Source organism: Thermomonas sp. (assembly GCF_041919455.1).
GTDB lineage: Bacteria > Pseudomonadota > Gammaproteobacteria > Xanthomonadales > Xanthomonadaceae > Thermomonas.
Map to the genome: position 1 here is coordinate 53,784 of NZ_JAYRTQ010000010.1, position 55,952 is coordinate 109,735.

A 55,952-nucleotide genomic window follows, 5' to 3' on the forward strand; every position below is an offset into this window, starting at 1 on the left:
CGACCTTGCGCATCGTCGACCAGGCATTGCGCACCCAATTCGGCATCGCCTTCCCGACCATCGCCGTGCTCGGCCTGAACCCGCATGCGGGCGAGGACGGCCATCTTGGCCGCGAGGAACTCGATGTCATCGAACCCGCACTCGAGCGCCTGCGTCGCGAAGGCCTGTCGCTGGTCGGCCCGTTGCCCGCCGATACCGCCTTCCTGCCCGGCAAGCTGCGCGGCTTCGACGCGGTGCTGGCGATGTACCACGACCAGGGCTTGCCGGTACTCAAGCACGCCGACTTCGCCAACGCGGTCAACATCACCCTTGGCCTGCCGTATCCGCGCGTGGCGGTCGACCATGGAACCGCGCTGGACCTGGCCGGCAAGGGCGTGGCCGATCCCTCCAGCCTGTTCGCGGCCATCCGTACCTGCACGCAACTCGCGCGCCAGCGCAGAGACGCATGAGTCCCAGCCAATGAGCACGTTCACCGAACCGGCCAAACCAAACCCATCCGGTTTTTCCGCCGAGGCGAAAAAACACCTCGGCCAGAACTTCCTGCACGACCGCAGCGTGATCGACAAGATCGTGCAGGCGATCGATCCGAAACCGGGCGATGCGATCGTGGAAATCGGCCCCGGCCAGGGTGCGCTGACCTTCCCCTTGCTCAGGCGGCATGGCGCGATCACCGCGATCGAATTCGACCGCGACCTGCACGCGCCGCTGCAGGCCGCCGCACGCGAACACGGCACCCTGCACCTGATCGAGGGCGACGTGCTCGGGGTGGATTTCAGCGCGCTGGCCACCGCGCTTGCGCCTGCCGATGGACAGATCCGGCTGGCCGGCAACCTGCCCTACAACCTCAGTTCGCCGATCCTCTTCCATGCGCTAGACCACGCCGCGGCGATCCGCGACATGCATTTCATGCTGCAGAAGGAAGTGGTGGAACGCATGGCGGCCGGCCCCGGCAGCAAGGTCTACGGGCGCCTGAGCGTGATGCTGCAGGCCTATTGCATGGTGACGCCGCTGTTCGTGGTGCCGCCAGGCGCGTTTCGCCCTGCGCCGAAGGTGGACTCGGCGGTGGTGCGACTGGTGCCGCGTGCCGCGGACACCATCGAGGTCGGCGATCGCCGCGTCTTCGCCAACGTGGTGCGTGCCGGATTCGGCCAGCGCCGCAAGACCCTGCGCAACGCACTGAACGGCGTGGCCGACGTGGCCGCAATCGAGGCCGCCGGCCTGCGCGCCGATGCGCGCGCCGAACAGGTCGAAGTCGCCGGGTTCGTGCGCCTCGCCAATTTCCTGGCCAGCGGTTGAAGCTGCTTTCATGCGATGCAGCGCGCATCGCCGCTAGAATGCACGCATGAGCAACACCGATTACCAGTTCGACATCGCAGTCGCCACGCGTTTCCTCGACGAGCAATCCGTGCCCGAGGAAGGGCGCTTCGTGTTCGCCTACACCGTGCACATCCGCAACGACGGCAAGGTGCCCGCGCAATTGCTGGGCCGCCGCTGGCTGATCACCGACGGCAACGGCAAGGTGCAGGAAGTCGTGGGCGAAGGCGTGGTCGGCGAACAGCCGTGGCTGCGTCCGGGCGAGGGCTTCGAATACACCTCGGGCGCGGTGCTCGAAACCGACATCGGCACGATGCGCGGCAGCTACGACGTGCTGGCCGACGACGGCACCCGCTTCGCCGCGCCGATCCCGCCGTTCACGCTGTCCATCCCGCGCACGCTGCACTGAGGCCCGGGCATGGCGACCTGGGCCATCGGCGACCTGCAGGGTTGCTACGACGTCACCCAGCGCCTGCTGGAGAAGATCCGCTTCGACCCGGCGGTCGACCGCCTCTGGTTCTGCGGCGACCTGGTCAATCGCGGCGGACAATCCATCGAGACCCTGCGCCTGGTGCACTCGCTGCGCGAGGCGAGCCATGTGGTGCTGGGCAACCACGACCTGTCGTTGCTGGCGATCGGCGAGCGTTCGCCGGACGAACAGCGCAAGGTCAATCCCGACCTGCAGGGCGTGCTGTTCGCCGAGGACGCCCGCGAGTTGCTGGACTGGCTGCGCATGCGCGAACTGGCGCATGTGGATCGCGGGCTCGGCTGGATGATGGTGCATGCCGGGCTGGCCCCGAAGTGGACCACGCAGCTGGCCGAAAAACACGCGCGTGAAGTCGAATCCCGCCTCCGCGGCGACAACTACCGGCGCGTGCTGAAGAACATGTACGGCGACAGCCCGGACTGGTCGCCGGCGCTGGGCGGTGCCGAGCGCGACCGCGCGATCATCAACATCTTCACCCGCATGCGCTATTGCAGCCCGCGCGGGCGGATCGCATTCGAACACAAGGGCGAACCGGGCACCCAGCCACCCGGCCTGTACCCGTGGTATTCGGTGCCCGGACGCGCGAACCGCGACCTCAAGGTGGCCTGCGGACACTGGAGCACGCTGGGACTGTTCGTCGGCCAGGGCGTGCATGCGCTCGACACCGGCGCGGTCTGGGGCGGCAAGCTCACCGCGTTGCAGCTGGATGCCGAGACCCTGCACGTGGTCCAGGTGCCCGGCCGCGACGTGCCTGCGCCGCCACCGCGGCAGCGTCCGCCCCGTCCCAAGCAGGGCAATCGCCCGAACAAGCCGCACTCACCGCAACGCCGCGATCAGACCTGATCCGCTTTTGCGGGCCGGCCGGCGTGGTCAGCGCCTGGCCAGTTCCACCCGACGGTTCTGCGCCCGGCCGACATCGTTGCCATTGGTCGCCACCGGCGAGCCGGCGCCCTTGCCCACGGCCTCCAGTCGCGCACCCTCGATCCCCGTCGCGACCAGCCAGTCCCTCACGGCATTCGCCCGCTTGCCGGACAGCGCGTCGTTGTAGGCAGCGCCGCCGACATCGTCGGTATGCCCTTCGATGGTGATGCGCAGCGCGGGATCGTCGCGCAACAGGCCGGCGACCTGCTCGAGCACCACGGTCGATTCCGGGCGCAACGTCGCCGAATCGAAATCGAAGTTGATGCCGTAGACCGCGACGCGCCCGTCTTTCGCCAGCGTGTCCGCCATGGTGGTCACCGGCGTCTCGGCCGCACGTCCGGGACAGGTCGCGGGTTCGGCGGCGATGCGCTTGACCTCACCGTAGTCGGAGAGGCTTTCGCCGTCCACGCCGGCGGTGAAGAAACGCGTGCCGTCGCGGGCGAAGACCAGCAGCAGGGCCCGTGCTTCGCGCGGCGCGCCTGCATCATCGGTTTCGATGTAGCGGATGCGGGCGATGTTGCCTTCCATGCCGCCTGCGAAGGTGGCCGGCTGGGTCGACAAGCCGCCGGGCTGGAAGCAGCCGCTGATCGTGGTGCCCGCCTGGGTGACATTCCAGGTGCCCCAGACCGTCTCGTAACTGCCGCTGGCATCGGTCGTCAGGACCGCAGCCGGCGCATCGCCGAAGCCGCGGAGTTCGGCGAGCGAATAGGACTCACCGCCGTGGTTGGAGGTGAAGTTGGCGCGCACCCAGCGACCGGCAACCGGTTTGGCGATGTCGAAGCGCTGGCCGTTGACGCCTTTCTGCAGGCTTCCCGAAAAGATCGGCTGGAAGCCTTCGCTGGCGGAGGTCGTCGAGACTTCGATCGTGAGGTCCTTGATCCCCGCATCGACGCCACCCATGCCGGAGGTGTCGTTGTCGAATTCAAGCGTGCGCAGGGTGGCGGCCTCGGGCAGCTCGAACACGAAGGACTGCGGCTTGCCATCGCCGACCCAGTTCATGATCGAGGATCCGTCGATCATGAGAATGGGCGCGGTGACCAGCAGCGCCTCCGATGGCATCGGCATGATGGTGCCGTTGGCGAAGGAGAGCAGGTTCGGCGCGATGGCCGGCGATGCCGTTGGCTGCTGGTCCGTTGCGGGTGCCGATGCGGCAGCCGGTGCGGGATCGACGGCCGCCGCCTCAGGCGGCGAAGATGTGCGGGAACAGGCCGCTGCCGCGCACAGTGAGGCGATGAGGACGATGGGCAGCAGGCGCATGGGCATCCGGGCGAGTCGGTGATGCCCGAGCCAACGCGAAAACCACGCCTGCAAGGTCAGTCCGTGCTGCCCGCCCGAACGTAGTCCACGAAATCAAAGGCGAACGCATGCGCCTCATCCGCCGCGTGGGAAACGCGCGCGACCTCGCGCCAGGCTGCAGCATCGAAGCGCGGGAAAAACGCATCCGCGCCGTCAACGAGCGTGTCGACGTAGGTGAGGCGCAGGCATGTAGCATGCGGCAGTGCCAGCGCGTAGACCTCGCCGCCACCGATCACGCAGAGTTGCTCGCCATCGTGCCGCGCGATCGCCATCGCCTCATCGATCGCGGACACCGCCTGCATCCCATCGAACGGCACGCGGCAGCTGCGGGTCAGCACCAGGTTGCGGCGCTTGGGCAGCGCGCGTCCCAGCGATTCCGCCGTCTTGCGGCCCATCAGGATGGGCTTGCCCAGCGTCAACGCCTTGAAGCGCTTGAGATCATCCGGCAGGTGCCACGGCAGCGCGTTGCCCCTGCCGATGGCGAACTCGCGGTCCAGCGCGGCGATCAGCGAGACCTGTATTCCAGCATCGGGCATGCGCGACGCCGGCATCAGACCGCGACGGGCGCCTTGATCGCCGGCAGCGGATCGTAGCCTTCGATGGCGATGTCCTCGAACGTGAAGCCGAAGATGTCGCGCACGTCGGGATTCAGCACCAGCGTGGGCAGCGCGCGCGGGCTTCTCGACAACTGTTCGCGCGCCTGCTGGAAATGGTTCGAATACAGGTGCGCATCGCCCAGCGTGTGCACGAAATCGCCCACGCCCAGGCCGCAGACCTGCGCCACCATGTGGGTGAGCAGCGCATAGCTGGCGATGTTGAACGGCACGCCCAGGAAGATGTCGCCGCTGCGCTGGTAGAGCTGGCAGCTGAGCTTGCCGTTGGCCACGTAGAACTGGAACAGCGAGTGGCAGGGCATCAGCGCCATCTTCGGCAGGTCGGCGACATTCCATGCACTGACGATCAGGCGTCGCGAATCCGGATTGCGCTTGATCTCGTCGATCAACCAGGCGATCTGGTCGACGGTCTTGCCGTCCGCGCCTTCCCAGCTGCGCCACTGCTTGCCGTAGACCGGGCCGAGTTCGCCGTCGGCATCGGCCCACTCATCCCAGATCCCGACCTTGTGCTGCTTCAGGTAGGCGATGTTGGTCTGGCCCTGCAGGAACCACAGCAGCTCGTGGATGATCGAGCGCAAGTGCAGTTTCTTGGTGGTGACCAGCGGGAAGCCTTCGCCCAGGTCGAAGCGCATCTGCCAGCCGAACACGCTGCGGGTGCCGGTGCCGGTGCGGTCGGCCTTCTCGGTGCCGTGTTCCAGCACATGGCCCAGCAGGTCGAGGTATTGGCGCATGCTTCAGCGCGTCACTTCGCCGCGGCCGCGGGCTGCGGCTGCAACGTCGGCGATGAATGCGACTTCCAGCACCAGAACAGGCCCAGCAGGATCAGCGGCAGGCTGAGCACTTGCCCCATCGTGAGCCAGCCGAACGCGAGGTAGCCGAGTTGCACGTCGGGCTCGCGCACGAATTCCACCAGGAACCGGAAGCTGCCATACAGCAGGGCGAACAGCCCGGTGACCGCATAGCGCGGACGCGGCTTGCGCGAATACCAGACCAGCAACGCGAACATCACCAGTCCTTCGAGCGTGGCCTGGTACAGCTGCGAGGGATGGCGGGCGAAGGTGTCGAGGATGCCGGCGTCGAACTGCTGCTTCAGCGTAGCCGCGTCCATCGAGGCGAACGGTTCCGGCAGCGAACGCGGGAACACCGTGCCCCAGCCGTCGAAGGCAGTCCCTTGCGTGGGCTTGCCCCAGAGTTCGCCGCCGATCCAGTTGCCGACGCGACCGAAGCCCAGCCCGGCCGGCACCAGCGGGGCGACGAAATCCACCGTGTCGAAGAAATGCAGGCGGTGCCGGCGCGACCACCACGCACCCGCGGCGAGCACGCCCAGCAGGCCGCCGTGGAAACTCATCCCGCCTTCCCACACCCGGAACACCATCATCGGGTTGGCGGCGAAGCTGGCGAAGTCGTAGAACAGGATGTAGCCGATGCGCCCGCCCAGCACCACGCCGAGCATCGCGTAGAACATCAGGTCGCCGAAGCCGTCCTCGTCCACGCCCGGCAGGCGGCCTGCGCGGATGCGCCGGCGGCCCAGCCACCAGGCTACGATGAAACCCAGCAAATACATCACGCCGTACCAGTGGACCTGCGGATGCACGCTGCCGAGCAGCGGCAGGTTCCAGGTCCCGAGGTCGAGGGCGATGGGGTCGATCTGATGGAGGAATGTCTGTTGAGAATCCGGCATGCGTCTATTGTGCCGCAGATGGGGAATGTCGCTGCGATGGCGCCTACCGCCGGGCGTTCGCTACGCGGCTCGAAATGCCGCTACGCGATCCGCCCGACGGTCTCGCCATCGCGACCGATTGTCCGAACACGTGGTGCGGAGATCAGAGGAAGACCGGCTGGTCGGGCAGCTCGTCTTCGTCACGCGTGCCCGGTTCCTGCGGGAAATGCTCGGCCAGCAGGTCGCCGACCGCCTCGATGCCGGCGACCACGCCATCGGCATGCTCGCCTGCGCGCAGTCGCCCTTCCATCAGCTCGCAGACGCCACGCCATTGCTCGGCGCTGACGAAGGGCCGCAGGCCGCGATCGGCGACGATCTCGATGCGGTGGTCGGCCAACAGCAAGTAGATCAGGACGCCGTTGTTCGCCGCGGTATCCCAGACCCGCAAGCGGGCGAAGGCCTCCTCCGCGCGCGCGCGCGCCTGCACGCCGCGGAGGACGTCGCGCCACGGCAGCGAGGCCTCCACCGCGAAGCAGACTTCGCCGGCATGGCAGGTCTCGCCGATGTCGATCGCCGCGGCGATCCGCTCCATCGCCGCCGGCGGGAACAGGCCGCGCGCATCGGCGGTGAACAGATGGGTGAACAAGCGCTTGAGCGTGCCGGCCATCACCACCCTCCCGAGGCGCCACCGCCCCCGGACATGCCGCCACCACCCGACCAGCCGCCGCCGGAGCTGCCGCCGCCCCAACCGCCGCCACCGCCCGAATACCCACCCCAGCCGTGATGGCGGGCATAGCGACCACCGCCGCCACCCGAGGCCAGGCCGAGGAAAAACCCGATCACCGCACCGATGCCGCCGACCAGCACGACCGAGGACACCAGCCAGGCCACCGCGCCACTGGCACCGCCACCGAACAGGGCCCGGATGCCGGCCGGCAGGCGTCCGAAGAACGCCCGCGCGAACTGGCCCACCACGAAGGCGACGAACAACGCGAACACCCAGGTGCCGCCACGATCCTCGCCTGTCGGGTTGTCCGCCACGGGTTCCGGCAACGGCTCGCCATCGACCAGCTTGACCAACTGCGCCGTGGCATCCACCACCCCGCCGGCGTAATCGCCCTGGCGGAATTTCGGCACCATGTATTCCTGGATCACGCGGCCGGCGGCGATGTCGGGAATCGCGCCTTCCAGCCCGTAGCCCACTTCGATGCGCACCTTGCGGTCGTCCTTGGCGACGACCAGCAGTACGCCATCGTCCACGCCCTTGCGACCCAGCTTGAACGACTCGAACGCGCGCACCGCGTAGGCCTCGATCGCCTCGGGCTGGGTGCTGGGGATCATCAGCACCTGCAACTGGTTGCCCTTGCGTTGCTGCAGGGCCAGGGCCTGTTGCTCCAGTTGCTGCCGGGTCGCGGCATCCAGCGTATTGGTGGTATCGACCACCGGCGAGTCGAATGCCGGGATCTGCGCCTGCTGCGCCCAGGCCGGCAAGGCCAGGAACAGCAGCAGGCACGCGACCCGGAACCCCGCGAATGCGCGGCGCATCGGCGACATCGGTCGAGGATCCGCCATGCCGGCAGCCTCCGGCTCAGACCTCGGGCGCGTCCTGCGGATCCTGCGGGGCGTTGCCGCCCTGCACCGGCGGCGCGGCCGGCTGTGGCGGATTGACGATGCCCGGCGGCACGTCCGGGGCCGGGGCCGGCGGGGCGACCGGAGCGGGCGGCGGCGCGCCGAAATCGACTGCCGGCGCGTCCTGGATCTGCGCTTCGTTCTCCACCGTGAAGTTCGGCTTGGGCTTGTAGCCGAAGATCATCGCGGTCAGGTTGACCGGAAACTGGCGGATATAGGTGTTGTAGTCCTGCACCAGCTGGATGTAGCGGCCGCGCGCCACGGTGACGCGGTTCTCGGTGCCTTCCAGTTGGGTCTGCAGGCCGATGAACTGCTGGTCCGCCTTCAGGTTCGGATAGGCCTCGGTGACCATCATCAACCGGCCCAGCGCCTGGCTGAGTTCGCCCTGCGCGGCCTGGTACTGCGCCAGCGAAGCCGCGTCATCGGCATTCACGTTGATCTGGCTGACCTTCGCGCGCGCTTCGGTCACCGCGGTCAGTACCTGCGCTTCATGCGCGGCATAGCCCTTCACCGTGGCGACCAGGTTCGGGATCAGGTCGGCGCGGCGCTTGTACTGGTTGAGCACTTCCGACCAGCCGGCCTTGGTCGCTTCGTCCTTGCTCTGGATCTGGTTGTAGCCGCAACCGCTGAGCATGACCACGACCAGCGCGAGCAGCGCGCCACGGACAAGCGAAAGACCACGCATGGGAAGCTCCTGGGACACGAGGGACTTGCGGTAACGGCTAGTGACGGGCAAACGGGGTTAAGCCGGCGTGCAATTGATCACCACTCGCCGGCACCGGGCACGTGGTGCGCCACGGCCTTGCGGCGCATCAGCAGGTTCAGCCACTCGACCAGCACCGAGAACGCCATCGCGAAGTAGATGTACGGCTTCGGCACGTGGGTGCCCAGGCCATCCAGCACCAGCACCGCGCCGACCAGCAGGATGAAGGCCAGCGCCAGCATCTTCACGGTCGGGTTGTCGTCGATGAACTTGCCCAGCGGATTGGCGGCCAGCAGCATGATCGCCACCGCCAGCAGGATCGCGAACACCATGATCGGGATGTGCTGGGCGATGCCGACCGCGGTGATCACCGAGTCCAGCGAGAACACGATGTCGATCACCGCGATCTGCGCGATCACCACCCAGAACACCGACGACGATTTGGTGGTGCGCGGATCCTCGTCCTCGCCACCGCCGATCAGGTCGCGGATTTCCAGCGTGCCCTTCACCAGCAGGAACGCGCCGCCGACGATCAGCACGATGTCGCGGATCGAGATGCCCATGCCGAACAGCACGAACAGGTCCTGTTCCATCGTGGCCAGGAAGGCCAGCATCACCAGCAGCAGGATGCGGGTGACGCAGGCCACGGCGATGCCGATCTTGCGCGCCAGCGGGCGCTGCGCCTCGGGCAGGCGCGCCACCGCGATCGAGATGAACACCAGGTTGTCGATGCCGAGCACGATCTCGAGCGCGCTCAGGGTCACCAGGGTGAGCCATGCATCGGGTGACGCCAGGAAACTCAGGTCCATTCGATTCTCGTCTTGTCGCGCCTTGGGCGCGGATTACAGGTAGCGCGGGGCCAGGATCAACGCCCACACCAGCAGCACGTTCATCATCAGCACGAACACGGCCGCGGACCCCATGTCCTTGGCGCGCCCGGCCAGTTCGTGGCGCTCGGCGCCGTAGCGCTCGATCACCGCCTCCATCGAGGAGTTCATCAGCTCCATCGCCATCACCAGCAGGCAACTGCCGATGAGCAAAGCACGTTCCACGCCAGTCTCCCCGAGGACCCAGCCCAGCGGGCCGAGCACCACGAACAGGCAGACTTCGAGGCGGAACGAGGATTCGTGCAACCAGGCCGCGCGCAGGCCCTGGATCGACCAGATCGCGGCCTTCATCACCCCCGCCGGACCGCGCGGGAGATGGCCGTAGATGTCAGCCATGCGGCCGGACTCGGAAGAAGGAGAGCATCGCTGGACAAGCCCGTGGCAACCGATGGATTTTGCCACAGCCCCCGTGAGGATGCAGGCTTGCGCCAGCCTTTCGCCGCTGTTCCACTGGCAATCCAGCACCGGGAATCCACCGCATGATCCGTCCGTTCCAGCGCCTGCGCATCCTCTCGGCCAGCTGCATGCTCAGTGCGAGCTTGTTTGCCCTCGCCGGCTGCGCTTCCGCCCCGCCGGCACAGATTGCGGTGGATCCGGTTTCCACGCCTGTCTGGGTCAACGACATGGCCCGCTTCGAGGCCGAAGACGCCGCCAACCCGCCACCCGCCGCCCCGATCGTGTTCACCGGCAGCTCCTCGGTACGGATGTGGGACAGCCTGGCCAGCGATTTCCCGGGTAAGCCGGTGCTGAACCGCGGTTTCGGCGGCTCGCAGGTACGCGATGCCGTGCACTACGCCGACCAGATCGCGGTCCGTTACCAGCCGCGGATGATCGTGCTGTACTCCGGCGACAATGACATCAATGCGGGCCGCAGCCCGCAACAGGTGCTGTCGGACTTCCGCGCTTTCGTCGCCCGCATACGCCAGGCGCTGCCGCGCACCCCGATCGCCTATCTCGCGATCAAGCCCAGCCCGTCGCGCATCGACCAGCTGCCGCGCCAGCAGCAGGCGAACGCGCTGCTCCGACAGGAAGCCGCGCGGCTGGAGCACGTGGAATTCATCGACGTGGCCACACCCATGCTGGGCGCCGACGGCCAGCCGCGCGCCGAGCTGTTCATCGAGGATCGCCTGCACATGAGCCGCGCCGGCTACGAGTTGTGGCGCGGGGTGGTCGCGCCCTACCTCGACTGACCGCTACTGCTGGCGCAGCGCCTCGATCGGGTCCAGCAGCGAGGCCTTGCGCGCCGGGTAGTAGCCGAAGAACAGGCCGGTACCGATCGAGAACGCCGCCGCCAGCATCACCACTTGCGCGTTCAGCTGCACCGGCAGGTCGCCGAGCTTGCCGACGACCAGTGCGCCGACCACGCCGATCGCGATCCCGATCACCCCGCCGATCAGCGAGATCAGCATCGCCTCGGCCAGGAACTGACGCTGCACGTCGCCCGGACCGGCACCGACCGCCATGCGCAGGCCGATCTCGCGGATCCGCTCGGTCACCGACACCAGCATGATGTTCATGATGCCGATGCCGCCGATGATCAGGCAGATGCCCGCCACCGCGCCCAGCAGCTTCGACATCAGGTTGGTCGTCGCGGTGCGGGTCGCCACGATCTGACTGATGTTGCGCACCGCGAAGTCGTCCTCGGCGCCCGGCTCGATCTTGTGGCGCTGGCGCAGCAGGGCCTCGATTTCGGCCTGCGCGCTGGCCAGGTTCCTGGCGTCGTCCACGCCCACCGAGATCTGCTGCACCGCGCCCGGCGGCATCGACTGCGAATTCGACAGGCGGCGACGCGCGGTTTCCAGCGGCACCACCACCATGTCGTCCTGGTCCTGGCCGAAGCCGCCTTGGCCCTTCGCGCCCAGCACGCCGACCACGGTGAACGGCACCCGCCCGAGGCGCACGGTCTGGCCAATCGGATCCTCTTCGCCGAACAGGGTCTTGCGCACCGTTTCGCCCAGGATCACCGGCTTGGCGCTGCCGCCGTAATCGCTCGACTGGAAGCCGTCGCCCTGCGCCACCTTCCAGTCGTTGATCGCGAACCAGTCCGCTTCCACGCCCTGCCACTGGGTCGAGGCGTTGCTTTCGGCGAAGACCACCTGGGTACTGCCGCGCAGCGAGCCCGATGCGTACTGCACGGTCGGCACTTCGTTGCGGATCGCCTCGACGTCGCCACCGCTCAGGCTCCAGCGACTGCCCTGGGCCACGCGCGCGCCGCCAGGACCCATGCCGCCCGCACCACCGATGTCCAGGCGCTGCGAGCCCAGGCCGGCGACCATCTTGTCGATCTCGGCCTGGGTGCCCTGACCGATCGAGACCATCACGATCACCGCGGCGATGCCGATGATCACGCCCAGCGAGGTCAGCGCGCTGCGCATCCAGTTGCCGCGCAGGGCGAAGAACGCGGTGCGCAGGATGTCGAGGAAGGTCATGCGGTCGCCTCCCGCGTTTCCGCGTGCAGCTCGCCGTCGCGCATCACGTAGGTGCGGTCGGCGTGCGCGGCCACGTGGGCATCGTGGGTGATCAGGATGACCGTGTGGCCGTCGTCGCGCAGGCGCTTGAACAGCGCCAGGATTTCCTCGCCGGTCTTGCTGTCGAGCGCGCCGGTGGGTTCGTCGGCCAGCAGGATCGGCGGCTGGTTGACCAGCGCACGGGCGATCGCGACGCGTTGCTGCTGGCCGCCGGACAACTCGTTCGGGCGATGCCCGGCGCGTTCGGCCAGGCCCACCGAGGCCAGCGCGGCGCGTGCGCGCTCCTTGCGTTCGGACGGCGGGATCCGCGCATAACCGAGCGGCATCGCCACGTTGTCGGTCGCGTCCATCCGGGTGAGCAAGTGGAAACCCTGGAACACGAAGCCGATCTTGTCCCGGCGCAGCGTCGCCAGTTCTTCCTTGTCGAGGGTGGACACATCCACGCCATCGCAGAAGTACTTGCCCGCGGTGGGCGTGTCCAGGCAGCCGATCAGGTTCATCAGGGTCGACTTGCCGGAACCCGACGGGCCCATGATCGCCACGAACTCGCCGCGATCGATGACCAGGTCCACCCCGCGCAGCGCCGCCACTTCCGCCTCGGTGCCGGCGGAGTAGATCTTGCTCAGGCCTTGCGTGCGGATGACCGGCACCCTCGCATCGGCCACGCCGACGGCCATCACTTGCTCTCCGTCGCCGACTGCTCGCCCGCGATGACCAGGTCGCCCTCGGCGATGTCGCGGCCGGAGATTTCGGTGCTGCTGCCGTCGCTTGCGCCCAGGCGCGCCATCGCGATCTGCGGCTTACCGTCGACCAGCTTGTAGATGGTCACCCGCTTGGCGTTGAGCTGCGCATCGCGGGCGCCGTCCCACTTCGCGCGCTGGGCATCGTCCAGGGTGTCGCGGAACGCGGCGAACTGCTGGTTGAAGCGGTCGCGCATGCGAGCGCGCATCTGCGCCTGCATGCTGGCATCTCCACCGCCCTGGCCGCCACCCATGCGCGGCGGGCCACCGCCGAACATGCGGTTGCCGCCCTGGCCTTGCGCCGGTGCCTGCGCCATGCGCTCGGCCTGGCGCTGCTTCATTTGCTCCAGCGCGGCATCGAAGGCTGCCTGCTGCTCGGGCTTCAAGCCGAGCGTGGCGGCCAGCGCCCGCAAGTCTTCGCTCATGGCGGCGCCACGGCCACCGGCCTGCGGCCCCTGGCCCGGGCCAGACTGCTGCAGGGCCGCCAGCGGCGAGCCCTCGGCCGGCTTGAAGCGCAGCGCAGCGTTCGCCAGCTTCAGCACGTCGCTGCGCTTGCTGACCTCGATCTCGGCATTGACGGTCAGGCCCGGCAGCAAGGTGCCATCGCTGTTGTCGACGGTGACCACCACCGGATACGTGACCACGTTGTTCGAGGTCGTCGCGGACAACCGCACCTGGTCGACCACGCCCTTGAACTGGCGCTCCGGGAAGGCATCGGCACTGAAGCTGACGACCTGGCCCACCTTGACCTGGCCGATGTCGGATTCGTCCACGGCGAGTTCGATCTTCATCTTCGCCAGGTCCTCGGCGATGGTGAACAGTTCCGGCGCGGACAGGCTGGCAGCCACGGTCTGGCCGGGCTCGATGGTGCGGGTCAGGACCACCCCGTCCACCGGCGAGCGGATCACCGTGCGCGAGAGGTTGACCCGCGTGGTCTGGGTCGATGCCGTCTGCTGGCGGATCTGCGCCTGCGCAGAGTTCACCTGCGCTTGCGCCTGCTCGAGCGAGGCGCGCGCCAGGTCGACGTCGCTCTTGCTCACCAGTTGCTGGCGTCCAAGGTCGGCCTTGCGGTTGTAATCCAGTTGCGCGTTGCGCAGGCCGGCTTGCGCCTGTCGCAACGATGCCTGCGCGCTGGCGATCTGCGCCGCGCCCTGCTCGATCTGCGCCTGATAGGTCGAGGCGTCAATGGTGGCGAGGATGTCGCCCTTCTTGACGGTGTCGTTGAAGTCGACCATCACATCGGTGATCTGCCCGGACACCTGGCTGCCCACGGTCACCGTGGAAATCGCGCTGAGCGTCCCGGTGGAGGAAATCGCCACGCGCACGTCGCCGCGCTGCACGGTCTCGGTGCGGTAGCCGCCATCCGCCGACTGCCCGCGCTTGCTCCAGACATACCAGCCCCCTGCCGCGACGGCGATGACGATGGCGGCGATGCCGAGCTTGCGCAGCGGAAAGGCGGGACGACGACGAGTCTGGTTCATGCGGGGGCTGGAGTCCGGAAAGGGTCGGGAACGCGCGGATGCCGGCGCGGTTGACAGCGCGCGCATGCTACCCGGCCAGACACTGCCGGGAACGGGTCATTGGTCCCGGTTGACGGCCGCGAACAGGATGCTGGCGCGCGTGCCCTGCCCCGGCACGCTGGCCAGGTGCAATGGCCAGCCGCAACGATGCCCCAGGCGCTGGGCGATCGACAGGCCCAGTCCCGCGCCAGTGGGCTGTTCGATGCTGGCCCGATAGAACGGCTCGAACGCACGCGCCAGGGCCGCCGCATCCATGCCGATGCCGGTGTCCTCGATCTCGACACGATCCTGCAGCAGGCGCACGTGGACGGAACCGACATCGGTGAAACGCACCGCATTGCTGAGCAGGTTGCCCAGCATCACCTGCAGCACCCGCGGCGGTGCATGCAGCACCGGCTCGGCCTGCACGTCCAGCGCCAGCGACACGCCCTTGTCTTCCAGCAGCGGGCGCACCTTGTGCAGCTCGTGCTCGAGCACCTCGCGCACGTCGAAGTCTTCGGTTTCCAGAGGGACATCTTCGTCGCGCGCCAGCAACAACAGCGCGGACATCAGCGACTCCATCGACTCGGCCGCGCCCTGGATGCGCGCCAGCGAGCGGCGGGAACGCACCGACAATCCTTCGTCGTGGCCGATCAGGTCGGTCGCGACCCGGATCACCGTCAACGGCGTGCGCAATTCGTGGCTGGCATCGCGGGTGAAGTCGCGCTCGCGGGCGACGTAGGTCTCCAGTCGTTGCCCGAGCGCATGCAGGGCGTCCGCCATCTTGCGGGCATCGCCCTGCACGACGCTCGGGACGCTTCCAGGGGCAAGCGCGGCCGTGTCCGGGTGTTGTGGATCCCAGCGCGCAACCTCCTTCAACACCCAATCCATCGGCGCCACGGCACGCTGGGTCGCGCGATATCCCATCCAGGTCACGCTGATGGTCGCGCCCAGCGCGATGACCAACGCCGCAACGGTGAGCCAGGACATCGCCGAGGCACCGTACATCGCCTGCACGCCGAGCACGCACAGCACGACCACCAGGCAGACGATCGCCAGCTGCAGCAGGAAGATCTCGCGAATGTGGCGTTGCGTGGTTCGCACCAGCCGGGCCCGGGTCTCAGCCGAGCTGGCTGGAAATGTCCGCAATGCGGTAACCGGCACTCTGCACGGTGTGCAGCAGCGGCCGGTCGAACGGCTTGTCGATCACCTTGCGCAGGTTGTACAGGTGGCTGCGCAGGGTGTCCGAGTCCGGCAGGCTGTTGCCCCAGATCTCGCGCTCGATTTCCTGCCGGGTCACCACCCGCGGCGACTCGCGCATGAGGATGGTGAGCAGGCGCAGGCCGATCGGCGACAGCTGCAGTTCGCTGCCACCGCGCGTGGCGCGCAGCGAGGCCGGATCCAGCACCAGGTCGGCGACCTTCAGCACTTCCGAGCCGACCTGGCGGCGCTCGCGGCGGATCAGCGCGCGCAGGCGCGCCTCGAGTTCCTGGATCGCGAACGGCTTGGTCAGGTAGTCGTCCGCACCCGACGACAAGCCCGTCAGCTTTTCATCGAGGGTATCGCGCGCGGTGAGCATCAACACCGGGGTCGACTTGCGCGCCTCGTTGCGCAGGCGCTTGCAGACCTCGATGCCGTCCAACCGCGGCAGCATCAGGTCGAGGACGATGACGTCGTAGGTGTTCTCGGCGGCAAGCCGATAGCCGTCCAGACCGTCCGAAGCGTAGTCCACCTCGAAGCCGCGGCTTTCCAGGTATTCGCCGACCATTTCCGAAATATTGCGGTTGTCCTCGACGATAAGGACCAGCCCCGCCTGTTCCTGTGCCCGCATACATGCTCCGTACAAGTCTTCAGCTTTGTGAAACATGCCGGCTGCGCGGTGGATGCGATGTGAAGGGCTAACCTACCGATCCCTCCCGACATCGCCGCCGCCATGCCCTACGAGCGTTTGCTGCCCCCGGTGCTGCTGCTGTTCTCCAATGTATTCATGACCTTCGCCTGGTATGCGCACCTCAAGCACAAGGACATCGCGCTGTGGAAGGTGATCCTGGCGAGTTGGGGCATCGCCTTCTTCGAGTACCTGCTGATGGTGCCGGCCAACCGGATGGGCAGCGCGGTCTACAGCGCACCGCAATTGAAAGGCATGCAGGAAGTGCTGACCCTGCTGGTGTTCGCGGGCTTCTCGTACTGGTACCTGGGACAGCCGCTGAAGTGGAACCACTGGGCCGGCTTCGCGCTCATCGCGGCGGCGGCGTGGCTGATCTTCCTGGAGTGATCTTCGACAACGCAGCCGATATGCCGGAAGCGGGTCTGCGCGGTCGGGGCTTGCTCCGGGACCTTCGGCGACAGGATGTCGCCGATGTGCCTACATGGACGTCACACGGCGCGTCCCGGAGTGAGTCCCGGCCGCGCGGATACGCGTAACGCAAGGATCAGAACGGGATCTTGCCGACCAGGATGTCCTTGTACATCACCCAATCGCCGGCGAAGGAATAGAACGGGTGCTTGAACGTGGCCGGGCGGTTCTTCTCGAAGAAGAAATGCCCGATCCATGCGAACGCATAGCCCGACAGCAGCGCACCGAGGAACCACCATGCATTGCCGCTGGTCACCGCCAGCAGGATGAAGCCCAGCGCGAAACTGGTGCCGGTGAAATGCAGGCGGCGGCAGGTCGTGTTGCGGTGCTCGCCGAGGTAGAACGGATAGAACTCGCGGAAGCTGGCGAACTTGTGTTGCACGTCGCTGCTCATGATGCCGCTCCCTTCTCCGCCGCCTTGGCGCGATCCCAGTAGCGATCCTGCGCTTCCAGCGATTGCCCGGCAAGGCCGCCGTCCGCGGCCGCCAGCGCCTCCATCGTGCGGAAGCGCCGCTCGAATTTCAGGTTGGCCCGGCGCAGCGCGCTGCCCATGTCGACCTTCGCATGCCGCGCGAGGTTGGCGCAGACGAACAGGATGTCGCCGAGTTCGTCCTCCAGCCGGTCGCGCGCGGCGGCATCGCCAGGCGAGGCCGCCACCGCCGCGAACTCCACCCGGACCTCCTCGATCTCCTCGTGCAGTTTTTCCAGCACGGGCTCGGGGCCGGGCCAGTCGAAGCCGACCTTGGCGGCCTTGTGCTGCAGCTTCACCGCACGCTGCCATTCCGGCAGCCCGCGCGAGATGCCGGCGAGTGCGGACGTGTCGACATCGCCCTTCGCCGCGCGTTCCGCACGCTTGAGGTCTTCCCAGTGCTGCAGCTGCGCTTCGGCATCGTCCTTGCGCGCCTCTTCCGCGGCCGCTCCCGGCATCCTGCCTCCCGCGGCATTCGCACATCCATGTGCATCAAAGACGTGCGGATGCCGGCGCGTCATCTTGTCGCAGATCGCCGCGACCACGTCGCCGAACTCGAACGCGCCCTGCTCCTTCGCCATCTGTGCGTGGAAGACCACTTGCAGCAGCAGGTCGCCGAGTTCGTCCTTGAGATCGGTCAGGTCACCGCGATCGATCGCGTCGGCGACTTCGTAGGCTTCCTCGATCGTGTAAGGCGCAATCGTCGAGAAATCCTGCGCGAGATCCCACGGGCAACCGCCATCGGGATTGCGCAGCGTGGCCATGATGTCCAGCAATTTTCCGATGTCGTGCGAATCGTTCATGCCGGCAAGCGGCCACGCAGGGCGATGTCCCCGAGCGCAATGAAGTCGCCATTGAGCAACGTGTCGCGCTGGTTGTAGCGGAACGGACGGCCGCGCGGATCCAGCACCGCGCCACCTGCGCCTTCCAGGATCGCCTGGCCGGCGGCCGTGTCCCATTCGCTGGTGGGACCGAAGCGCGGGTAGAGGTCGATGCCGCCATCGGCGATCCGGCAGAACTTCAGCGACGAGCCGCAGCCCACCACGTCGCTGCCGGGCAACGCGTCGATCACCGCCTGGGTGCGTTCGTCGCGATGCGAGCGGCTGGCGGCGATGCGCAGTGGTGCCGATGCGGGGATACGCGCGTGGATCGCCACGTCGCCGGCATCGCCCTCGCGGATGAAAGCGCCGAGGCCGGCACCGCCATGCCAGAGCGCGCCCGTCACCGGCTGCTGGATCACGCCCCAGGTCGCCACGCCGTCTTCGACCAGCGCGATGTTGACGGTGAACTCGCCATTGCGCTTGATGAACTCGCGGGTGCCGTCGAGCGGATCGACCAGCCAGAACGTGGTCCATTCGCGACGCGCGGCGATGTCGAGGTCCTTCGATTCTTCCGACAGCACCGGGATGTGCGGCGTCAGCGCCTGCAGGCCGGCCACGATGCAGCGATGCGATGCGAGGTCGGCCGCGGTCAGCGGCGAGCGGTCGTCCTTGTGCTCGATCGCGAACGGACTCTCGTAGACCGCCAGGATCTCGGCAGCGGCGGCACGCGCCAGCGCGATCACGGCGTCGCGCTGTTCGTTCGACAGGATCATCCTTGCTGCCTCAGCCATTCGCGGGCGATGAACAACGACGCGATGGTGCGGCCTTCCGAGAAATCCTCGCGCAGAATCAAGTCGCCGAGGTCATCGAGCTTCCACGGGATCACCTCGAGTTCCTCCGGCTCGTCGCCGGGCAGGCGCTGCGGATACAGGTCGCGCGCCAGCACCAGGTGGGTCTGGTGGCTCATGTACACCGGCGCCAGGGTGATGCTGCGCAGCACCTGCAGGTCGCGGGCGCCGTAGCCGGCTTCTTCCATCAATTCGCGGTTGGCGGCTTCGATGGGGCTCTCGCCGGCATCGATGCGGCCTTTCACCAGGCCCAGTTCGTAGCGGTGCACGCCGGCGGCGTATTCGCGTACCAGCAACACCGTCTCGGCATCCAGCATCGGCACCACCGCGACCGCACCGTGGCCGCGTCCGTGCAGGCGTTCGTAGCGACGGCGCTCGCCGTTGCTGAACTCCAGGTCGAGCCGCTCCATGCGGTACGGGCTGTCTTCGTGCTCGGTGATGCCGTGGATGATGGGCAGGGGGCGGCTCACGGCGCGTCTCCCGCGGCGATAATGGGGGAATGGAAGCGATTCACGATGGCCCCATGATAGCCGCCGCGGAACACTGGCGGGCGCGCGACCTCGCCGTGCTCTGGCACCCGTGCACGCAGATGCGCGAGCATCCGGACATCCTGCCGCTGGTGCCGATCGAGCGCGGTGAGGGGGCATGGCTCGTCGGCCGCGATGGCCGGCGCTACCTCGACGCGGTCAGCAGTTGGTGGACCAATCTGTTCGGCCACGCCGAGCCACGGATTGCGCACGCCATCGCCACTCAGGCGATGACCCTGGAACAGGTGATCCTGGCCGGGTTCTCGCACCAGCCGGCGGTCGAGCTGGCCGAGAACCTGCTGGCGATCGCCCCGCGACAACCGGACCGCGCGCCGCTGGCCAAGGTGTTCTATGCCGACAACGGATCGGCCGGCGTGGAAGTCGCGCTGAAGATGGCCTTCCACTGGTTCCGCAACCGCGGCGAGGACCGGCGCACGAAGTTCGTCGCGCTGGAGAACGGTTACCACGGCGAAACCGTCGGCGCGTTGTCGGTAGGCGATATCCCGCTCTATCGACGCGTGTATGCGCCCCTGCTGGCCGAGGCCTTGTTCGCGCCCTCGCCGGACGCTTATGCGGCGCAGCCTGGCGACACCGCCCGCGACTGTGCCGAACGTGCGGCGGACGGCCTGCGCGACCTGCTGGAACGCCATGCCGGTGAAGTCTGTGCGCTGATCCTGGAACCGCGCGTGCAATGCGCCGGCGGCATGCGCATGCATGACCCGCAGTACCTGCGTCGCGCGCGCGAACTCTGCGACGCGCATGGCGTGTTCCTGATCGCCGACGAGATCGCGGTCGGCTTCGGTCGCACCGGCACCCTGTTCGCTTGCGAACAGGCCGGCGTGCAGCCCGACCTGCTGTGCCTGTCGAAGGGCCTGACCGGCGGCTTCCTGCCACTGGCCGCAGTGCTGTGCACGCAGGCGCTCTACGAAGGCTTCCTGGACGAATCGCGCGAACGCGCCTTCCTGCATTCGCACAGCTACACCGGCAATCCGCTGGCCTGCGCGGCGGCGCTGGCCTCGCTGGCGATCTTCGAATCCGACGATGTACTGGCGCGCAATCGCGCGACCGCGTTGCGCATGGCCGAACTCGCGGCACCGTTGGCGGATCTTGCGCATGTGGCCGATGTGCGTCAGGCCGGGATGATCGTGGCTTTCGAGCTCACCCGGGGAGGCGACAAGCGCACCCCACTCGATCCGTCGTTGCGGGTCGGCCTGCGCGCATATCGCGCGGCGCTCGAGCGTGGCGTGGTGTTGCGCCCGCTCGGGGACATCCTGTACTGGATGCCGCCTTACTGCATCGATGGCGAACAACTGGAGCTGCTCGCGCGGGTGACCCGCGATTCGATCCTGGAGGCCAGCGCATGCGCCTGACCCGCAGCCATGTCGACCTGCCATTGCGGGTCGGCAACGAGATCGCGTTGCCCGAGGACGTCGCCGCGCACCTGCTGCGCGTGTTGCGCCTGCAGGTCGGCGATGCCTGCGTGCTGTTCAACGGCGACGGCCACGATTACGACGCGCACATCACTGCACTCGGCAAGCGCGAGGCGCGCGCCGAGGTCGTGGCCGCACGACGCATCGAAAACGAATCGCCGCTGCGCATCACCCTGCTGCAGGGCATCGCGCGCGGCGAGAAGATGGACTGGATCCTGCAGAAAGCGACCGAGCTCGGCATCGCCCGGATCCTCCCGGCCAGCAGCGACCGCAGCGAGGTCAAGCTGGATGCGCAGCGCGCCGACAAGCGCTTGCTGCACTGGCGCGGCATCGTGGCGTCGGCCTGCGAGCAGAGTGGCCGGGCGACCTTGCCCGAAGTCGCCGCGCCGCAGTCGCTGGCGCAGGCCGCCGCCATGCGCGAAGGACGCGGTTTCATCCTCGACCCGTTCGCCGAGGCATCGCTGTCGTCGCTGCAGGGTGTCGAATTGCGTGCCTGCACGATCGCGATCGGACCCGAGGGCGGCTGGTCGCCGCGCGACCGCGAACAACTGGTCGCGGCCGGTTACGAAGGACTGCGGCTCGGCCCGCGCGTGCTGCGCACCGAGACCGCCGGGATCGCCGCGATCGCGGCCCTGCAGGCCGCCTGCGGCGACCTGGGCTGACGCAACGCCGCGGTCAGGCCGCGGCGGCGAGCGCGGCGGCGATCTGCTCCTCGATCGCGGCCAGGTCCGGCACCAGCGCGTCGTCGTCGTTGAGGCGAACGCGGCCCAACACGCCTTCCAGCAATTCCGTGTCGTCGCCTTCGGCAGAGAGGGTGGTTTCGGTCACCGTCACCAGGCGCGGGAAGCCCTGGGTCAGCAGGGCGAAGAACGGACGCTTGGCATCGCCGCCCAGCGCCTTCAGCACGATCACCTTGCTGCCCAGTCCGCCCTTCTCGTCGGCGACCCCGGTGAAGCGGGAAAACGAGACCAGCGGCACCTGCCAGCCGCGCCAGCGCGTGCGACCCAGCAACCAGTCCGGTGCATCCGCGATCGGTTCCGGATCCGAGTAGGACAGCACTTCCGCGATGGTGGCATTGGGCAGCAGCAGGCGCGCATTGGCGACCTGGATGAGCACGCCGCGGATGATCTGGTCGGGGATAGACTGCATGGGAACGGACATGGGGAACCTCAGGCGGGCCAGCGTTGCAGCAGTTTTTGGGCGAGTTGGGCCAGGCTCAGCGCCTCGCCACCGCGGGCCACCAGCGCATTGCTGGCGGCCGGATCGAAACAGTAGGCGGCGGACTGGCCGACGACGAGGGCACCGGCCAGGCACATCGCCATGGCCTGGTCGACCAGGCCCGCATCGGCACCGCTGAGCAGCAGCAGGGCGCTGTCTTCGGCGCGCAGCGCGGCGTAGGCCGGTTCACCGTCCGTGGGGGCGAACACCAGCCCGGCCGGCGCCGCCTGCAGGTCCAGGCCATCCGGGAGCACGTGCACGGTGCCCGGCTGCAAGGCATCCCCGGCCTGCGCCATCACCACCTGCATCTGCGCGGCACGCTGCATCTGCCGGACCAGCTTGTCGTACTGACCACCCTCGATGCGCTGGCGCAACAGCACCGGTCGCGGGAAATTCGCTGGAAGCCCGCCGAGCAACTGCCGGACCGCGTCGGGACCGCCCACGCCGGCGGCGATCACCACCGCGCCCGGCGCGGTCGATGAGGCGGGCGTCCGCGATTGCGGCACGTCTGGCATGGCCGCGATCTGCAGGCTGAGCGCCTCCATTTCCGCCTGGAAGCCTTGCGGTTCGGGGCTGGCCGCGACTGGCGCGGCCACCGTCGCATCCCGGCTGGGCGGCAGCACGTCGTCGTGGCCGTGCAGCTTGGCTTGCAGGTGGCGGGCCCAGCGCGCGGCTTCCCAGCCATCGCGCTTGGCGGCCACGTCGGCATCGTCGAACAGGATCTCCAGCGCGGGATCGCCGAGCACCCCGTCGAACTTGTCGAGGGCGTGCTCGGCCAGCGGATCGAGGATCACCAGCACCACGTCCGGCGCGGCGTCGCGCACATCGGCTTCGCTCGCGCTCGCCGGGTCGAGCAGGGCGGCGACGTCGGCGCCGGCCTGCGCGATCGCGGCCTCAGTGCGCTCGCGCGCGACTCCTGCGCGCGCCAGCACGACCACGCGCTTGCGGCTCATTGCAGCTGACCGTCACCGGCGCGCTCCAGCTTGAGCAGCTCGAACACGTTGCGCATCAGCTCGACTTCCTGGTACGGCTTGCCGAGGTAACGCTCCACGCCCAGGTCCATCGCGCGCTGGCGATGTTTGTCGCCGGTACGCGAGGTGATCATGATGATCGGGACGTCGCGCATGCGCGGGTCCGCCTTCATCGCGGTCGCCAGCTCGTAACCGTCCATGCGCGGCATTTCGATGTCGAGCAGCATCAGGTCCGGGATGACATCGGCCATCCGTTCCAGCGCGTCGATGCCGTCCTTCGCGGTGGCGACCTCGAAGTTGTGGCGTTCCAGCACGCGGCCGGTGACCTTGCGCATGGTGATCGAGTCGTCGACCACCATGACCAGCGGCACCCGGCGCTGCTCGACCACCTGCTCGACCGGCACCGCATCGCGCGGCATCGCGGCGAAGCGGCGGACCAGCGGGGCGATGTCGAGGATGACCACCACGCGGCCGTCGCCCATGATCGTCGCGCCGAAGATGCCGGGCACGGATGCAAGCTGCGGACCGCCGGCCTTCACCACGATTTCGCGGTTGCCGACCACCTGGTCGATCGCTACCGCCGCGCGCAGGTCGCCGGAGCGGACCAGCAGCAACGGTACCTGCAACTGCCCTTCCGCCTTCGCGGACACGGTGCCGACCAGGCCACCGAGGTCGTGCAGCGCGTAGTCCTCGCCGCCGTAGCGGTAGACCGCGTCGGGCTTGGCCATGTCCTCGCGGCTGATGCGGCCGACGCCGCGGACCGAGGCGATCGGCACCGCGTATTCGGTGTCGCCGATCTTGACGAAGACCGCCTGGGTGACCGCCAGCGTCTGCGGCAGGCGCAGGGTGAAGGTGGTGCCTTCGCCCGGGCGCGAGGCGATGTCCAGCGAGCCGCCGAGCTGGCGCACTTCGCTGGCGACCACGTCCATGCCGACGCCGCGGCCGGCGAGGCGACTGACGGTCTCGGCCGTGGAGAAGCCGGGTTCCAGGATCAGGACGTCGAGGTCGCCGTCGGAGAGGATGGCGTCGGGCTTGATCAGGCCGCGTTCGACCGCACGGGCGCGGATCGCGGCGCGATCCAAACCACCGCCGTCGTCGCCGACCTGCAGCACCACTTCCGACCCTTCGCGGCGTACCGCCACGCGAATGCTGCCTTCCTCGCCCTTTCCCGCCTTGCGGCGCGCATCCGGCGTTTCCAGGCCATGTGCGATCGCGTTGCGGAGCATGTGCTCCAGCGGCGCGGTCATGCGCTCCAGCACGCTGCGGTCGAGTTCGCCCTGCGCACCGTCCAGCTTGAGCTGCGCCAGCTTGCCGGTTTCGCCGGTGGCCTGGCGGATGACGCGACGCAGGCGCGGCACCAGGCCCTCGAACGGCACCATGCGCGTGCGCATGAGGCCTTCCTGCAGGTCCGAGCTGACGCGCGACTGCTGCAGGAGCAGGGTTTCGTACTGGCGGGTCAGGTCTTCCATCGACCCGTGCAGGGCCTGCAAGTCGGCCGCGGACTCGCCGAGGGCGCGCGACAGCTGCTGCAGGGTGCTGAACCGGTCGAGCTCGAGCGGATCGAAGGTTTCGTTGCCGGCCGCGCCTTCGCGCTGGTAGCGGGCGATGATCTGCGCTTCGGTTTCGGAATCGAGGCGGCGCAGCTGGTCGCGCAGACGGATGTTGGTCTGCTCCATTTCCTGCGCGGTGCCGCGGAATGCCGAGAGCTGCTGTTCCAGGCGCGAGCGGTAGATCGCCACTTCGCCGGCGTAGTTCACCAGGCGGTCGAGCAGGTCGGCGCGGATACGCACCTGTTCCTGCGGCGCGCGGATGCCGATGTCGTCGTCGTCGCCGAAGCCTTCCTGCACGATCGGTGCCGACAGCGGCTTGAGTTCGATCTTCGGCGCCGGTGCGGGCACGAACGTCAGCCCGTCGTCGACGGCCTCGGCAACCGCCGCGATCGGGGCTTCGGCGCGGGCATTCAGTTCGTCGATCAGGCCAACCGGCAGGCCCACGGCGCGACGCGCGGCGACGCGGGTGATCATGCCGTGCAGGCGGTCGAAGCCGCGCTCCAGCAAGGGCACGCCATCGCGGCCGAGTTCGGCACGCTGCGCCACCACCGCTTCGAGCAGGGTTTCCATGGAGTGGCCGAGCTCGCCGACCGCCATGATGCCGGCCATGCGTGCGCCGCCCTTCAGGGTATGCAGGTCGCGCTGCAGGCCGACCATCGCCTCGCGGTCCTCGGGCGCGTCGCGCAGCTGCGCGAGTAGGCCATCGGAGTGGTCGAGCAGGTCGCCGCCTTCCTCCACGAAGATGTCGACCAGTTCGGCGTCCAGGCCGTCCATGTCGAGGGCTTCGTCCGGATCTTCCGCGGAGGTCGCGGACGACAGCAGGGCTGCCAGCGCGGCCTGCTCGCGCGCCTTGGCCGCGGCTGCGGCTTCGGCAGCGCGACGCTCGGCTTCCACGCGCGCGGCCTCGGCACGGGCTTCGGCCAGTCGCGCCGCTTCCAGGCGATCCGCTTCCTGGCGCGCGGCGACGATGCGCTCGGCTTCCAGGCGATCCGCCTCGGCGCGTTCGGCAGCCAGGCGGGCCGCTTCGGCTTCCTCGGCGGCGATGCGCTCGGCTTCCAGGCGTTCGGCTTCGAGGCGGGCCGCCTCTTCCGCCGCCAGGCGCTCGGCTTCGGCACGTGCGGCTTCTTCCGCGGCGATGCGTTCGGCTTCCGCCTGTTCGGCGGCGACACGCGCCGCTTCGGCTTCTTCGGCGGCGATGCGCTCGGCTTCCAGGCGTTCCGCTTCGAGACGGGCGGCTTCTTCCGCCGCCAGTCGCTCCGCTTCTGCCTGTTCGGCGGCCAGGCGGGCTTCTTCCGCTTCGGCTGCGGCGATGCGTTCCGCCTCCACGCGCTCGGCTTCGATGCGCGCCGCTTCCAGCGCGGCAAGCCGTTCGGCTTCCAGGCGTTCCGCTTCGAGTCGCGCGGCTTCGAGCGCCGCGAGACGTTCGGCTTCGGACTCGATGGCGGCAATGCGGGCCGCTTCGGCTTCCTGTGCGGCGATGCGCTCCGCTTCCAGGCGCTCGGCTTCCAGCCGTTCAGCCTCGGCACGCGCGGCGGCTTCCTCTGCCGCAATGCGTTCGGCTTCGGCCTGCTCGGCGGCCAGGCGCGCGGCCTCGGCTTCTTCCGCGGCCAGGCGTTCGGCTTCGAGGCGCTCGTTCTCGAGGCGCTCGGCTTCCAACCGTTCGGCCTCGGCACGCGCGGCTTCTTCGGCCGCCAGACGCTCGGCTTCCGCCTGTTCGGCGGCGAGGCGTTCGGCTTCGGCGAGCTCCGCATGTTCCGCGGCCTTGCGCGCAGCCTCGGCGGCGGCGTCGATGAACGGCAGGCTGCTTTCGGGCAGAGTGTCGCGCAAGGCCGACACGCGCGCGGCCAGCGCGGCGTACACCGGCACCTGGGCAGGCGTGGCCTGCAGGGCGGCAGTCGTGGTGCGCACCGCATCGGCGACTTCGCCCAGGATGGCGATGCCATCGGCGTCGGCCGGCGCGTTGGCGGCGAGCAGGCGCTTGACGTAGCCCTCGGCCGGCGCGGTGAACGCGGTCACCGACGGCACTTCGGTCATCGCGAACGCGCCGTTGAGGGTGTGGATCGCGCGGACCAGCCCGTCGTTGACGCTGGCATCGCCGGCACGCGCCTGCGCCAGCCACGCATCGACGGTTTCCAGGTGCCCACCGACTTCGGAGCCGAGGATCTCCAGCAGCACCGGGTCGACGTGGGCGGCCACGGTCTCCGCGACGGGAGCCGCAGCTTCCGGTTCGCTTGCGCGTTCCGATGGCTTGGCGACCGGCGCGCTGCCGGCGGTATCCAGCAATACGTCTTCGCCGGCGGCAAGCCGATCGGCGACCGCTTCCATCGAGGCGATGTCGAGCGTGCCCGTCGCTTCACCGCGCAGGGCAGCGAGCAGCTGCGGCAGCGCCGCGCGGGTCTGGCCGACGAAGGCCACGACCGCCGGGCTGGCCGGGCGCGAACCGTCGAGCACGCGGTTGAGCATGTTCTCGACGTGCCAACTGAATTCGCCGAGGGTCTTGGCGCCGACCAGGCGGCCGCTGCCCTTCAGCGTGTGGAACACACGGCGGATCGGGCGCAGCAGTTCGCCGTCGTCCGGCGTGCGCTTCCACGGCGCCAGCAGGTCGTCGAGGTTGCTGATCTCTTCCTGGAATTCCTCCAGGAAGATCTCGCGGATTTCGTCGTCGATTTCGTCGCCGACGGCATCGAAGCCGGCGTTGAGCACCGGTGCATCGGCCTGCACGCTGACCGTGGCGGCCGCTTCGACGGTCTCGACCGCTTGCGGCGCTTCGAACACGACCGGCTCGACCACCGGCGCGGCTTCGACCGGTGCAGGTTCGGACAGGGTGGCGACGCCATCGTCCGGCAGCGGCCAGTAGCGCAGTTGTTCCAGGCTGGTGCGGGTCTTGTCGAGCAGGTCCTGGCGCTGGCCGAGCGGATCGCGCAGCGACTCCAGGTAGTACTCCATGCCGGCCAGGGCATCGGCCAGGGTGTCCAGCTGGCGCCCGCCTGGCACCTGCTTGCGACCCAGCAGCTCGGCGTGGCTGTAGCGGCGCAGTGCTTCCAGGTAGCCCGCCGGCTGCGGCAGGTTGAGGATGCGCATCGCACCGGCGACTTCGGCCAGCAGGCGCGGCACCGGGTCCAGGACCGCGTGGTCCCAGTCGGTTTCGACGAAGGCGACGAAGGCATTGCGGACTTCGGCGAAATTGGCCGCGGCCTCGCGCGCCAGCGCGCCCATCACCTTGCGCGATTCCTGCGCCAGTTGGTCGTCGCCGTCGCCCGGGGCATCGCCCGTTCCCAGGCGGGTGACCTGGTCATCGAGTGAATGTTCGATGTAGATCAGCGCGCCGGCGACTTCCATCAGGTCGCCCTCGCTGGGCGGCCGGCTGCCGTCGGCGATGCCCTGCACCACCTTGCGCTGTTCCTGGACCACGCCACGCGCACTGTCCAAGCCAAGCATGCCGAGGGTTTCGCCGATGCGATCCAGCGCTTCCGCCTGCGGCTGCAGCTCGGCGACGTTGCCGCCACCGGCGCGCAGGTGCAGGTCGAGCGCGTCCTTGACCCGCAACAAGTCTTCCTTGAGCGCCGCGGACACGGTGTCGAGGAGGGCGCGGTTGCGCCCGGCCAGGCTGCCACGTGCATGCTCCAGCTCGGCCTCGGTCGCCTCGACCAGCAGGCTGGGCAAGGCATCCTGCTGCAGGGCATCGACGCCGCGCGCGGTGCGCAGGTCGTTGATCAACGGCAGCAGCACGATCGGGATGTCGCGATGGCCGCCCTGCAGGCGTTCCAGGTAATCCGGCAACTGCACCACGCCGCGCATCAATGCCGCCAGGGCATCGTCGCGGTTGCCCGGCACACCCTCGAGCAGCGCGCCGGCCAGTTGTTCCATCTCGCCGGCGACCATCGCCGGGGCCTGCAATTCGAGCATGCGCAGGGTGCCCTGCACCTGGTGCAGGTAGCCGGCGCACGCCCGCATGGGCGACACGTCCGCGGGGGCTTCGACGAAGGCCTCGATCTCGAGCCGCGCCTGGCGCAGGGTCTCGTCGATCTCGGGCTTCACCCAGCCGAGCGCGGTATGGTCGATGGCATCGCGCAGCGCCGTGGTCATCGCGAAGCTCCGCTATCGCCCCGCGTCGCGGGGCATGCCTGGTGGGTGGCGTTCATCCCGACCTCTGCTGTCCCTGCCTGCACTCAGGCCGGCAGCTTGAAGTCGGCGACCGAGCGACGCAGGTCGGACGCGAGTTGCGCCAGGTTTCCGATCGATTGCGCGGTCTGGCTGGCGCCTTGCGACGTCTGCGCGGTGATCGACTGGATCGTGTTCATCGTCTGGGTGATGTCGGTCGCGGCGGTGGACTGCTCCTGCGCGGCCACCGAGATCCCTTCAATCAGCCCGGACAAGTCGGACGACACCTTTTCGATCTCGCCCAGCGCGGTACCCGCGTCCTCGGCCAGTCGTGCACCGGCGACCACTTCCGAGGTCGTCTGCTCCATCGAGCTGACCGCCTCGTTGGTATCGGCCTGAATGGTCTGGACCAGCGATTCGATGCGCTTGGTCGCGCCGGAGGAGCGTTCCGCGAGGCGTTGCACTTCGTCGGCCACCACCGCGAACCCGCGGCCTGCTTCACCGGCCGAGGCCGCCTGGATCGCGGCGTTCAGCGCCAGGATGTTGGTCTGTTCGGAAATGTCGTTGATCAGTTCGACGATCGAGCCGATTTCCTGCGAGCTTTCGCCCAGTCGCTTGATGCGCTTCGAGGTTTCCTGGATCTGGTCGCGGATGCTGTCCATGCCGGCGATCGTCTGCCGCACCACGCCCGCGCCGTTCGTCGCGATCAACACCGAGCGACGCGCCACCTCGGCCGAGTCGGCGGAGTTGCGCGAGACCTGGTTAATGCTCGAGGCGATTTCGTTGATGCGGTCGGTGGCGGAGTTGATTTCCTGCGCCTGGTGCTCGGCGGCGTCGGCCAGGTGCATGGCGGTCGCCTGCGTTTCCTGCGCGCTGGACGCCACCTGCACCGAGGTGTCGTTGATCGTCGCCACCAGCGTACGCAGCTGTTCCACGGCGAAGTTGATCGAGTCCGCGATCGCGCCGGTCATGTCCTCGGTCACGGTCGCCTTCACGGTCAGGTCGCCTTCCGCGAGCGAACCCATTTCGTCCAGCAGGCGCATGATCGCCTCCTGGTTGCGGTCGTTCAGTTCCTTGGTTGTGTGGTACCGCAAGCGCTGCGCGCGACCCTGCGCCCAGACCAGGCCGCCGATCGAGAACAGCATCAGCAGGCCGGACAGGATGCTGACCCAGACGCCGCCGATGATGCTGGTGTCCTTCAGCGAACCGAACGAGGTGAACGCCGCGAACAGGCTTTCGCTGTCCGATAGCAGCTTGTCGGAGCCGTTGGCGAGGGCGGTGGCCGAGGCCTGCGCGCCGATCAGCTTGCGCGAGTCGCCGACGATGCCGTCGAGGTCCTTCTTCATGCCGGCCCACAGGGTGGCGGCCTGGTTGAGCGGGGCGACCGCACCCGCGGCGGTCACCTTGGCGATGTCGCCGCTGCCGTTGCGCAGCGCGTTCATCGACCGATCGAACACCGCGGAGTCGCGACCCAGCGCGTCCGCGGCGACCTGGGCGCCGCTGCCGCCGGCGCGCAATTCGGCGATGCGGCGGGCCATGGCCGCCGAAGTCACCACCTGCTGCAGCGCGGTGAACACCTGGCCGGAACCGGCGCCGCCGGAGGCCAGGCCGCGCACCACTTCGTTCAACTGCGCCTGCAGTTGCGGCACCTTGGCACTGAAGCTGTCGGCGCGGCCGGCCAGCGCCAGCACCGCCTGCTGCGAGGCCATCACTTCGTCGGCGCGCTTGGCCAGCGGATCCCAGGTGTTGCTGACCGTGCGGATCGGGCCGGACACGCCGGCCTGGTCGCCGAAGCGGTCGTTGAGGGTCTTGATGTCCTCGTCGACTTCGCCCTTGGTGGCCTTGAACGCATCGAATGCCTGCGCATCGCCCGCGACCGCTTCCCGGCCCTGGTTGGCCAGTCGCTGCGAGTTCAGCTGCAGGCGTGAGGCCGCGGTGCTGGCGCCACCGAGGCGCGAGGCCTTGGTCGTGGCATACAGGGTGTTGCCGGCGAAGACCAGCAGCGAACCGATCAGCAACCAGATCCAGAAGTTGGTGCTGATGTTGCGGCCCTTGCCGGCGACGGAATCCATCAGAGTGCTCATGTTGCGACCTCGGGTTGCGTATGGGTCCGCGGGTTAGGCGGCGGCTTGGCGGAATTCGGGAGTACGGGCCAGGCGATCGAGGCTGAACACGCCCCAGTCCTGGTCGTTGATGCGGTAGGCACGATCGATGAAGTACGCATAGCGGCCTTCGGACACCGCGTCGAGCTCGATGCCCTGGCCGTCGACGAAGCTGCGCTGTCCGTACAGCTCGTCGATGGTGACGGCGACATCGCCACCGGGTTGGCGAACCACCAGCACGCGCTGGCTTTCGTGCAGCACGGTGCGCTCGCCCTCGAGGAACTGCTTGAGGTCGACCACCGGCAGCAGGGTGCCGCGGACATTGGCCACGCCGAGCATCCACGGCAACGAGCCGGGGACATGGCTGACCAGCGGCAACGGCATGATTTCCACCACTTCGTCGAAGCCGGACGCGAGCCGGTGCGACCCGACCCGGTAGGCCACGCCGCGCCAAAGGCCCGGCGCGTCGAGCTGCTCCGGCAGGCCGGCGACGTGGGCCAGGCTGCGCTGTTCGTAATCGGCCAGCACCAGGAACGGCGAGCGCTTGTCGCGCGGGCGCGCCGAGACCCGGCGCGAAGGCTTGGCACGCGCGGGGCGGGGCGCTTCCTGAACGGGCGGCTCGACGACGTCCGGAGCGGCGGCCTCGGCGGCCTCGGCGACTTCGAGCGCGTCGGCGGGTTCCAGCTGGACGTCGGCCTGCAGGGCCTCTTCCGGCTCGGGAGCGGACGCCTCGACGGGCTCGGCCACCACGACCTGATCAGGCGCGGCGGACACGGCCTCGACGGCGGCGGCCGCCTGCGGCTTGCCCTTCTGCTTTTGCTTGCCGCGCTTGGCCATGCTTCAGTGCCCGATCAGTGCGTTGATCCGCGCAATGAGATCGCTCTCGCGCGGCGGCTTGACGATGTAATCCTTCGCGCCCTGACGCAGCCCCCAGACGCGATCGGTTTCCAGTCCCTTGGTGCTGACGATCAGCACGGGGATGTGGCTGGTATCGACATCGCGCGACAGCGCGCGGGTGGCCTGGAAGCCGTTCATGCCGGGCAGCACCACATCCATCAGCACGAGGTCCGGCTTGTCGCGGCGGCAGGTGGCGATGCCATCCTCCGCGCTGCCCGAGGTGGTGACGTGATGCCCGTTGCGTTCCAGCAACTGGGTCATCACCGCGGCCTCGGTCGGCGAATCCTCGATCAGCAGTATGCGTGCCATTGGTGCCCTACCCCCCGGTCAGGCGTTGACGTATTTCCGTATCGCGCCAAGCAGTTCTTCGCGAGTGAAGGGCTTGGTCAAATATTGCTCGGAGCCCACGATACGGCCACGCGCCTTGTCGAACAAACCGTCCTTCGACGAAAGCATGATGACCGGCACAGTTTTGAATGTCTGGTTGTTCTTGATCAGCGCGCAGGCCTGATAGCCGTCCAGTCGCGGCATCATGATGTCCACGAAGATGATCTGCGGATTGTGGTCGGCGATCTTCGCCAGTGCCTCGAATCCGTCGGTCGCGGTGACCACGTCGCAGCCCTCCCGCGCGAGCAGCGTTTCCGCCGTGCGCCGGATCGTCTTCGAGTCGTCGATGACCATCACCCTCAGACCCTTGAGGTTGATGCCTGGATCGTCCTGCTGCGCCATGCGTTCCCCTTGCCGCCATTGCCCGCCGCAGCATTCCCCTGCAGCCGGACTGTCTATATCCCAGCCTGCACGCAGCCTGTCAAGCGCCGCAATGCGTCACATCGGTGAACGCTGCGCGTCGCCTGCTACCATCGTCGCAGCCCGTTCCGGACCTGCAGATGACAGACGCCGCGCCACTCGACGTCGTGGTGGTGATGGACCCGATCGAGTCCATCAAGACCGCCAAGGATTCCAGCTTCGCGATGCTGCTGGAGGCCCAGCGGCGCGGTCACCGGTTGCACTACGTCCGTCCGGGCGGGCTGGCGCTGCGTGGCGCGCGTGCGGTGGCCACGGCGGCCCAGCTGTCCGTGCAGGACATGCAAGGCAGCCATTTCCGCCTCGGCGACTGGCAGGAACTCGACTTCGGGCCCAGCCATGTAGTGCTGATGCGCACCGATCCGCCGGTGGATGCCGACTACCTGCACGACACCCAATTGCTGGGCATGGCCCAGCGCCAGGGCGCGCGGGTGGTCAACGACCCGCAGGGCCTGCGCGACTTCAACGAGAAACTGGCCGCGCTGCTGTTCCCGCAATGCTGCCCGCCCACCCTGGTCAGTCGCGACCCGAAGGCGCTCAAGGCCTTCGTCGGCGAACACGGCGAAGCCGTCCTCAAGCCGCTCGACGGCATGGGCGGGCGCTCGATCTTCCGCGCCCGCGCGGGCGAGGCCAACCTCAACGTGATCCTGGAAACCCTGACCCAGGGCGGCGTCCACCTGGCGATGGCGCAGCGCTACCTGCCGGAGATCGTGGACGGCGACAAGCGGATCCTGCTGGTCGATGGCGAGCCGGTCGACTACTGCCTGGCACGGATCCCGCAAGGCGACGAATTCCGCGGCAACCTGGCCGCCGGCGGACGCGGTGAAGGCCGGCCGCTGACCGACCGCGACCGCTGGATCGCGGCGCAGGTGGGACCGGAGATGAGGCGCCGCGGCATGCTGTTCGTCGGCCTGGACGTCATCGGCGACTACCTGACCGAGGTCAACGTCACCAGCCCGACCTGCATCCGCGAACTGGATGCGCAGTTCGGCCTCAACATCGCCGGGACCCTGTTCGACCGCATCGAAGCCGCGTCGGCGGCCTGATGAGCGCGGCCGCCGCCCCCGCGTCGCTGCCGGCGCCACCCCGCATCGGCGAGTCGGAGCGCCTCGGCGCGACCCTGGTGCTGTCGGCGCTGGTGCACGCGATGGTGATCCTCGGCATCGGCTTCGCGGTGGAGGACGCGGCACCGATGCTGCCCACCCTGGACGTGATCCTGAGCCGCACGCAGACGCCGCTGACCCCGGCGCAGGCGGATTTCCTGGCCCAGGCCAACAACCAGGGCGGCGGTGAGCACGACAAGAGCAACCGCCCCACGGCCCCGCAGGCCGGGCCGCTGCCGCAGCCGGAAGACGGCCTGGCACCGCGCCCGCTGCACGCGCAATCGCCGGCGCCCAGTCCGCCGCCGGATGCGCGCGTCGTCGCGTCGGCCAATGGCCGGCAGGCCTTGCCGCAGCCGCAGCCGCTGCAGCAGGTCGATGCCAATCAGGCGCCGCAGGGCCGCGAGAAGATCGACCGCGACATCGAGATGGCCCGGCTGGCCGCCGAGATCCAGTTGCGCTCGCAGCAATACGCAAAGCGCCCGAAGCGCCAGTTCGTCTCCGCCAGCACCAAGGAATACGCCTGGGCCGACTACCTGCGCGGCTGGGTGGATCGGGTCGAGCGCGTGGGCAACCTCAATTACCCGGACGAAGCGCGCCGTCGCCGCATCGGCGGCCTGGTGGTGATCAGCGTGGGCGTGCGCCGCGACGGCAGCGTGGAAAGCATCCGCATCGTCCAGTCCAGCCACGTGCCGATGCTGGACGAGGCCGCGACCCGCATCGTCAAACTGTCGCAGCCGTTCTCGCCGCTGCCGAAGACCCAGGAAGACCCCGACGTGCTGCACGTCACCCGTACCTGGCAGTTCCTGCCGGGCGGCGAACTGATCGACCGCTAGGACTCCGGCTCAGCGGAACATGCAGTCGAGCAGGGGTTGCTCGATGCCGATCACCGCCTCCAGCGCATTTTCCCAGCCCGCCCCGTCCTGCTGGATCAGCGGCGCGAAACCGCCGGCATCGGCCGATGCCGTCGCCAGGTCGCTGCCCCGGAAATTGCCTTCACCTGCCTCGAGGGTCATCCGCGCACGCACGCTGCGCCGGCCCTTCTGGCGGTACTCGGCGCGACCCGACGCCAGCAGCTTGCCGCCATCGGCATCCGTCGACTCCACCGTCAGCGCGCCCGTTTGGCGGGCCGCGCATTGCTCCGCCTTGCCCACGATCTGCTGCACGGACCCCGGGATCGAGTACCGCGTCCCGCGCATGCCCAGGATCGGACGCGCCTCGCGGCTGGCGTCCACTTCCAGCGTGTGGCCTTCGAAGACCACGTCCTCGGCCATTGCCGGCATCGTCGCCAGCATCCCGGCCAACACCCAGCTCCTGCTTGCCATGCCTCACCTCGCCATGGGACTGCTGCTTTGCAGCATAGCCAGAATGCCGAGCCGGACAAGCGACGCCCGTCAACCTTTCGCGCGCAGGGCCTGTTGCTCGGCGAGGGTGAGGGCCACGTTGTTGCGCAGGTAGGCGGGCTCGATGCGTTCCGCCGCCACCGCTTCGCCGCGTGCGAAGGCCAGCGCGGCCAGGCGGGCGACATCTGCCGCATGGGGCAGTGCCGCGGCATCGACGGTGGCCAGCCGCCCATGCAGGCGGAGCGACAAGGCGGCTCCCGCAGCGGCGAAGCCGGTGCCGACGCCATGCCAGCTGTCGCCTTCCGGGATCTTGGCGTCGTCGGGCTTGACCACGACCTCATCGTCGAGGGCGACGAGGTCATCGCCACGGCGCGAGAACGCGCCCAGGTAAACCTCGCCCATCCTCGCGTCGATCGACGCGAGGATGCGATCGCCGTCCGCGCCTGCGTCCGCGCGCATCGCCAGCGCGGCCAGCGTCGATACCGGCAGTACCGGCCGGTCCAGCGCCAGCGCGATCCCTTGCGCGACGGCGATCGCCAGGCGCACGCCGGTGAACGCACCCGGGCCGCGCCCGACCGCGATCGCGTCGAGTTGCGACTTGGCGATGCCGGCCTCGGCCAACACCTCGTCCGCCCACGGCAACGCGAGCTCCGCATGCCGGCGCGGGGCCAGGTCGAAGCGTTCGCAGACCTCGCCATCGACATAGACGGCGACGGAGCAGGCTTCGGTGGCGGTTTCGAACGCGAGCAATTTCATGATTCGGATTGTGACCCGAAGAAGGCCTGCACGTCGCCGACCTCGCGGGTGATCGGCAGCGGCGGCAGCGAATCCATGAACACCCTGCCGTAACTCTTCTGGGTCAGGCGCGGGTCGCACAGCACCAGCACGCCGCGGTCGGTCTCGGTGCGGATCAGCCTGCCCGCCCCCTGCTTGAGCGCGATCACCGCCTGCGGCAATTGTTCGTCGCGGAACGGATTGCCGCCGGCGCGGCGGATCGCGTCCAGGCGCGCCTCGAACACCGGATCGTCCGGCGCTGCGAACGGCAGTTTGTCGATGACGACCACGGACAGCGCATCGCCGGCGACGTCCACGCCCTCGCGGAAGCTGGCGGTGCCCAGCAGCACGCCGTTACCCGACTCGCGGAAGCGCTGCAGCAGCACATGGCGCGGCTCGCTGCCCTGCACGAACAGCGGCCACGGCGCATTGCGCAGCAGCTCCGCGGCTTCGCGCAGCGCCCGGTGCGAGGCGAACAGCAGGAAGGCGCGGCCACCGGAGGCCTGCAGCACCGGCTGCAAGGTCGCGATCAGTGCGCTGCCGTATTCGCGCGAGGCCGGTTCCGGCAACCGCGGCGGGAGGAAGCACAGCGCCTGCCGATCCCAGTCGAACGGGCTGGGTTCGAGCAGTTCGACCGCTTCGTTGATCCCCAACCGCTGGGCGATGTGGGAGAACCCGCCCGACACCGCCAGCGTCGCCGAGGTGAACACCCAGGCCGCGCGCGATTCCTCGCGATGCCGGCGCAACGGCGCGGACACGTCCAGCGGCGTGCGCTGCAGGCGGAAACCGCGCGGGGTCAGTTCGTACCAGTGCACGCTGGTGTCGGGCGGCGCGTCATCGGCATCGTCGTCGGGATCGTGCGCCGGCGCTTCACCCAACCAGCGGCGCAGGCGACCCAACTGGTCGCGTGCGCGCAGGTGGCAGGCATCGAACCCCGGCGCCGCCTCGCGCAACGGTTCCAGTGTGTCCTGCATGCGCTGCAGCGCGTCGGCCAGGGATTGGAAGGCGGGTTCGATGTCGACCTCGTCCAGCGCGCGCCAGGCGGTGCCGCGCACCGGCAGGTTGTCCATGCTCGCGCGCAATGCGCGGGCCGCATGTTCCAGTTCGCGCGCGGGTTCCTGCACGCTGGCCAGCGAACCCGCGACATCCTTGCACTCGCCGAGTGCGTCACGGGCAAGTTCGACCAAGGGTCGCGCACCCAGGCCCTCGCCGAAGAACTGCGCCGCGAGTTCCGGCAACTGGTGCGCCTCGTCGACGACGAAGGCCTGCGCGCCGGGCAGGATCTCGCCGAAGCCTTCCTGCTTGAGCGCGAGGTCGGCCAGCAGCAGGTGGTGGTTGACCACCACCAGGTCGGCGGTCTGCGCGCGCTGGCGCGCCTGCACCACGAAGCAGTCGCCCCACCGCGGGCAATCGGTGCCCAGGCAGTTGTCCGCGGTCGAGCTGACCTGCGGCAGCAGCGGAGAATCCTCCGGCAGCGATTCCAGTTCGGCCAGGTCGCCCATCTTCGTGCGCCCGCTCCATGCCACCACGCGCTGGAACTGCGACACCTGCTCGCGCGAGGAAAACCCACCCTTGGACAGTTGCGGATCGCCCTTGGCCTGCTCCATGCGGTACAGGCACAGGTAGTTCGAGCGCCCCTTCAACAACGCGGTCTTGAGGCCGGTGCCCAGCGCATCACGCACCCGTGGCAAGTCGCGGAAATACAGCTGGTCCTGCAACGCGCGGGTGCCGGTGGACACGATCGTCTTCATCCCCGACAGCAAGGCGGGGACGAGGTAGGCGAAGGTCTTGCCGGTGCCGGTGCCGGCCTCGGCCAGCAGCACGCCGCGTTGCTCGAAGGCATCCGCCACCGCCATCGCCAACCGCTGCTGCGCCGGCCGCGCCACGAAACCGGGAATCCGTTGCGCCAGCGGCGCACCGTCGCCCAGCGCCTCGCCGACCGCCTGACTCAGGCGCGACATCGCGATGCCTCCGGGATCAGGGCTGAGGCGCCGGCGCGGCCGGTGGCGCGTCGGCCGGAACCGGCACCTGCTTGGCCGGGTCGTCGCCGCCGAACCAGCCGCGAATCGCCTGCCCCGCGCGTTCCAGCGCGCCGGGTTCGCCGTCGAGCGCGGGATCCGCGGGAATCGGGTTGCCGAACTCGTCCACCGCCTGCGGAGGTGCGTACACGCAGGCCTGGTAGCCGGGCGCATAACCGGCGACGAAGGCGAAGCGGCGCGCGCCCGGGCAGCCCGGATCGGTGCTGTGGCCGCCCTCGACCCAGCGCCAGTCCAGGCCTTCATCCAGCAGCTTCAACGGCGCACTGGGCAAGCGCGCGAACACGTCCGACCACACCCGCATCCCGCCGGTGGCGCCGTACAGGCCGGTTTCCTTGTTCTGGTCGTTGCCGACCCAGACCACGGCGAGGTGGTCGCCGGTGTAGCCGGCAAACCAGCTGTCGCGGCCATCGTTGCTGGTGCCGGTCTTGCCGGCCGCCGCCAGGCGTCCCAAGCCGTCGCGCACCAGCGGACGTCCAGTGCCGGAGCTCACCGCGTACTGCAAGGCCACGCCGACCAGACGCGCCGCGACCGCGTCGCCCTTCTGCGCGGGCGGGGCGACGCTGTCGTAGCGCTTGATCGCCCGGCCGTTCTGGTCGAGCACGCCGCGTACCGCGTGCAAGGGCTGGATCTCGCCGCCGGAGGCGAGGAACTGGTACAGCTGGGCCATCGCGTACGGGCTCTGGTCGACCGCGCCGAGGATCAGCGACGGCTGGCCCTCGGATTCGATCCCGGCCAGGGTGCGGGTCAGCTCCGCCAGCCGCTGTGGCTGCACGTCCATGCCCAGCCGGACCGTGGCCTGGTTGTAGCTTTGCGCCAGCGCGTCGAGCAAGCGCACGGTGCCGTGGCTGCGCCCGTCGGAATTGCCCGGCTTCCAGTTGCGCGAACGGCCCAGGCTGACGGTGACCGGGGCATCGCTGATGGTGCTGGCCAGCGACCACTTGTCCGGCTGCGCCAGCGCGAGCAGATACACGAAGGGCTTGAGCAGCGAACCGACCGGGCGCTTGGCATCGACCGCACGGTTGAAGCCCTGTTCGGTGAATTCGCGGCTGCCGACCACCGCAACCACGTCGCCGTTGTGCACATCGGTCATCACCACACCGGCTTGCAGCGGCGGGCGGCCCTTGGTGGACAGCGATTTCAGCGTGCGCGCCACCGCGCCTTCGGCATAGCCCTGCGCGGCCGGCGACATGCCGGTCATCACCGACAGGCCAGCGCCGGACAGCTTGTCTGCGGGGTAATCGCGCGCCAGTTGCTTGCGCACCAGGTCGACGTAGGCGGGGAAGCGGTTCGCGGCCAGGCTGCCGGCGTTCTCGGTCACGCCCAGCGGGGCCTTGCTCGCGCGCTGGAATTCCTTGTCGTCGATCAGGCCGGTTTCGTGCATCTCGCCAAGGACGAAATTGCGGCGTTCGGTGGCACGTTCGGGATTGCGCCGCGGGTTGTACCAGGACGGTCCCTTGACCAGGCCGATCATCAGGGCGACCTGCTCGGTGGACAGGTCCTGCAGTTCCTTGCCGAACCAGAACTCGGAGGCGGCGGCGACGCCGCGGATCGACTGTGCGCCGCGCTGGCCCAGGTCGACCTGGTTGAAGTAGGCCTCGAGGATGGTGCCCTTGTCATAGCGCGCCTCCAGCAGCAGGGCGAACAGGATTTCCTTGGCCTTGCGGCGGACGGTCTGCTCCTTGCCGATGCCGAGCAGGCCGCTGCGCGCAAGCTGCTGGGTCAACGTGCTGGCGCCCTGCTTGGTGTCGCCGCCGGACTTCACGGTGACGAAGGCCGCGCGCAGCATGCCGCCGAGATCGATGCCCATGTGCCGGTTGAAGTCGCGGTCTTCCACCGCCTGCAGGCCTTCGACCAGCAGCGACGGGACGTCGCCGATGCGCACCAGCCGTCGCTCTTCCTGCTGCTGGCCGTACAGCGTGGCCATGCGTGCCGGATCCAGCCGCGCACTGCGCAAGGCGCGCTTGCCGGCGACATCGCGGATCGCCGCCACGTCGCCACCGGACAGGGTCACTTCCAGCACCGAGGGCGCAACCCGGCCATCGACATCGTCGTAGCCGCGGCTGGAAATCCGCCAGCGCGCGCCGTTGCGGTCGTAGGTGCCGGCGCGCTTGCCGTCGCCATCGCGGTACGACGCGGCATCGAGCTCGGTCTTGAGCGTCTGCGCATCCATCGCCAGCCCGGTGCGCAGCACCAGCGGCCGCGCGTACACCCGGGTCGGCACCTGCCAGCGCAACTTGCCGAAGCGCTCGCCGACCTGGTGGTTCAGGTAGAGCATGTAGGGGATCAGGAAGCCCAGCAGCAGCGCCGCGGCGGCCAGCCCCCAGGTCAGCAGCCGGTTGCGCCAGCCTGGGCCTTCCGCATCGGTGCCGTCGCCATCGTCGTCGTGCAGGTCGTCTTCGTCTTCGATGCGGGGCATGGGCGGCCTGGCTGGCGGCGGTTTCGCGGAATGCGACAATGCCGGGTACGGTTGCGACGAGTCTAGCGCAGGGTTTGCGCGGCCCGCCGTCGGCCAATGCCTCGTTCTTCAGCCGGAGTTCCGCCGCATGCCCCTCCCCGCCGAAGCGCGCTTCTGGATCGCGCGCGCGCTCGGCCTGTGGCGGCGCGGCTGGGCCAGCCTGCGCACGCGCGGACTGGCGGCCAGCTGGGCACGGCTGCTGCGGCAATTCCATCGCACGCCGATTCCCGCAAGTGCGCTGTACACCCCGCCCGCGACTGCGTTTTCGCCGTTCGCGTTGCCGACCTCGCCCGCGCCGCGCGCCAGCATCGTGATCCCGGTCTTCGGCGCATTCGCGCATACCCTGGCCTGCCTGCGCGCGATTGCGGCGCATCCTCCGGCGGTCGCGTTCGAGGTGATCGTGGTCGACGATGCCTCACTCGACGATTCCCTGCCGAAGCTGCGCGCGATCGATGGCTTACGCGTGCACGCACGCACGACCAACGGCGGCTTCATCAAAGCCTGCAACGAAGGCGCGGCGGAGGCGCGTGGCGAGATCATGGTCTTCCTCAACAACGACACCGTGCCGCAGCCCGGCTGGCTGGACGCACTGCTCGCCACCTTCGAAGCGCAGCCGGATGCCGGGCTCGTCGGCGCGAAACTGCTATATCCCGATGGCCGACTGCAGGAAGCCGGCGGCGTGGTGTTCGCCGACGGCAGCGGCTGGAATTACGGACGCTTCGACGATCCCGCCGACTGCCGCTACAACTACCTGCGCGATGCCGACTATGTCAGCGGCGCGGCGATCGCGATCCCGCGCGCATTGTTCGAGCAGCTGGGCGGTTTCGACGCGCGTTATGCGCCCGCCTACTACGAAGACACCGACCTCGCCTTCAAGGTGCGCGCCGCCGGCCTGCGCGTGCTCTACCAGCCGACCTCGGTGGTGGTGCACGACGAGGGCACGACCTCCGGCACCGACCTCACTACCGGCCCGAAGGCGGCGCAGGTTCGCAACCAGGCGACCTTCGCGGAGACGTGGCGCGATGCGCTGGCCACGCACCTGCCCGCCGGCAGCGTGCCCACGCCCGCCTTGCTGCACCGCCGGCAGCGGCAGGTATTGGTGATCGATGCGCTCACCCCGCAACCCGATCGCGATTCCGGATCGCTGCGGCTGGTGAACCTGATGCGGCTGCTGATCGAGGAAGGCGCGCACGTGGTGTTCGTGCCGGCAAACCGCAGCGCTGATGGCACCTACACGCAGGACCTGCAGGTGCTCGGCGTGGAGTGCTGGCACGCGCCGGCGATGGCGCGCTTCCCGGCGTGGTTGCGCGAGCACGGCCCGCGCTTCGACGTGGCGATGGTCAGCCGCCACTACGTCGCCGGCGAGATGCTGCCGCTGCTGCGCCGGCATGCGCCCCGGGCGAAATTGCTGTTCGACACGGTCGACCTGCACTACCTGCGCGAACGCCGCGCCGCGGAACTGACGGGCGATGCCGCCCCGCTGCGCGCCGCCATGCGCACGCGCGATCTCGAACTGGCCTTGATCCGCGACGCCGACGCCACGCTTGTCGTCAGCGGGGTCGAGCGCGAGCTGCTCGCCGTCGACGCGCCCGGCGCGGACGTGCGCGTGCTGTCCAACCTGCATCGCGAAGCAGCACCCGGACCGGCCTGGTCGCAGCGCGACGGCCTGCTGTTCGTCGGTGGCTTTCGCCATCCGCCCAATGTCGATGCCGTGCAGTGGTTCGCGCGCGAGGTGTTCCCGCGCATTCGCGCGGCACGGCCTGCGATCGAATTGCATTGCGTCGGCGGCGACGTGCCGAACGAGATCGCGCGCCTGGCCGACGTGCCGGGCGTATGCATCCATGGCCATGTCCCGGACCTGCAGCCCATGCTCGATGCTGCGCGGGTATCGATCGCGCCGCTGCGTTACGGCGCCGGGGTGAAGGGCAAGGTCAACCAGGCGATGGCGCACGGCCTGCCGGTGGTGGCCACGGGCTGCGCGGTGGAAGGCATGCACCTGCGCGATGGCGAGGACGTGCTGGTCGCCGACGCGGCAGTGGCGTTCGCCGATGCGGTGCTGCGCCTCCACGACGACGAGGCGTTGTGGTCGCGACTGGCCGCGAACGGGCGCGTGAGCGTCGCCACGCATTTCTCGCTGGATGCCGCGCGCGCAACCGTCCGCGCGCTTTTCTTCGGCTGATCGCAACGCGGCTTCAATGGGCGGCGGCGCGTGCCCGCTCGAGCCGTTCCTGCAACGCCTGCAAGCCGGGCGTTGCGGCATCCAGTGCACGGGCACGCGCCAGCGCACGCATGGTCGCTTCGAGTTCACCGGCGCCCAGGCGCTCCTCGCCGATCGCCAGCCAGCGTTCCGCCAGTCGCCGTTGCGCGGCGGTCAATGCGGCATCGGCAGGTGCCAGTTGCCGCCAGGCGTCCAGGCAGACCTGCGCACGCCCCAGGTCGTTGTCGCGCAAGGCGGTGGCGTTGCAGTCGCGCGCTGCCGGCAGCATCGCCTGCAGGGCACGCTGCACGGCCGGATCGCCCGGCGCCAGCGCGCGCGCCTCGCGCAGGCGATCCCAGGCGCTGTCGCCTGGCGGGCTCAGCCAGTCGCCGCGGTTGCGCGCTGCTTCCGCCTGCGCCAGCAAGTCGCGCACCTGCGCCTTCACCCGTTGCGACGCGGCAGGGCGCGGCAGTTGCGCGGCACCTGCGCGCGCGTCCTGCAGGTGGCGGCGAGCGGCCTGCACGCGCACCGGATCGCCATCGAGGCGTTCGACCAGCGCCAGCAGCCGCATTGTTTCGTCGAAACGGAAATCGGCGGTCGCGGCCTGCGCATCGCGGAGCAAGCCGTCCACCACTGCGGTGTCGCACTCGTCCGGTGTCGTCGATACAGCGACCTCGCGCAAGGCCACGCATGCCTCGGCGGCCGAGGCATGCTGGCCACGCTGCAGGGATTGGCGGATGCGCGCGCTGCGTCGTTGCACGGCCTGGGCAAGACCGGCACGCAGTTCGGGCAGCTCGACATGACCGGCATCGAAACGTTCGGCCACCTGCACGCGCGATGCCGCGCCGGCCAGGTCGCCGCGCGCCAGCAGGCCGGGAACCGGCTGCAGCAGGTCGGACAGCGCATCTTCGCGACCTTCTGCCGCCCGCTGGTTGCGCGGTTGCAGGGCCAGCACGCGCTGGTACAGCGGCAACGCGGCATCGACGCCATCCTGCAGCCGTCCCGCGGCGTGTGCGGCTTCCGCTTCGGCAAGCAAGGCGCCGATCCCGGCCTGCGCGGCATCGTCGGCGCGCAACGCGACCTCGATCGCATCGATGCCCGCCTTCGGCGCATCCAGGTCGCGGGCCAGGCGCAAGGCGATCCGCGCCTGCACCTCGCGGCCCGAACGCGCATGCATCTCCGCTTGCGCGAGCGCGGCCAATGCCACCCGCGACAAGCCTTCGCGCGCTTCCACCTGGTCGGGCTGCAAGGCGAGCGCGGCCTCGTACAGTTCACGCGCGCCACTGCCATCGGCCACCGAGAGGCGACCTGCGGCGAGTGCCGCCGTCGCCTGCGCGCGCAGGTCGGCAGCACGCGGATCCGGCCACAGCCAGTCGCCGATGCGCTGGCGGAACAGCACCGCTACCACCAGGGCCAGCAGCAGTCCCGCGCACACCGCGAGGATGCCGCTGCGCCACCCCTGCGGCAGCGTCGCCCACTGCGCGCGCCACGCGTCACGCCTGCGTTGCAGCGTGGCGAGGCGATTCATCCCCGCCGCGCGGACTCGATGCCGGGCAGCGATTCCAGCCGCGCCAGCAGCAGGCCCAACTGGCCGAAGTCGGGCACCCGCGCCTGCAGTTGCACGTGCACCTGGCCGTGGCCACCGCGCACCTGCTCGGCATGCAGGCTGACCACGTGCAGGCCGAGTTGTGCCACCAGGGTGGTGATGTCCTTCAGCAGCCACTTGCGGTCGATGCCCTCGATCCGGATCGCGACCTGCTGGCCGCCACGCTGCGCGCCCCACTCCACCGGCAGCACGCGCGCCGGCTGGATCCCGGCCAGGCGCAGGAACGCCGCGCAGTCCGGGCGATGCACGCTGACCCCGCGCGCGCGGGTGAGATAGCCGACGATCGCCTCGCCCGGCAACGGCTGGCAGCAGCGCGCGACCTGCGCCAGCAGGTTGTCCACGCCCTGCACGGTCACCGTGCTCGCCTTCGATGCCGACACCTGCGATTTCGGTGGCACGATCGAGGTCGATGCCGATGCGGCCGGCGCCGCGGCTTCCTGCGCCGCGCGCTCCAGTTCCAGCAGGGCGCGCCCGACCTGGTTCGGCCCGACATCGCCCAGCGCCACCAGCACCAGCAACTCGTCGACCGTCGCCGCGTTGAACTTGCCCAGCACCGGTTGCAGGTCGGTGTGCAGCAGGCCCATCCGGCGCAGGTCGCGGTCGAGCATGTCGCGCCCGGCCTGCAGGTTGCGCGCACGATCGAGCTTGTTGAACCACGCACGTACCTTGTCGCGCGAGCGGCTGCTGGCCAGGAACCCGGAGCCCGCCTGCAGCCAGTCGCGACGCGGCTCCGCGGTCTTGCCGGTGAGGATCTCGACGCGCTGCCCGGTGTGCAGTTGCGTGCCCAGCGGCACGATGCGGCCGTCGACTTTCGCTCCGCGGCAGCGATGCCCGACCATCGTGTGCACCTGGTAGGCGAAGTCGAGCACGGTGCCGCCCTGCGGCAGGTCGACCACGTCGCCGTTCGGGGTCAGCGCGTACACGCGCTCCTCGGCCAGGTCCGCATCCATGCCCTGCAACGGCGAGGCCTCGCCGTCCTTCGCGGCGTCGGCCGCCTGTTCCAGCAACTTGCGCATCCACGCGATGCGCTTGTCCATCGCCGCACCGCCGGCCGCGCTGCCTTCCTTGTAGCGCCAGTGCGCGGCCACGCCGAGCTCGGCCTGCGCATGCATCTCGCGGGTGCGGATCTGCACTTCCAGCGTCTTGCCTTCCGGCCCGATCACCGCGGTATGCAGCGAGCGATAGCCGTTCGGCTTGGGTCGGGCGATGTAGTCGTCAAATTCACTGGGGACCGGCACCCACAGCGCGTGTACCAACCCGAGCACGGCGTAGCAACTCGGCACATCGTCGACCAGCACCCGCAGCGCGCGCAGGTCGTACAGCTCGCCGATCGGCGCATCCTTCTTCCGCATCTTCTTCCAGATGCTGTAGATGTGCTTGGGCCGGCCGGCGATGTCGGCGGCGATGCCGTTGTCGGCCAGCACCTCGCGCAACTGCGCCAGCGCCGACTGGATGAAGCGTTCGCGGCCGCTGCGGTTGTCGTCCAGCAGGCGGGCGATGCGCACGTAGGTGTCGGCCTCGAGCACGCGGAAGGCGAGGTCCTCGAGTTCCCACTTCAGCTGCCAGATGCCCAGCCGGTTGGCCAGCGGGGCGTGGATGTCGCGGGTCAACTGCGCCAGCGCGCGTTGCTCCTCCGCCGGCAGTCGCCAGGCCGCACGCATCCGCGACAACTGCCGCGCCAGCACGATGGTGACCACGCGCAGGTCGCGCACCAGCGCCAGCAGCAGGCGGCGCATGCCCTCGGGGTTGCGCCCGCCGCCGTGATCGCGATGCAGCGCCCAGACGCGACTGGAGGCACGTTGGCCTTCCAGCAGGACCTGCAGGCGCTCAGGGATCTCGACCTTCGCCTGCGCAGCCAGCGGTTCGATGTCGACCAGCGCGTCCAGCAACGCCGCCGCCATCACCTCGGCATCGGCGTTCAGGGTGGACAGGATCGCGAGCGTGTCGAACAACACGTCGGCGCGGTCGCGCATCGGCGCGCCGGCCTCGGCCCGCTCGCGCCAGAACGTCGCCAACGGTGTCGGCAACGCGCCCGCAGGCAGCCGCGCCAGGGCCTCGGCATGGGACGTCATGGTGGGGGCGACGGCGTGCATGCCCCTACCTTAGCGAGCACGCCCGGACGCGGCCAGCGCCGATCCGGGGTTTCATCCGGTTTTTTGCAGGCGTTCCAGCCGCGCCGCCAATCGCTTCGGCGAGACCCCGCCCTTCACGCCGAGCTCCTGCGCGAACAACTGCACGCGCAGCTCCTCCAGTTCCCAGCGCAAGGCCACGGCCTCGAAGTGCGTTGCATCGGCCGCGGCCAAGGCGGACAGGAACGGCGCCAGCTCCAGCATCCGCTGCTGGTCGCGCACCGGATCGCGTTGCGCGCGTTCGGCGCGCAGCGACATCGCCTTGAGGTAGCGCGGATAGTCGGCCAGCACCTCGGCCGGCACGTCGCGCAGGAAGCCGGGCGGCACCAGGCCTTCCAGTTGCGCCTGCAGGTCGTCGAGGTTGGCGCGCGCCCAACCGATCAGCTTCGATTCCAGTTTCGCCCGCACCTCCGCGACCAGGCCCAGGATCGCTTCGGCCTGCTGCAGCCGGCGCATCGCCTCGGCGAACACGCCCTTGCCGATGGCCTCGCGACGCAGCGCGAAGGCATCGGCATCGCGGATCGCCAACAGGCCTTCCGATGCGAGCGCGGCGAATGCGCCGTCGACCAGGTCGGCGCGCAGGCGATCCGCATCCTTCAGGCCATCACGACGTGGCGATGCGGACTCGATCGCTGCATACAGCAGCGAGGTCTTCGGCGGCACCGGCAGTTGCCGGCGCGCCTGTTTCAACTTGTCCGCCAGCGCGATCGCCAGCAGCCGGCGTACGCCCTGCGGATGCAGGCGCTCGGCGACCTCGCGCTGCGCGTGCACGGCGAGCGAGGCGGCGTCGCCATCGTCCTGCAGCGCGGGATACGCCGGCACGCCGCCTGCGCCAGGCACGCTCACCGGCACCGGTTGGATCGGGAACTCGGTCAATCCCGCCTGCGCCATGCCTTGCGCCGCGTGGCGGGCGAAGGCCTCGGCGGCACGACTGCCGAAGCGGGTGCGCAAGTCCGCCAAGTCGCGCGATTCCGCGAGCACGCGCTTGCCGTCGCTGTCGAACAGGCGCAGGTTCGCGCGCAGGTGCGCATCGATGCCGGCCGGATCGAAATCCAGCGCACTCACCTCCACGCCTGAGAGCTTCTTCAGGAATCGCGCGAGCGCACCTTCGATGGAATCCGCTTCAGGCGCGGCATGCGCCTCCGCGAACGCACGGCCGAAGTCCGGTGCCGGCACGAAATTGCGGCGCAGCGCCTTCGGCAGCGACTTGATCAGCGCGGTTGCCTTGTCGGCGACGAAACCGGGCGCCAGCCACGACAGACGCGCGTCATCGAGCGCATTGAGCAGGTGCAGCGGCACCGCGACGGTCATGCCGTCGTCGATCGCGCCCGGATCGAAGCGGTACTGCACGGCCAGCCGCGCGCTGCCCAACGCGATGTAGGCCGGATACAGCGCGGCATCGGTCTGGTCGACCACCAGCAGGTCGTCGCGCGACCACTCCAGCAGGCCCTTCTGCTCCTTCGGCAACTTCGCGACCCACGCATCCAGCGCCTGCGCGTTGTGCACATGCGGCGGCAGCCGGTCCAGGTACCAGCGCGCCTGCCAGTCCTCGTCCACCACCAGGCCGACGCGGCGCTGCTTGGCTTCCTCTTCCTTCGCCTGTTCCAGCGTGCGCAGGTTGCGCGGCAGGAACGGGCTGCGGGTGTTGATCTCGCCGGTGAGCAGGGCATCGCGCACGAAGATGACGCGCGATTCCTCCGGGAACAGCCCGCCGTAATGCACGGGCTTCTTCGGTGCCAGCACCAGCCCGAACAGGCTGATCTGCTCGCTGCCCAGCACCCGCCCCTGCGCACGCGACCAGTGCGGCTCGTGATAGCGGCGTGCGAGCAGGTGCGGCAATTCGGCGATGGCCCAGTCCGGCTCGATCGCGGCATTGGTCAGCGACCAGACCTTCTCCGTATCCAGCAAGGTCGCCGACAGCACCCACGGTGGCGGCTTCGATGCCAGGTTGGAACCGGGGAACAACTGGAACTTGCGACCGCGTGGGCCGTCGTAGACGCCGCGGTCGCCACGGTTGCCCAGATGCGTGGGCAGGCCGGCGATGAGGGCGCGATGCAGCTCGGCGAAGGGAAAACCCCGGTCAGAGCCGTGGGAAATGGTGTCAGGGACAATTTCTCCGGAAATTGTCCCTGACACCATTTCCCAGCCCAGCTCCTCGCACTGCAGCTTCAGCTGCCGATGCAGTTCCCACCATTCGCGCAGGCGCAGGAAGCCGAGGAACTGCTTGTCCGCCCATTTGCGCAGCTGCGACTGGGTCAGGTCTTCATGCGCCTCGCGATACGCCTGCCACAGCTTGAGGATGCCGACGAACTCGGACTTGGGATCGGCGAACTGCGCGTGCGCGGCATCGGCGGCGCCACGTGCATCGGACGGGCGTTCGCGCGGGTCCTGGATGCCGAGGAAGCTGGCGATCACCAGCATCTCGCGCAGCACGCCATGCGCGTTCGCGGCGACCAGCATGCGCGCCAGCTTCACGTCGACCGGCAGCTTCGCCATCGTCCGGCCGATGGCGGTGAGCTTGCGCTGGGCATCGACGGCACCGAGCTCGTTCAACTGCTGCCAGCCGTCGGCGACCGCGCGGGAATCCGGCGGCTCCAGGAACGGGAAGGCTTCGATATCGCCGAGACCCAGCGACAACATGCGCAGGATCACCCCGGCCAGTGCGGCGCGGCGGATTTCCGGATCGGTGAACTCGGCGCGCGACGCGAAATCGGCTTCGGCATACAGGCGGATGCAGGTACCGGGTGCGATGCGTCCGCAACGGCCGGCGCGCTGGTTGGCGCTGGCCTGGCTGATGGCCTCGATGTGCAGGCGGTCGAGTTTCTGCCGCGGGCTGTAACGCTTGACCCTAGCCACGCCGGGATCGACCACGTAGTGGATCCGCGGCACCGTCAGCGAGGTCTCGGCGACGTTGGTGGCCAGCACGATCCGCCGCTGCGAGCCGGGATGAAACACGCGATCCTGGTCCTTCGCGGACAACCGTGCATACAGCGGCAGCACTTCCGTGTGGCGGTACTTGCGTTTCTCCAGCGCCTGGTGGGCCTCGCGGATCTCGCGTTCGCCGGGCAGGAAGATCAGGGTGTCGCCGATGCCCTTGTCGCGCATGATTTCGTCGCAGGCGGCGACGATGCCGTCCAGCATCGAGCGATCGCCGCTGCGCGTGGTGGCCACGTCGCCAGGCTCCGTGCCCAGTTCCTCGAGCGGGCGATAGCGCATCTCCACCGGATAGCCGCGGCCTTCCACGTTGACCACAGGCGCGCCACCGAAATGCGCGGCGAAGCGCTCGGTGTCGATGGTCGCCGAGGTGACGATGACTTTCAGGTCGGGGCGCTTCGGCAGCAGTTGCTTGAGGTAGCCCAGCAGGAAATCGATGTTGAGGCTGCGCTCGTGCGCCTCGTCGATGATCAGGGTGTCGTATCGCGACAACCAACGGTCGTTCTGGATTTCCGCCAGCAGGATGCCGTCGGTCATGAACTTGATCGCGGTCTGTTCGCTGACCGCATCGTTGAAGCGCACCTGGAAGCCGACCGCGCCACCTAGTTGCACCTGCAGTTCCTCGGCCACGCGCCGCGCCACCGAGCGCGCCGCGAGTCGCCGCGGCTGGGTGCAGCCGACCATGCCGGCGGCGCCGCGCCCGGCGAGCAGGCAGAGCTTGGGCAATTGGGTGGTCTTGCCGCTGCCGGTTTCGCCGGCCAGCACCACCACCTGGTGCTTGCGGATCAGGGCGACGATGTCGTCCGCATGCGCAGCGATCGGCAGCGATGCATCCACCGCGGCCGTAGGCAGTGCCGCGGCGCGACGTTCGCGCTCGGCGACCGAGGCCTGCAGTTTCGCGCTGAACGCGTTACGCAGCGCGTCGTCGCCCGACTTGGTGTTCCACTTCGCCCACAGGGCCAGCAGGCGGCCACGGTCGCGGGTCAGCGCGCCGTCGATGGCGCGCCGGGCCTGTCCCGGGGTCGGAGTGGATTGCGGCTTGGAATGCGGGTTGGTCGACGCCATGGATCGGATGCGCTGCGGATTTTCATGGTCTGGAAACATCCAGGGCGCGTATTGTCGCCGCAAGTCCCCCAACAATCCCTCACGAGGCCACGCCATGTCCAAGAAGCACGCCAATCAAAAGGCCGCGAAGCCGGCAAAAGCAGACAAGCCCGCCAATCCCGTCGCGTCCGCCGCGATCCCGACCGCTCCGCATGCGGATGGCGCCCCGGGCATCGACATCGGCATCCAGGCGAAGGACCGCGCGAAGATCGCCGACGGCCTGGCGCGCTTCCTCTCGGATGCGTTCACGCTTTACCTCAAGACCCACAACTTCCACTGGAACGTCACCGGCTCGATGTTCAATGCCCTGCACACCATGTTCGAGGCGCAGTACACCGAACAGTGGAACGCGCTGGACGACATCGCCGAGCGCATTCGCGCGCTGGGCTTCAATGCGCCCGGTTCCTATGCCGAGTTCATCAAGCTGAGTTCGATCCCCGAGGAACCCGGCCTGACCGACACCGCCGACTGGCGCGAAATGGTCCGCCGGTTGGTGGCCGGCAACGAGGCCGTATGCCGCACCGCGCGCAAGGTGCTGGACGTGGCCGACGATGCCGACGACGCGCCCACCGAGGACCTGCTGACCCAGCGCCTGCAGACCCACGAGAAGTACGCCTGGATGCTGCGCTCGCTGCTGCAGTAACGCATCCGCATCCCCGATGAGCCGGGCCCCGAGGGCTCGGCTCATATCGTGTCGGCTCACGGCGCGGCACCGATCTGCGCAGCTGTCCATAGTGGCCTCGCTTGTTACCCTATGCGAATGCCGTCCCCCGCCCTTGCCGAACTCCGCCGCGTCTTCGGCCACGACCGTTTCCGCGGCGAACAGGGCGAGATCGTCGAACAACTGATTGCAGGCGGCGATGCGCTGGTGCTGATGCCGACCGGCGGCGGCAAGTCGCTGTGCTACCAGTTGCCCGCGCTGTTGCGCGATGGCACCGGCATCGTGGTGTCGCCGCTGATCGCGCTGATGCAGGATCAGGTCGAAGCGCTGCGCCAGCTTGGCGTGCGCGCGGCCTTCCTCAATTCCAGCCTAGATGCGCAGACGGCGATGCAGGTGGAACGGCAACTGGCGGATGGCGAACTCGACCTGCTGTACGTCGCACCCGAGCGCCTGCTGACGCCGCGCTTCCTGTCGCTGCTCGAACGCAGCCGGATCGCGTTGTTCGCGATCGACGAGGCGCACTGCGTCTCGCAATGGGGCCACGATTTCCGCCCCGAATACCGCCAGCTGACCCTGCTGCACGAACGTTGGCCGGAGGTGCCGCGGATCGCGCTGACCGCCACCGCGGATGCGCCCACGCGGCGCGAGATCGTCGAGCGCCTCGCGCTGGAGGATGCACGCCAGTTCGTCAGTTCGTTCGACCGTCCGAACATCCGCTACACGGTGGTGGCCAAGGACGACACCCGTCGGCAGCTGCTGGATTTCCTAGACGACCATCGCGGCGACAGCGGCATCGTCTACTGCCTGTCGCGGCGCAAGGTCGATGCCACTGCCGAACTCCTGGCCGAACGCGGCCTGCGCGCGTTGCCCTACCACGCGGGCCTGGAGGCGACGGTCCGCGCCGAGCACCAGCGCCGCTTCCTGCGCGAGGACGGCATCGTCATGGTGGCGACCATCGCGTTCGGCATGGGCATCGACAAGCCCGACGTGCGTTTCGTCGCCCACATCGACCTGCCGAAATCGCTGGAAGGCTATTACCAGGAAACCGGCCGCGCAGGCCGCGATGGCGATCCCGCCGAGGCATGGCTGGCCTACGGGCTGGGCGATGCGGTGCTGCTGCGGCGGATGATCGAGGACGGCGATGCCGGCGAGGAACGCAAGCGGCTGGAGCGCGCGAAGCTCGACGCGCTGATCGGCTACTGCGAATCGACCGCCTGCCGCCGCCAGGCCCTGCTCGCCTATTTCGGCGAGGCGCATGCGGGCGCCTGCGGGCATTGCGACAACTGCCAGCAACCGCCGGCCACCTGGGATGCCACCGAGGCTGCGCGCAAGGCCCTGTCGTGCGCGTACCGCACCGAGCAGCGCTTCGGCGCGGCACACCTGATCGACGTGCTGCGCGGCGCGGACACCGCCAAGGTGCGCCAGTTCGGCCACCAGTCGGTGAGCACCTACGGCATCGGTGGTGACCTTGACGCCAAACAATGGCGCGGCGTGTTCCGCCAGCTTGTGTCCGCCGGCCTGCTGGAGCCCGACATCGAAGGCCATGGCGCATTGCGCCTGACCGCCGGGGCCACTCCGCTGCTGCGCGGCGAACGCCGCCTGCAACTACGCGCGGAACCGCCCAAGCGCGAACGCCGGCGCAACCAGGCCAATGGCGGCGTGCGCATCGCGCCACCCGCCGTCGCACTGCCCGCAGACGCCAACGAGCGCTTCATCGCCCTGCGCACGTGGCGCGCCGAAGCCGCACGCGCACAGAACGTCCCCGCCTACGTGATCTTCCACGACGCCACCCTGCGCAGCATCGCGCTGGAATCGCCACGCGACCTCGACGCACTCGCCGGCATCGGCGGCGTCGGGGCCAGCAAGCTGGAGCGCTACGGACGCGAGGTGATCGCCGCGCTTGAAGCGGCGGGATGAAGCTTGGGGATGGTGGGTCGTGATGGGTGAAAGCGGGCTGCCTGCGAACCATCGGTTCGCGCCCGCTTGAACGCCGCGCGCGCAAGCGAGGGGCCGGTAATACAGCCTTTGATGCATGGCGGGAGATGGTGGGTCGTGATGGATTCGAACCATCGACCTACGGATTAAAAGTCCGCAGCTCTACCACTGAGCTAACGACCCATCGGGTGCCGCGCGGACGGCGCGGGCGCGCATTCTAACCGATGGGCTCGTCGACGTAGCGCGTGGGGTCAGGCACGCCGGCCTCGTCGAAGCCCTGCGCACGCAGGCGGCAGGCATCGCAATGGCGGCAGGCGCGACCGTCGGCATCGGCCTGGTAGCAGCTGACGGTCTGCGAAAAATCCACGCCCAGGCGCAGGCCTTCGCGGACGATGTCGGCCTTGGACATGCGCATCAGCGGCGCGTGCACGCGGAAACGGCTGCCTTCCACGCCGGCCTTGGTGGCGAGGTTGGCCAAGTGCTCGAAGCCCTCGATGAACTCGGGTCGGCAATCCGGATAGCCCGAGTAGTCCACCGCGTTGACACCGCAGAACAGGTCGGTGCCGCCCAGCACCTCGGACCAGCCCAGCGCCACCGACAGCATGATCGTGTTGCGCGCCGGCACGTAGGTGGACGGGATGCCGACGCCGATCTCGTGGCCGTCGTCGTCGGTGGGCACGGCGATGCCGTCCTCGGTCAATGCGGAACCGCCGATGCTGCGCAGGTCCACGTGCACCGTCTTGTGCGCGACCGCGCCGAGCGCGTTCGCCACGCGCGCGGCGGCATCCAGCTCGGACGTGTGACGCTGGCCGTAGCGCACGCTGAGCGCATGCGCATCGAAGCCGGCCTCGCGGGCGATCGCCAGCACCACGGCGGAGTCCATGCCCCCGGACACCAAGACCACGGCAGGTTTGCGGGATGCGTTCATCGGCCGGGCTCGTCGTTCCACAGGAGTTTGTGCAGCTGCATCTGGAAGCGCACCGGCAATTTATCCGCGACGATCCAGTCCGCGAGTTCGCGTGCGGGCACCTGCGCGGCGCTGGGCGAGAACAGCACGTCGCAGACGTCGTGCAGGCGATGTTCGGCAACGACGCCCTTCGCCCAGTCGAAATCGGCGCGCGAGCAGATCACGAACTTCACCTGGTCGCGCGGCGTCAACAGCGGCAGGTTGCTCCACAGGTTGCGATCGACTTCGGCGGAACCCGGGGTCTTGATGTCGAGGACACGCGACACGCGCGCATCGACGCCGGAAATGTCGATCGCCCCCGAGGTTTCCAGCGACACGTCGTAGCCGGCATCGCATAACTTCGCCAGCAGGGTCAGGCAGCGCTTCTGCGCCAGCGGCTCGCCGCCGGTCACGCAGACATGGCGGGCGCCGTGCGAGGCGACTTCGGCCAGGATCGCGTCGATGTCCCACCACTGCCCGCCGTGGAACGCGTAGGCGGTGTCGCAATACTGGCAGCGCAACGGGCAGCCGGTCAGGCGCACGAACACGGTCGGCCAGCCGGCGTCGCGGGCTTCGCCCTGCAGGGACAGGAAGATCTCGGTGAGTTTCAGCCGCTCGGGCTGGAGCTGGGTCGCCGATGCGGCGGCCGCATCGGCGACGGCGTTCATGGGCCTAGTTTAACGGGCGCCGGTCAGTTGCATCGCGCGCAGGCGGTCGTCCGCGGTGCGCGCGACATCGGAATTCGGATAGCGCTGCAGGACCTGGCGCAGGGTGGTCTCGGCGGCGGGATACTGCTTCAGCCCGTACTGGGACAGGCCCAGCTTGAGCAGCGCACCCGGGGCCTTGTCGTGGGTCGGGAAGCGATCCAGCAGCGACTGGAACTGGTCGCCGGCCAGCGCGTAGTTTTGGGTGACGTAGTAGCTCTCGCCCAGCCAGTACATCGCGTTGGGCGCGTACTGCCCACCGGGGAACACCGCGAGGAAATCGCGGAAGCGGCGCGAGGACTCGACGTAATCGCCGGACTTCAGGGCCTCGAACGCATGGTTGTAGGCGCTGCGCTCGTCCATCCCGGCCATCGCACCCGACACGGGTTCGGATGCGGTGACCGTGCCGGCGGATGCGACCGGTGCCGGTTGCATCGGTGCTGGCGACGGCGGCAACGAAGAGGATGAAGACGACGCCGGTGCCCCGCCCTCCAGCCGGTTGAGCCGGCCATCGAGGTCGAGGTATTGGCTGCGCTGGCCCTGCTTGGCCTGTTCGAGTTGCTGCTGCAGCTCCTCGATCTGCCCACGAAGCGCCTGCACCTCGCTGCGCAGCTGGGTCATCTGGTTGACCAGTTCGGTCGCGCCCTGGTCGCCGGCAGCGCGCTGTTCCAGCACGGCCACGCGGTCCGCCAGGCTTGCCCGCTGAGCCAGCGCCAGCGGCGATGCACTGAGCATCGCCGCCAACACGACCGCCGTGGTTGCGACGCGCATCACTTGGCGCTGTAGACCAGTTCGACGCGACGGTTCTGCGACCAGCAGCTTTCGCCACCTTCGTTGCAGACCGGACGCTCTTCGCCGTAGCTGACCACGGTCTGCTGGCTGGCGGAGCCGCCGCTGGCCTGCAGCGCGGAGGACACCGCATTGCCGCGGCGCTCGCCCAGGCCCAGGTTGTATTCGCGGCTGCCGCGCTCGTCGGCATTGCCTTCCAGGCGCAGGCGCGCGGTCGGGCGGTCGCGCAGGTACTTGGCATGGCAGGCCATCGCGGCCTGGAATTCCGGCTTCAGCGCATCCTGGTCCAGGTCGAAGTAGACGACGCGGTTGCGCAGGCAGGCATCGGTATCCAGGTCGTTCGGGCCATACGCGCCGGGACGCGTCGCGCCACCGTCATCGACCGGCGTGGTGGTGGTGCCGGTGCTCGCGCCCGTGTCGGTCGGCGGGGTTTCCTTGACCTTCTTGCTGCAGCCGACGGCGATGACGGAGGCCAGGGCAGCGAGCAGCATGGTACGGGCGATGCGGGAGGCGGATGCGTTCATGGGAGTTCCTCGTTCGACAAATCGGTTCAGGGGCCTGAATGGGCTTGCAGTCTAGTCCGGCGACGTTAGCGATGCGCGACGGTCAGCGCTTGCGATAGGGCGACCAGGCGGGCTCGCGGACATCACCTTCGGCCAGCACCAGGCGCTGGCGCACGCGGCCATCGGCGGACACCGCGTAGAGCACGCCGCGGCGGCCTTCGCGGGCGGCATACAGCACCATCGCGCCATTCGGGGCGAAGCTCGGCGATTCGTCCAGCGAGCCCGGCGACAGCAGGCTCCAGCGCGGGCTGCCCAGGCTGCGGTCAAGCAAGGCGATCCGATAGGTATTGCCCGCGCCCTGCGCCACCGCGATCTTCTTGCCATCGAAGCTGACCGACGGGCTGGCGTTGTAGCTGCCCTC

At 68.9% G+C, this 55,952-nt stretch carries 51 protein-coding genes and 1 tRNA gene (2 of these 52 cut by a window edge); 14 read left to right on the forward strand and 38 right to left on the reverse strand.

Annotation, left to right across the window (positions count from 1 at the left end; translation table 11 throughout):
* The 4 genes in view from pdxA to ACE3T8_RS08895 are tightly spaced (at most 46 nt apart) and all read left to right on the forward strand, a layout consistent with a single transcriptional unit that may run on beyond the window.
* Positions 1-449, forward strand: partial view of a 4-hydroxythreonine-4-phosphate dehydrogenase PdxA gene (pdxA, locus tag ACE3T8_RS08880; RefSeq protein WP_374608584.1) — the final stretch only. Its footprint begins 526 nt before the window's first position; only the last 449 of its 975 coding nucleotides appear in the window; its start codon lies beyond the left edge, outside the window; it ends in the stop codon at positions 447-449.
* Between the two features lie 10 nt (positions 450-459).
* Positions 460-1,296, forward strand: a complete 837-nt coding sequence (rsmA, locus tag ACE3T8_RS08885) for a 16S rRNA (adenine(1518)-N(6)/adenine(1519)-N(6))-dimethyltransferase RsmA (protein WP_374608586.1) — start codon at positions 460-462, stop codon at positions 1,294-1,296.
* A 46-nt stretch (positions 1,297-1,342) separates the two neighbouring features.
* Positions 1,343-1,723, forward strand: a complete 381-nt coding sequence (gene apaG / locus ACE3T8_RS08890; RefSeq protein ID WP_374608587.1) for a Co2+/Mg2+ efflux protein ApaG — start codon at positions 1,343-1,345, stop codon at positions 1,721-1,723.
* 9 nt (positions 1,724-1,732) lie between these two features.
* Positions 1,733-2,644, forward strand: a complete 912-nt coding sequence (locus tag ACE3T8_RS08895; protein ID WP_374608589.1) for a symmetrical bis(5'-nucleosyl)-tetraphosphatase — start codon at positions 1,733-1,735, stop codon at positions 2,642-2,644.
* Positions 2,645-2,671: 27 nt separating this feature from the next.
* Here ACE3T8_RS08895 and ACE3T8_RS08900 read toward each other — a convergent pair whose 3' ends face one another.
* On the reverse strand, positions 2,672-3,721 hold the full coding sequence (locus ACE3T8_RS08900) for an OmpA family protein (protein ID WP_374608590.1): 1,050 nt from the start codon (positions 3,719-3,721) through the stop codon (positions 2,672-2,674).
* On the opposite strand from ACE3T8_RS08900, the gene ACE3T8_RS08905 reads away from it, so the two are divergent.
* A complete protein-coding gene (locus ACE3T8_RS08905; protein WP_374608591.1) occupies positions 3,720-4,001 on the forward strand; it encodes a hypothetical protein in 282 nt (93 codons plus the stop codon). The two genes, ACE3T8_RS08900 and ACE3T8_RS08905, sit on opposite strands and share 2 nt — an antisense overlap.
* A gap of 34 nt (positions 4,002-4,035) precedes the next feature.
* Here the strand turns inward: ACE3T8_RS08905 and ACE3T8_RS08910 are convergent, their stop codons facing one another.
* From ACE3T8_RS08910 to ACE3T8_RS08945, 8 genes are all read right to left on the reverse strand, one after another.
* Entirely contained in the window at positions 4,036-4,539 is a 504-nt protein-coding gene (locus ACE3T8_RS08910; protein WP_374608741.1) for a dihydrofolate reductase, read from the reverse strand.
* Between the two features lie 29 nt (positions 4,540-4,568).
* Positions 4,569-5,363: a thymidylate synthase gene (locus ACE3T8_RS08915; RefSeq protein WP_374608592.1), complete on the reverse strand. Its 795-nt coding sequence runs from the start codon at positions 5,361-5,363 to the stop codon at positions 4,569-4,571.
* 11 nt (positions 5,364-5,374) lie between these two features.
* Complete coding sequence (lgt, locus tag ACE3T8_RS08920; RefSeq protein ID WP_374608593.1) at positions 5,375-6,313, reverse strand: prolipoprotein diacylglyceryl transferase; 939 nt, start codon at positions 6,311-6,313, stop codon at positions 5,375-5,377.
* 142 nt (positions 6,314-6,455) lie between these two features.
* Positions 6,456-6,959, reverse strand: coding sequence for a TPM domain-containing protein (locus ACE3T8_RS08925; protein WP_374608595.1), 504 nt, complete (start codon positions 6,957-6,959; stop codon positions 6,456-6,458).
* A complete protein-coding gene (locus ACE3T8_RS08930; RefSeq protein ID WP_374608743.1) occupies positions 6,959-7,846 on the reverse strand; it encodes a YgcG family protein in 888 nt (295 codons plus the stop codon). The genes ACE3T8_RS08925 and ACE3T8_RS08930 overlap by 1 nt, the downstream gene beginning before the upstream one ends.
* Positions 7,847-7,880: 34 nt before the next feature.
* Positions 7,881-8,606, reverse strand: a complete 726-nt coding sequence (locus ACE3T8_RS08935; RefSeq protein WP_374608597.1) for a LemA family protein — start codon at positions 8,604-8,606, stop codon at positions 7,881-7,883.
* Positions 8,607-8,683: 77 nt separating this feature from the next.
* Positions 8,684-9,433 (reverse strand): TerC family protein, encoded by a 750-nt coding sequence (locus tag ACE3T8_RS08940; RefSeq protein WP_374608599.1) that lies wholly within the window; start codon positions 9,431-9,433, stop codon positions 8,684-8,686.
* Positions 9,434-9,466: 33 nt separating this feature from the next.
* Positions 9,467-9,847, reverse strand: a complete 381-nt coding sequence (locus ACE3T8_RS08945) for a diacylglycerol kinase (protein WP_374608601.1) — start codon at positions 9,845-9,847, stop codon at positions 9,467-9,469.
* Positions 9,848-9,990: 143 nt separating this feature from the next.
* Between ACE3T8_RS08945 and ACE3T8_RS08950 the strand changes: the two genes are divergently transcribed.
* Complete coding sequence (locus ACE3T8_RS08950; RefSeq protein WP_374608603.1) at positions 9,991-10,701, forward strand: SGNH/GDSL hydrolase family protein; 711 nt, start codon at positions 9,991-9,993, stop codon at positions 10,699-10,701.
* A 3-nt stretch (positions 10,702-10,704) separates the two neighbouring features.
* Here ACE3T8_RS08950 and ACE3T8_RS08955 read toward each other — a convergent pair whose 3' ends face one another.
* From ACE3T8_RS08955 to ACE3T8_RS08975, 5 genes are all read right to left on the reverse strand, one after another.
* On the reverse strand, positions 10,705-11,940 hold the full coding sequence (locus ACE3T8_RS08955) for an ABC transporter permease (protein ID WP_374608604.1): 1,236 nt from the start codon (positions 11,938-11,940) through the stop codon (positions 10,705-10,707).
* Complete coding sequence (locus ACE3T8_RS08960) at positions 11,937-12,656, reverse strand: ABC transporter ATP-binding protein (protein ID WP_374608606.1); 720 nt, start codon at positions 12,654-12,656, stop codon at positions 11,937-11,939. The genes ACE3T8_RS08955 and ACE3T8_RS08960 overlap by 4 nt, the downstream gene beginning before the upstream one ends.
* The gene (locus tag ACE3T8_RS08965) at positions 12,656-14,200 is read right to left on the reverse strand and encodes an efflux RND transporter periplasmic adaptor subunit (RefSeq protein WP_374608608.1); all 1,545 of its coding nucleotides are present in this window, start codon (positions 14,198-14,200) and stop codon (positions 12,656-12,658) included. Before ACE3T8_RS08965 ends, ACE3T8_RS08960 begins: the two co-directional genes overlap by 1 nt.
* A 96-nt stretch (positions 14,201-14,296) precedes the next feature.
* The gene (locus ACE3T8_RS08970) at positions 14,297-15,322 is read right to left on the reverse strand and encodes a sensor histidine kinase (RefSeq protein WP_374608610.1); all 1,026 of its coding nucleotides are present in this window, start codon (positions 15,320-15,322) and stop codon (positions 14,297-14,299) included.
* 16 nt (positions 15,323-15,338) lie between these two features.
* Positions 15,339-16,049, reverse strand: coding sequence for a response regulator transcription factor (locus tag ACE3T8_RS08975; protein WP_374608612.1), 711 nt, complete (start codon positions 16,047-16,049; stop codon positions 15,339-15,341).
* A 102-nt stretch (positions 16,050-16,151) separates the two neighbouring features.
* On the opposite strand from ACE3T8_RS08975, the gene ACE3T8_RS08980 reads away from it, so the two are divergent.
* Positions 16,152-16,493, forward strand: coding sequence for a DMT family protein (locus ACE3T8_RS08980; RefSeq protein WP_374608614.1), 342 nt, complete (start codon positions 16,152-16,154; stop codon positions 16,491-16,493).
* Positions 16,494-16,650: 157 nt separating this feature from the next.
* On the opposite strand, the gene ACE3T8_RS08985 is transcribed toward ACE3T8_RS08980, so the two are convergent.
* From ACE3T8_RS08985 to nudE, 4 genes are read right to left on the reverse strand one after another with little or no spacing between them, the layout of a single operon-like run.
* The gene (locus ACE3T8_RS08985) at positions 16,651-16,968 is read right to left on the reverse strand and encodes an Mpo1-like protein (RefSeq protein WP_374608616.1); all 318 of its coding nucleotides are present in this window, start codon (positions 16,966-16,968) and stop codon (positions 16,651-16,653) included.
* Complete coding sequence (gene mazG / locus ACE3T8_RS08990; protein ID WP_374608618.1) at positions 16,965-17,846, reverse strand: nucleoside triphosphate pyrophosphohydrolase; 882 nt, start codon at positions 17,844-17,846, stop codon at positions 16,965-16,967. The genes ACE3T8_RS08985 and mazG overlap by 4 nt, the downstream gene beginning before the upstream one ends.
* A complete protein-coding gene (gene cysQ, locus ACE3T8_RS08995) occupies positions 17,843-18,637 on the reverse strand; it encodes a 3'(2'),5'-bisphosphate nucleotidase CysQ (RefSeq protein WP_374608620.1) in 795 nt (264 codons plus the stop codon). The genes mazG and cysQ overlap by 4 nt, the downstream gene beginning before the upstream one ends.
* Positions 18,634-19,182: an ADP compounds hydrolase NudE gene (nudE, locus tag ACE3T8_RS09000; protein WP_374608622.1), complete on the reverse strand. Its 549-nt coding sequence runs from the start codon at positions 19,180-19,182 to the stop codon at positions 18,634-18,636. Before nudE ends, cysQ begins: the two co-directional genes overlap by 4 nt.
* A 29-nt stretch (positions 19,183-19,211) precedes the next feature.
* Between nudE and bioA the strand changes: the two genes are divergently transcribed.
* Positions 19,212-20,609 (forward strand): adenosylmethionine--8-amino-7-oxononanoate transaminase, encoded by a 1,398-nt coding sequence (gene bioA / locus ACE3T8_RS09005; RefSeq protein WP_374608624.1) that lies wholly within the window; start codon positions 19,212-19,214, stop codon positions 20,607-20,609.
* The gene (locus ACE3T8_RS09010; RefSeq protein WP_374608626.1) at positions 20,600-21,331 is read left to right on the forward strand and encodes a 16S rRNA (uracil(1498)-N(3))-methyltransferase; all 732 of its coding nucleotides are present in this window, start codon (positions 20,600-20,602) and stop codon (positions 21,329-21,331) included. The genes bioA and ACE3T8_RS09010 overlap by 10 nt, the downstream gene beginning before the upstream one ends.
* Before the next feature lie 13 nt (positions 21,332-21,344).
* On the opposite strand, the gene ACE3T8_RS09015 is transcribed toward ACE3T8_RS09010, so the two are convergent.
* The 7 genes from ACE3T8_RS09015 to pilG all read right to left on the reverse strand — a co-directional run bounded on the left by ACE3T8_RS09015 (position 21,345) and on the right by pilG (position 32,237).
* Positions 21,345-21,830 (reverse strand): chemotaxis protein CheW, encoded by a 486-nt coding sequence (locus tag ACE3T8_RS09015; RefSeq protein ID WP_374608628.1) that lies wholly within the window; start codon positions 21,828-21,830, stop codon positions 21,345-21,347.
* A gap of 8 nt (positions 21,831-21,838) precedes the next feature.
* Positions 21,839-22,840: a chemotaxis protein CheB gene (locus tag ACE3T8_RS09020; RefSeq protein WP_374608630.1), complete on the reverse strand. Its 1,002-nt coding sequence runs from the start codon at positions 22,838-22,840 to the stop codon at positions 21,839-21,841.
* On the reverse strand, positions 22,837-28,494 hold the full coding sequence (locus ACE3T8_RS09025) for an Hpt domain-containing protein (RefSeq protein ID WP_374608632.1): 5,658 nt from the start codon (positions 28,492-28,494) through the stop codon (positions 22,837-22,839). The genes ACE3T8_RS09020 and ACE3T8_RS09025 overlap by 4 nt, the downstream gene beginning before the upstream one ends.
* Before the next feature lie 83 nt (positions 28,495-28,577).
* A complete protein-coding gene (locus ACE3T8_RS09030) occupies positions 28,578-30,593 on the reverse strand; it encodes a methyl-accepting chemotaxis protein (protein ID WP_374608634.1) in 2,016 nt (671 codons plus the stop codon).
* A gap of 33 nt (positions 30,594-30,626) precedes the next feature.
* Positions 30,627-31,142: a chemotaxis protein CheW gene (locus ACE3T8_RS09035; RefSeq protein WP_374608745.1), complete on the reverse strand. Its 516-nt coding sequence runs from the start codon at positions 31,140-31,142 to the stop codon at positions 30,627-30,629.
* Positions 31,143-31,451: 309 nt separating this feature from the next.
* Positions 31,452-31,817, reverse strand: coding sequence for a PleD family two-component system response regulator (locus tag ACE3T8_RS09040; RefSeq protein ID WP_187551332.1), 366 nt, complete (start codon positions 31,815-31,817; stop codon positions 31,452-31,454).
* 18 nt (positions 31,818-31,835) lie between these two features.
* On the reverse strand, positions 31,836-32,237 hold the full coding sequence (pilG, locus tag ACE3T8_RS09045; protein WP_374608637.1) for a twitching motility response regulator PilG: 402 nt from the start codon (positions 32,235-32,237) through the stop codon (positions 31,836-31,838).
* A gap of 158 nt (positions 32,238-32,395) precedes the next feature.
* On the opposite strand from pilG, the gene gshB reads away from it, so the two are divergent.
* A complete protein-coding gene (gshB, locus tag ACE3T8_RS09050; RefSeq protein ID WP_374608639.1) occupies positions 32,396-33,358 on the forward strand; it encodes a glutathione synthase in 963 nt (320 codons plus the stop codon).
* Positions 33,358-34,248: an energy transducer TonB gene (locus tag ACE3T8_RS09055; protein ID WP_374608641.1), complete on the forward strand. Its 891-nt coding sequence runs from the start codon at positions 33,358-33,360 to the stop codon at positions 34,246-34,248. Before gshB ends, ACE3T8_RS09055 begins: the two co-directional genes overlap by 1 nt.
* Before the next feature lie 9 nt (positions 34,249-34,257).
* Here the strand turns inward: ACE3T8_RS09055 and ACE3T8_RS09060 are convergent, their stop codons facing one another.
* The 4 genes from ACE3T8_RS09060 to mrcB form a co-directional block, all read right to left on the reverse strand.
* Positions 34,258-34,737, reverse strand: coding sequence for a hypothetical protein (locus ACE3T8_RS09060; RefSeq protein WP_374608643.1), 480 nt, complete (start codon positions 34,735-34,737; stop codon positions 34,258-34,260).
* Between the two features lie 69 nt (positions 34,738-34,806).
* Complete coding sequence (tsaB, locus tag ACE3T8_RS09065) at positions 34,807-35,511, reverse strand: tRNA (adenosine(37)-N6)-threonylcarbamoyltransferase complex dimerization subunit type 1 TsaB (protein WP_374608645.1); 705 nt, start codon at positions 35,509-35,511, stop codon at positions 34,807-34,809.
* On the reverse strand, positions 35,508-37,490 hold the full coding sequence (locus ACE3T8_RS09070; protein ID WP_374608647.1) for an ATP-dependent DNA helicase: 1,983 nt from the start codon (positions 37,488-37,490) through the stop codon (positions 35,508-35,510). The genes tsaB and ACE3T8_RS09070 overlap by 4 nt, the downstream gene beginning before the upstream one ends.
* Positions 37,491-37,506: 16 nt before the next feature.
* Positions 37,507-39,984, reverse strand: coding sequence for a penicillin-binding protein 1B (gene mrcB, locus ACE3T8_RS09075; protein ID WP_374608649.1), 2,478 nt, complete (start codon positions 39,982-39,984; stop codon positions 37,507-37,509).
* A gap of 127 nt (positions 39,985-40,111) precedes the next feature.
* Between mrcB and ACE3T8_RS09080 the strand changes: the two genes are divergently transcribed.
* Positions 40,112-42,202, forward strand: a complete 2,091-nt coding sequence (locus ACE3T8_RS09080) for a glycosyltransferase (protein WP_374608651.1) — start codon at positions 40,112-40,114, stop codon at positions 42,200-42,202.
* 13 nt (positions 42,203-42,215) lie between these two features.
* Here the strand turns inward: ACE3T8_RS09080 and ACE3T8_RS09085 are convergent, their stop codons facing one another.
* The 3 genes from ACE3T8_RS09085 to hrpA all read right to left on the reverse strand — a co-directional run bounded on the left by ACE3T8_RS09085 (position 42,216) and on the right by hrpA (position 49,954).
* Positions 42,216-43,748, reverse strand: coding sequence for a hypothetical protein (locus tag ACE3T8_RS09085; RefSeq protein WP_374608653.1), 1,533 nt, complete (start codon positions 43,746-43,748; stop codon positions 42,216-42,218).
* Positions 43,745-45,898 (reverse strand): bifunctional (p)ppGpp synthetase/guanosine-3',5'-bis(diphosphate) 3'-pyrophosphohydrolase, encoded by a 2,154-nt coding sequence (locus ACE3T8_RS09090; protein ID WP_374608747.1) that lies wholly within the window; start codon positions 45,896-45,898, stop codon positions 43,745-43,747. The genes ACE3T8_RS09085 and ACE3T8_RS09090 overlap by 4 nt, the downstream gene beginning before the upstream one ends.
* A 72-nt stretch (positions 45,899-45,970) precedes the next feature.
* Complete coding sequence (gene hrpA / locus ACE3T8_RS09095; protein WP_374608655.1) at positions 45,971-49,954, reverse strand: ATP-dependent RNA helicase HrpA; 3,984 nt, start codon at positions 49,952-49,954, stop codon at positions 45,971-45,973.
* 94 nt (positions 49,955-50,048) lie between these two features.
* Between hrpA and ACE3T8_RS09100 the strand changes: the two genes are divergently transcribed.
* Together ACE3T8_RS09100 and recQ are read left to right on the forward strand one after the other, a co-directional pair.
* Positions 50,049-50,636, forward strand: coding sequence for a Dps family protein (locus ACE3T8_RS09100; protein WP_374608657.1), 588 nt, complete (start codon positions 50,049-50,051; stop codon positions 50,634-50,636).
* Positions 50,637-50,753: 117 nt separating this feature from the next.
* Positions 50,754-52,571, forward strand: a complete 1,818-nt coding sequence (recQ, locus tag ACE3T8_RS09105; RefSeq protein ID WP_374608659.1) for a DNA helicase RecQ — start codon at positions 50,754-50,756, stop codon at positions 52,569-52,571.
* 126 nt (positions 52,572-52,697) lie between these two features.
* Here recQ and ACE3T8_RS09110 read toward each other — a convergent pair.
* From ACE3T8_RS09110 to tolB, 6 genes are all read right to left on the reverse strand, one after another.
* Positions 52,698-52,772 (reverse strand) — tRNA-Lys (locus ACE3T8_RS09110).
* Between the two features lie 34 nt (positions 52,773-52,806).
* Positions 52,807-53,517: a 7-cyano-7-deazaguanine synthase QueC gene (gene queC / locus ACE3T8_RS09115; RefSeq protein ID WP_374608661.1), complete on the reverse strand. Its 711-nt coding sequence runs from the start codon at positions 53,515-53,517 to the stop codon at positions 52,807-52,809.
* Positions 53,514-54,203 carry a 7-carboxy-7-deazaguanine synthase QueE gene (gene queE / locus ACE3T8_RS09120; RefSeq protein ID WP_374608663.1) on the reverse strand — a complete coding sequence of 230 codons (690 nt, stop codon included), beginning with the start codon at positions 54,201-54,203 and terminating at the stop codon, positions 53,514-53,516. Before queE ends, queC begins: the two co-directional genes overlap by 4 nt.
* Positions 54,204-54,212: 9 nt before the next feature.
* Positions 54,213-55,010 carry a tol-pal system protein YbgF gene (gene ybgF, locus ACE3T8_RS09125; protein WP_374608665.1) on the reverse strand — a complete coding sequence of 266 codons (798 nt, stop codon included), beginning with the start codon at positions 55,008-55,010 and terminating at the stop codon, positions 54,213-54,215.
* Entirely contained in the window at positions 55,010-55,519 is a 510-nt protein-coding gene (pal, locus tag ACE3T8_RS09130) for a peptidoglycan-associated lipoprotein Pal (protein ID WP_374608748.1), read from the reverse strand. The genes ybgF and pal overlap by 1 nt, the downstream gene beginning before the upstream one ends.
* A gap of 115 nt (positions 55,520-55,634) precedes the next feature.
* Positions 55,635-55,952, reverse strand: the end of a protein-coding gene (gene tolB / locus ACE3T8_RS09135) for a Tol-Pal system beta propeller repeat protein TolB (protein WP_374608667.1). Its footprint extends 990 nt past the window's final position; only the last 318 of its 1,308 coding nucleotides appear in the window; the start codon falls outside the window, past its right edge — the gene reads right to left on this strand; it ends in the stop codon at positions 55,635-55,637.

Bases quoted from the DNA above. Each gene is read 5' to 3' on its own strand.
- rsmA (WP_374608586.1), top strand. From the start codon at position 460: ATGAGCACGTTCACCGAACCGGCCAAACCAAACCCATCCGGTTTTTCC.
- apaG (WP_374608587.1), top strand. From the start codon at position 1,343: ATGAGCAACACCGATTACCAGTTCGACATCGCAGTCGCCACGCGTTTC.
- ACE3T8_RS08895 (WP_374608589.1), top strand. From the start codon at position 1,733: ATGGCGACCTGGGCCATCGGCGACCTGCAGGGTTGCTACGACGTCACC.
- ACE3T8_RS08905 (WP_374608591.1), top strand. From the start codon at position 3,720: ATGATCGAGGATCCGTCGATCATGAGAATGGGCGCGGTGACCAGCAGC.
- ACE3T8_RS08900 (WP_374608590.1), bottom strand. From the start codon at position 3,721: ATGAACTGGGTCGGCGATGGCAAGCCGCAGTCCTTCGTGTTCGAGCTG.
- ACE3T8_RS08915 (WP_374608592.1), bottom strand. From the start codon at position 5,363: ATGCGCCAATACCTCGACCTGCTGGGCCATGTGCTGGAACACGGCACC.
- lgt (WP_374608593.1), bottom strand. From the start codon at position 6,313: ATGCCGGATTCTCAACAGACATTCCTCCATCAGATCGACCCCATCGCC.
- ACE3T8_RS08925 (WP_374608595.1), bottom strand. From the start codon at position 6,959: ATGGCCGGCACGCTCAAGCGCTTGTTCACCCATCTGTTCACCGCCGAT.
- ACE3T8_RS08930 (WP_374608743.1), bottom strand. From the start codon at position 7,846: ATGTCGCCGATGCGCCGCGCATTCGCGGGGTTCCGGGTCGCGTGCCTG.
- ACE3T8_RS08935 (WP_374608597.1), bottom strand. From the start codon at position 8,606: ATGCGTGGTCTTTCGCTTGTCCGTGGCGCGCTGCTCGCGCTGGTCGTG.
- ACE3T8_RS08940 (WP_374608599.1), bottom strand. From the start codon at position 9,433: ATGGACCTGAGTTTCCTGGCGTCACCCGATGCATGGCTCACCCTGGTG.
- ACE3T8_RS08945 (WP_374608601.1), bottom strand. From the start codon at position 9,847: ATGGCTGACATCTACGGCCATCTCCCGCGCGGTCCGGCGGGGGTGATG.
- ACE3T8_RS08950 (WP_374608603.1), top strand. From the start codon at position 9,991: ATGATCCGTCCGTTCCAGCGCCTGCGCATCCTCTCGGCCAGCTGCATG.
- ACE3T8_RS08955 (WP_374608604.1), bottom strand. From the start codon at position 11,940: ATGACCTTCCTCGACATCCTGCGCACCGCGTTCTTCGCCCTGCGCGGC.
- ACE3T8_RS08960 (WP_374608606.1), bottom strand. From the start codon at position 12,656: ATGGCCGTCGGCGTGGCCGATGCGAGGGTGCCGGTCATCCGCACGCAA.
- ACE3T8_RS08965 (WP_374608608.1), bottom strand. From the start codon at position 14,200: ATGAACCAGACTCGTCGTCGTCCCGCCTTTCCGCTGCGCAAGCTCGGC.
- ACE3T8_RS08975 (WP_374608612.1), bottom strand. From the start codon at position 16,049: ATGCGGGCACAGGAACAGGCGGGGCTGGTCCTTATCGTCGAGGACAAC.
- ACE3T8_RS08980 (WP_374608614.1), top strand. From the start codon at position 16,152: ATGCCCTACGAGCGTTTGCTGCCCCCGGTGCTGCTGCTGTTCTCCAAT.
- ACE3T8_RS08985 (WP_374608616.1), bottom strand. From the start codon at position 16,968: ATGAGCAGCGACGTGCAACACAAGTTCGCCAGCTTCCGCGAGTTCTAT.
- mazG (WP_374608618.1), bottom strand. From the start codon at position 17,846: ATGAACGATTCGCACGACATCGGAAAATTGCTGGACATCATGGCCACG.
- cysQ (WP_374608620.1), bottom strand. From the start codon at position 18,637: ATGATCCTGTCGAACGAACAGCGCGACGCCGTGATCGCGCTGGCGCGT.
- bioA (WP_374608624.1), top strand. From the start codon at position 19,212: ATGGAAGCGATTCACGATGGCCCCATGATAGCCGCCGCGGAACACTGG.
- ACE3T8_RS09010 (WP_374608626.1), top strand. From the start codon at position 20,600: ATGCGCCTGACCCGCAGCCATGTCGACCTGCCATTGCGGGTCGGCAAC.
- ACE3T8_RS09015 (WP_374608628.1), bottom strand. From the start codon at position 21,830: ATGTCCGTTCCCATGCAGTCTATCCCCGACCAGATCATCCGCGGCGTG.
- ACE3T8_RS09020 (WP_374608630.1), bottom strand. From the start codon at position 22,840: ATGAGCCGCAAGCGCGTGGTCGTGCTGGCGCGCGCAGGAGTCGCGCGC.
- ACE3T8_RS09025 (WP_374608632.1), bottom strand. From the start codon at position 28,494: ATGACCACGGCGCTGCGCGATGCCATCGACCATACCGCGCTCGGCTGG.
- ACE3T8_RS09030 (WP_374608634.1), bottom strand. From the start codon at position 30,593: ATGAGCACTCTGATGGATTCCGTCGCCGGCAAGGGCCGCAACATCAGC.
- ACE3T8_RS09040 (WP_187551332.1), bottom strand. From the start codon at position 31,817: ATGGCACGCATACTGCTGATCGAGGATTCGCCGACCGAGGCCGCGGTG.
- pilG (WP_374608637.1), bottom strand. From the start codon at position 32,237: ATGGCGCAGCAGGACGATCCAGGCATCAACCTCAAGGGTCTGAGGGTG.
- gshB (WP_374608639.1), top strand. From the start codon at position 32,396: ATGACAGACGCCGCGCCACTCGACGTCGTGGTGGTGATGGACCCGATC.
- ACE3T8_RS09055 (WP_374608641.1), top strand. From the start codon at position 33,358: ATGAGCGCGGCCGCCGCCCCCGCGTCGCTGCCGGCGCCACCCCGCATC.
- ACE3T8_RS09060 (WP_374608643.1), bottom strand. From the start codon at position 34,737: ATGGCAAGCAGGAGCTGGGTGTTGGCCGGGATGCTGGCGACGATGCCG.
- tsaB (WP_374608645.1), bottom strand. From the start codon at position 35,511: ATGAAATTGCTCGCGTTCGAAACCGCCACCGAAGCCTGCTCCGTCGCC.
- ACE3T8_RS09070 (WP_374608647.1), bottom strand. From the start codon at position 37,490: ATGTCGCGCCTGAGTCAGGCGGTCGGCGAGGCGCTGGGCGACGGTGCG.
- mrcB (WP_374608649.1), bottom strand. From the start codon at position 39,984: ATGCCCCGCATCGAAGACGAAGACGACCTGCACGACGACGATGGCGAC.
- ACE3T8_RS09080 (WP_374608651.1), top strand. From the start codon at position 40,112: ATGCCCCTCCCCGCCGAAGCGCGCTTCTGGATCGCGCGCGCGCTCGGC.
- ACE3T8_RS09085 (WP_374608653.1), bottom strand. From the start codon at position 43,748: ATGAATCGCCTCGCCACGCTGCAACGCAGGCGTGACGCGTGGCGCGCG.
- ACE3T8_RS09090 (WP_374608747.1), bottom strand. From the start codon at position 45,898: ATGACGTCCCATGCCGAGGCCCTGGCGCGGCTGCCTGCGGGCGCGTTG.
- hrpA (WP_374608655.1), bottom strand. From the start codon at position 49,954: ATGGCGTCGACCAACCCGCATTCCAAGCCGCAATCCACTCCGACCCCG.
- ACE3T8_RS09100 (WP_374608657.1), top strand. From the start codon at position 50,049: ATGTCCAAGAAGCACGCCAATCAAAAGGCCGCGAAGCCGGCAAAAGCA.
- recQ (WP_374608659.1), top strand. From the start codon at position 50,754: ATGCCGTCCCCCGCCCTTGCCGAACTCCGCCGCGTCTTCGGCCACGAC.
- queC (WP_374608661.1), bottom strand. From the start codon at position 53,517: ATGAACGCATCCCGCAAACCTGCCGTGGTCTTGGTGTCCGGGGGCATG.
- queE (WP_374608663.1), bottom strand. From the start codon at position 54,203: ATGAACGCCGTCGCCGATGCGGCCGCCGCATCGGCGACCCAGCTCCAG.
- ybgF (WP_374608665.1), bottom strand. From the start codon at position 55,010: ATGCGCGTCGCAACCACGGCGGTCGTGTTGGCGGCGATGCTCAGTGCA.
- pal (WP_374608748.1), bottom strand. From the start codon at position 55,519: ATGCTGCTCGCTGCCCTGGCCTCCGTCATCGCCGTCGGCTGCAGCAAG.